Source organism: Breoghania sp. JC706, from assembly GCF_037026715.1.
Lineage (GTDB): Bacteria > Pseudomonadota > Alphaproteobacteria > Rhizobiales > Stappiaceae > Breoghania.
In genome coordinates this window covers 169,621-227,291 of the sequence record NZ_JBANCG010000006.1, presented here as the reverse complement: position 1 = coordinate 227,291, position 57,671 = coordinate 169,621, and the positions used below count along the sequence as shown (strand labels likewise).

Here is a 57,671-nt window from a genome sequence, read left to right as displayed (position 1 = left end):
CAACAAGCAGTTGCGCGTCCGGATGGGCCGGGCGCCACACCACGGACCGTGCGCGGAGGCGGCGGCCGACGAAGGACTATTGCCATGTTCACGCTCCCCACCAAACCCGACAGAAGCTTAGCTGCGATTGCGGCCGGCATCGGCCGTTCGGCGCTCGGGATGCTCGTGAACTGGAACCGCCGCAGGCGCAACCGGCTGGCCGTCAAGCAGCTGCTCGGCTGGAACGACCACATGCTGACCGACATCGGACTGACGCGGAGCGACGTTCGATGTGCGTTGCGCGACCACCGAAAGATCGAGGCTTCCGGCAGGCTCCGGATTCTGGCTGTAGAGCGGCGCGCCACGGCGCGCAGTCAGGCCCGCAACGCGCTTGAAATCGCCTCGGTCGACGGCCGCCTGACCGGCCGCTTCGGCCCTGCGGCATCCGCCTGCGAAGCCTGATCTCCCTGTTGCCCGGGTCAGCCCCCGCTGACACCGCACCTGGCCCGCTGTCCACCCCGGCAGCGGGCTTTTTTTGCATGCGCAAGGGCGGGCGCCTACCCCGTCGTGTGGCCGGGCACGAAGGCGTCGAACATCTGCTCGAAGGCGCGGATCTGACTTTCCTGCATGGACCGGCCGGCGGCGAGGAAATCATTCAGGAAACGTTGCTGCTGCGCCCCGCCGGCCGACGGCTTGTCGGAAGGTCCGGTGTCCTCGTCATCGGGCGCGGCGGCATCTGACGCGGCGGGGCCGGATGCTTCGGATGCGGATGCGGCGGGCTCGGGCGCATCGAGGTCGGGTGCATCGGCGGCCTCCTCGTCCTCCGGCTCCTGCGGACGCGCGGCCTGCGGAGCGTGGCGTTCGCCTGCACGCGCAAAGCCGGAGAAAAAGGCGGTCATGGCCTCGGCGAAGGGCGCCATCATGTCGACGGGCGAGGGCGCGGGCTGCGGCCGGCCGCGGGCAAAACCGGCCATGAAGGCATCAAGCAGCTCGCGCGCGGGGCCGACCGCGAAATTTCGCGCGATCTGTCCCATCATCAAGGTGGCTGCGACGGGCATCAGCGCATCGAGCGCATCCTGCCGGATGCCGGTGGTGGCCGCGACGTGGTCGAGCACCGCCCGGCGGATCTCCTTGTTGGGAAAGATCTGCGTAAGGAAGGCCCCCACGGGCCCGCCGGCAGCCGCCGCGTTCATCCAGTCGCCGGCGCCCGCCCCGCCTGCCGGCCAGCCGCCCTGCGGCCACATCGCGCCCGGGCCGGCGGCCCAGGGATTTGCCGCCGCGCCGCCGCCGGGCTGGAAGATCGGCGGGGTGAAGGCGCGCATCAGCCCCTCCATGCCGTCCGGGGTCGCCGCATTGCGGCGCAGGCCCGCCCAGAAGGCCGGCATCAGGGCTTCCATCGCCCGACGCGCATCCGCTTCCTTCAGGCCGAAGCGCTGCTGCGTCTGCGACATGAGAGCGAACGGGTCAAACGGAAAAAGACTGTCTGTCATAAGCTGCCCCGGCCGGCGCGTTGTGGCTCGCCGGCGCACGGGCGGCCCCGCGCACCGGATCGACGGATTTTCCGTCTGCGCCCATGATCCGGCGCAATGGCCGTCAGGTCAATGACTTGTCATGACGTAGCGAAAGCGCGCGACACGAGCGTTCGGCAGGGGCGTCCATCGTGGCGTTCGGGGGGCCATCCGAATGTCCGGCAACCTGACGCACATGACGAAAGGTGAGACATCATGGCGCACATGTAATAACGGACATGCGGCAGAAGTAACAATTCCTTGGGACTCCTTAGAGTTCAATGCTCCCTGTTGAACAGGGGTAATTGCCCGATGTCGATACGCCATCGTCTTAATGTCATTATCGTTACCTTGTTTTCGGCACTGTTGATTTCGCTTGCCGTGCTGGGCATGGACATGCGCCGCGACAATGCCGGTGCCGCAGCGGAAAGCCGCCGGTTCGAGCGGATCTCGTCCGTCTGGGAGGTGGCGGCGGCCGCCGCGCGCCATCCCGACGACCCGGAAAAAGCCCGCGCGCTGGCCCGCGAGAAGCGCGACGCACCCGGCCAGGACGCGACTGAGGCCCTGTCCGCACTGATGGACGGACTTGCGGCGGCACCGACGTCGCAGGCGCTGCTTGCGCTCGTGCGCGAGGGGATGCCGGCCATCGCCGATACGGGAAAGGGGGAGCCGTCGCTCGACAGGCAGGCACCGCAGCTGACCCGGCTTCTGGCGAACGAGCTGCCGGAGCTGGTATGGCGGCTGGCGACGATGCGTGCCGAGACCCACCGGCTGGCGCTGCGTGACCGTCTGACCGACGACGACAGGCTGCGGTTTCTCGCCGTCGTCGGACAGGTGGAGGCGGCCGCCGGCACGGTCGGAACCACTCTCGCCCGCCCTGGCCCCATCCTTTCCGGCGCGCCCGCGCTGCATCAGGCGGCGGCGACCTTCACCGCGGCGAACCGGGATTTCGGCGAGGCGATGCAGACGCTTGCCCGGCGGATCAACACGGCGCCCGCCGCCGTGCCGAGCCTGTCGCTCAAGCCGCTGCCGCTCGATGCCGCCTATCAGAGGCTGGTGGACGCGACGCTGGTCCTTCAGAATCGCGCCCTTGCGCAGATCGCCGATGCCATTGACGGCAACATCCAGGGCCGGCGATGGACAATGCTCGGCGTCGCCTCGGTCACCATCCTTGCGACACTGCTGGCTCTGTCGCTGGCGCTGTCGCTTTCCGCCTCCATCGCGCGCGCCATCGCCGCGCTTGAGGCGCGCATCCACGCGATCGCCGAGGACGAGACGCAGGAGAGCGCGGGCGGCCACCCGTCGTTGCGCCTGCCGGAGGAGGAGCAAAGCGAACTCGCCCGCATCGCCCGCGCCGTCATCGACTGCCGCGACAGGGTCGCGGAACGGGTGGCGGCGGCGGAACAGGACGAGAAGCGGCGCGATCTGGAGCTGATGTTCGAGAGCAACCCGCTGCCGCTGATCCTGCACGATCCGGAAACGAACAGCATCGTCGCGGTGAACGGCACGGCGGTGGAGCATTACGGCTATTGCCGCGAGGAATTCACCCGGCTCAGCCTCGACGACCTGACCGCGCCCGTGAGCGCGCCCGGCGACGAGCCGGGCGAAGACCGGCCGGCCGTGCGGCACTGCAAGGCGGACGGCGGGATCATCGAGGTGCTGCCGTTCGAGCGCGAGATCCGCTACGACGGCCGCCCGGTGAAGCTGACCACCATCGTCGACATCACCGCGCGGCGGCGGGCGGAGGCGCGGCTGGCGTTTCTCGCCCATTTCGACCCCCTCACCCACCTCGCCAACCGGGTGCTATTGCAGAACAAGCTGGCGGAGGAGATCCAGCGCGGCGGCGAGCGGGCGGATTATCGCTTCTCGCTGCTGTGCCTAGATCTCGACCGGTTCAAGATGGTCAACGACACGCTCGGCCACGATGCGGGCGACCGGGTGCTGCGCACGGTCGCGGACCGGCTGAACGCACTGGTTGGACCCGGCGACACGGTGGCCCGGCTGGGCGGCGACGAGTTCACCGTGCTGATCTGCGGACCGGACGGCCACCGGCGCGCGCAAGCCCTTGCGCAGACGGTGTGCCGAATTCTCTCAGAGCCCTGCACCATCGACGGCGCGCGGCTGGCGCTGGGCGGTTCGGTGGGTGTCAGCCACTATCCCGAACACGGGCGCTGCGGCGACGACCTGATGAAGCATGCCGATCTGGCGCAGCACCAGGCCAAGGCGGAGGGGCGCGGGCGGGTCTGCGTCTTCGAGCCGTCGATGGACGAGGCGCTGCGCCAGCGCCAGACGCTGGAGACGGACCTGCGCGAGGCGCTGGAACAGCACCGGCTGGAACTTCATTACCAGCCGCTCGTCGACATGAAGACCAACAAGGTCACCGGCTTCGAGGCGCTGGTGCGCTGGAACGATCCGGTGCGCGGACAGGTGCCGCCGTGCCAGTTCATCCCGATCGCGGAGGAGGTCGGGCTGATCGAGGAAGTCGGCACGTGGGTGCTGAACGAGGCCTGCCGCGAGGTGGCGGGCTGGCCGAACGGCGTGAGCGTGGCGGTCAACGTCTCCTCCTACCAGATCCGCGCCGGCAATCTGGTCGCTCGGGTACGCGAGGCGCTGAATGTCTCGGGACTGGCGCCGGAACGGCTGGAGCTGGAGATCACCGAAAGCGTGCTGCTCATCGACAGCGAGGCGACGATCCGCACGCTGCACGAGATCCGCGGCCTCGGCGTGCGCATCGCCATGGACGATTTCGGCACCGGCTATTCCTCGCTCAGCTACCTACGCGCCTTCCCCTTCGACAAGGTCAAGATCGATCAGTCCTTCGTCGGCGATCTCGGCAACAAGACGGAGGCGAACGCCATCATCCGCGCCATCGCCGGGCTTTCTTCAGAACTCGGCATGGCGACGACGGCGGAAGGTATCGAGACCGAGGACCAGTTGCGCTTCATCCGCGCTCAGGGCTGCACGCAGGCGCAAGGGTTCCTGACGGGACGGCCGGTGCCGGCGGAAAAGGCGCGCATCTACGCCGCCGGCAACGCGGAGGCGCTGCGTGACGTGCTGAAACGCATGCGCGAGGCGGCCGGGGAAACGGACGCGCCGGAGAAACGGGTGGCGCTGTCCGGTTAAAGGCGCACGGCAAGGACAGGCCTAGTACGCGTAGTCCCGGAAGACGTGGCTGATGTCGCGGTTCCATTCGCCGTCGTACTTGCGCAGCATCTGTTCGGCCGGCGTGAGACCGGTGGCCAGTATTTCCTCAACCGGTTCCAGATGGGTACGCTCGTCGATGCCGGCGTCGTTGAGGCGGGCGCGGCGCTTCAGACCCTCGCTGGAAAGCGCCGCCGCCTCGCGGGCGATATCGAGCACCGTGTGGTTGCGGAAGACGGTCTTCAGCGCGGTCTTGGGAACGGCAGTGCGCAGCACATCGCGTTCCTCCGCGCTCCAGTCGCGCACCAGCTGCCATGCCTGGTCGAGGATCTCCGCGTCATAGAGCAGCCCCACCCAGAACGCCGGCAGCGCGCAGATGCGCCGCCACGGGCCGGCATCCGCGCCGCGCATCTCGATGTAGCGCTTCAACCGTACGTCGGGAAACAGCGTGGAGAGGTGGTTGTTCCAGTCGCCCATGGTGGGCGCGGCATCCGGGATCACGCCCTCGAGCGCCCCGTTCATGAAGGCGCGGAAAGTGGTGCCGGTGACGTCGTGATAATCGCCCTCGCGCTTGACGAAATACATCGGCACGTCGAGCGCCCATTCGACATAGGCCTCAAAACCGAAACCGTCGTCGAAGGCGAAGGGCAGCGAACTGACGCGGTCGTTGTCGGTGTCGAGCCAGGTCTCGGCGCGGTTGGACAGCAGGCCGTTGGGCTTTCCCTCCACGAAGGGGGAATTGGCGAAGATGGCGGTGGCGATCGGCTGCAGCGCGAGGCCGACGCGCATCTTCTTAGCCATGTCGGCCTCGTTCTCGAAATCGAGGTTCACCTGGACGGTGGAGGTCCGGTACATCATGTCGAGGCCGCGGGTGCCGACCTTGGGCATGTAATTGGTCATGATGTCATAGCGCGACTTGGGCATGCGCGGCATGTCGGAGCGCTTCCAGGTCGGCGCCATGCCGAGACCGAGAAAGCCGATGCCGAGCGGCTGGGCGATCTGGCGCACCTGGGCGAGGTGGGCGTTGGTCTCGCGGCAGGTCTGGTGCAGGTTGTCGAGCGGGCCGCCGGAAAGCTCGAACTGGCCGCCGGGCTCGATCGAGATCGCGCCGCCGCCGACAGGATCGGCAAGCCCGATGATGTTGCCGGCATCCTCGATGCGCTCCCACCCGAGCAAGCCTTCCATGCCTTCCAGCACGGTCTTGACCCCGCGCGAGCCGTTATAGGGAATGGGCGTCAGGTCTGCGGTGAAGAAGCCGAACTTCTCGTGCTCCGTCCCGATGCGGAACTGGTCGGGGCTCTTGGAGCCCTCCTGGAGGGTAGCGGCAAGTTCGGAAAGGCTGCCGATCGGCGTTGAGTCGACGGTATCGCGGGCCATGCGTGCTTCCTTGGAACGCGAACCGGCAGCGCTCACAGCCTGCGGCCCGCGTGTGGCTTTGAGGGGCTTCAGCCCCGCACCGCGCCAGCCCGAAAGGGCGGTCCTGCGGCGCAGGTCGCTGCGGCCGTTGCGACCTCAAATAGCGCCGCAAGGCCGCGATGGCCAGTCGCCATTTGGTGCCACGGACAATGACGGGCCGGTGAGGCGGCGGGGATGGCGGTTTTCGGCGCAATCGGGAGGGGTACTGTGCGCCAGCGACTTGCGCCCCTCTCCCCCCTTGCGGGGGAGATGTCGGCGCAAGCCGACAGAGGGGGGGCGCGGCAGGTTCGGTGCGCGTGGCTTACCCCCCTCTGTCCCGCGAAGGCGGGACATCTCCCCCGCAAGGGGGGAGAGGGGAACAAGCGTTGAGCGCTCGGACGACGCTCTACCGCCAGTCGCCAAGTGCCGCCTGCACCACGGCGAGCGCGGCGACGGCCGCCGTATCCGCCCGGAGCACGCGGGGTCCGAGCGGCACGGGCGTGACGAAATCCTGCCGGCGCAAGAGTTCGCGCTCCTCCTCGGCAAAGCCGCCCTCCGGGCCGATGAGCACGGCGAGCGGACCGCGTTCGAGCCCCTTCAGGGCTTCCAGCGGATTCTGGCTCTCCTCGCCCTCGTCGCAGAATATCAGCCGGCGGCCTAGATCGTTCTCCGGCCAATCGGCGACGAGCCTTTCAAGCGAAACGGGCTCGCGGATGGCCGGCACGGCGATGACGCCGCATTGCTCGCAGGCCTCCACGATATTGGCCTGCGCACGCTCCAGATTGATGCGGCCTGACTGGGTGAAGCGGGTCATGACCGGCTGAAGCGCGCCGGCCCCCATCTCCACCGCTTTCTGGACCATGTAGTCGAGCCGGGCGTGCTTGAGCGGCGCGAAGCAGTAGAGAAGATCGGGCGGCGGGGTCTGCGGGCGGGTCTCATCGACCACCTCCAGCGCGCAGGCCTTGCGACCGGAGACGGAGATCTCGCTTCTCCATTCGCCGTCCCTGCCATTGAAGACGAGAACGCCGTCGCCCTGTTTCAGGCGCAGGACGTTGAGGAGATAGTTCGACTGGGCCCGATCGAGGGCGACGGCGTGGCCGGCTCTCAGATCGGCGTCGAGGAACAGGCGGGGCATGCGGAAATCGTATCGGGGCATGGCGCGGACGGTATTCGCCGCGCACGCCCTTGGCAACGGCCTTTGCGGCCACGATCCACCGCGCGCATCCTTGCGGGAATTGACATGCGGCGCGCGGTGTTGCCCGATAGGGTGGGGATTGGCCGGGGGAGTTGTGCGAAGGCGTCTGGAGGCGGCCCTTATCGCTGTATTTGCAGCGGGGATATCGTGCCCCGCTCCCCTTGCCTCGGATCTGCCTGAAAAGAGACCGAACGCCTCGCACCGGCCCGCGATCGAGATCGGCCTCGGCTACGACCACCGGCCCGGCGGCATGGCCGAGGCGCCTGCCGTTTCCGTGCCGTTTCGCGCCGAGAGCTACTATTCCGACAGCGTGGATCTCGTCTTTTCCGGCTGGGCGGGCTATTCGCGCCACACCGGCGAGGACGCCTTCGGCCTGCTGGCCGCACCGGGGTTCGCCTACTGGTTCGACGGGCGCACGCGGATCACATCCCAGCTGCGTACCGGGTTCGAGCATTTCAACGAGAGCGGGACGAGCCTGTTCGTGCTGGGTGCCGATGCACTGGCGGAACGTTTCATCGCGCTGCATCCCGAGCGGCCCTATCCCGATCAGGACATGCTCGTGCCGGCGCTGAAATTCGGCGCGCTGAGCCGGATGACAGCAGGGCGCAGCGATTATTCCTATCTGTTTGCCGGCGTGTCGCTTGCCTATGAACGCGGCTTCGGCGCGCCGCCCGACGCGCCATTCCATCTGCGCGGCAAGGCGATGGCGGAGGGCGAGGTGCAGGTGGACGGAGAGGGAGGCGTGACCGCCTACACCACCGGAATTCTGGAACTGCGCGCGGCGACGGCGAAGGGGCGGATGCTCGTCAAGGGCGAGATCGGCGTGACCAGCGATTTCGACGATTTCACCAAGGTGGGCGTGACGCTCTCGCGGGGATTTTGAGGGGCGAGAGACATGCCGAGCATGCGCAACGTGCACCCCCTCTCCCCCCTTGTGGGGGAGATGTCATGCGCATGCATGACAGAGGGGGGTGAGCGGCAGCTTCGGAGCTAGCGGCCTACCCCCCTCTGTCGACTGCATCGACATCTCCCCCGCAAGGGGGGAGAGGGGGGCAAGCGGCATGGCCAGACCCGGAACCCAGAAATCAGTGCGGCGAAGCCGCTCCGCTTCCCTCCGATGCCGCCCGATAAAGCCCCGCCTCCCCGGCCCGCCCGAGGCGTTCGAGCGCGCTGACAAGGCCCTCGGAGACCCGTTCCGCATCGGGCTCGATGGCAAGCGCCGCCTTAAAGGCATCGGCCGCCGCTTCCGCGTTGCCGCGTTCCAGCTCGATCTCGCCGATGAGCCGCCAGGCCATCCACAGGTTGAAACGCGCCGCAAGGGCTTGTCGCGCCGCCGCGATAGCGTCGTCCATCCGACCCTCGGAGCGATACATGACGGCAAGCTGGTAGCGGGCGAGCGGCAGGTCGTCCCGTCCGGCCAGAAGCGCCTCCATGCGCTGAAGCCCGAGCGCCTTGCGGCCCGTACCGTAGAGCGCCACCGCCTCCATCGCACGGAGCCTGGGGTGGTGCGGCGCGCGCAGGATCGCCTGGGCGAGCGGGTCCAGCGCGCCCCTGAAATCGGCGGCACGGAAACGGCTTTCGGCAAGCGCGTACCACGGCTCGAAATGACGGCTCGGCGCGCGGGCAAGAAGCACCGCGAGCGCATCCGCCGCATAGCCAGCCTTGCCGCCGGTATAATCCAGCACCGCCATGGCGCGCGCGGCAAGTGCCTCGTCCTGCGGAACGGGCGCGTGCGGATCGAGCATTTCGACACCCGCGACTTCCGTCACCCGCTTGTCGATGGGGGCGGTGAGATCGCCCGGTCCCGGATCGCGGACGATGCGGTGGTCGGTCATCGTCACCTCGATGACGTCCTGCGTGCGCCGCGCCGGCATGTGGCAGACGGTGCAGTCCGCATCCGCCGCGATCTGCGGGTGGGCGGAAGTGGCGCCGGCCGGCGCCGTCGTTGCCAGCGGCAGGCCTGCGGCATCCGTCGCATGGCAGGTAAGGCAGGCGGCGCGGTAATGGGCCGGGCGCTCGGCCGGCGTGCGTTTCACATGCGGATCGTGACAGGTGAGACAGCCGAGCTTGCCGCCGCTTTCAATGAAGCAGCGGCTCTGCTCCAACCGGTAGGGGTGGTGGTTGATCTCGAAGCGCTCGGCCTTCGGCATGCCGGGATCGACGATATCGAGCCCGGTACGATAGGCGTCGAGATCCTCGCCCGGACGGAAGGAATAGGCGCCGCGGCCAAAGCGGCGGATGCCGGTCACCGCCACGGTCGGCTGCATGTGGCAGCCGTAGCACACGGAATAGAGCTTTTCGCGCGCCAGCTTGCCCGGATTGACGATGGCCGCGCGCGTGACCGCCTCCTCGTCTCCGGCAATCGCGCGGCCCGCATGAGCGGCGCCGGGGCCATGACAGCGCTGGCAGCCGATGCCCTCCGGCAGATCCTTCGGGTAGACCTCCGGCATGTGCAGCGCGTCGGAGCCTTCCGCGACTTGCGGGAACGCGTTGTGGCAGGTCATGCAGGAGCGGCGCACCTGCCGGCCGACCCCCAGATGCAGCTTGAACTCGAAGCCCGGCGCCATCGCCCAGTGGCCGCCTCCTTGCGTGTACCAGGCGAGCGGCAGCTGATAGAGCGCGCCATCGGCCGCCTGGTAGAGGTAGACGCGGGCATGGTTGCCGGAGCCGAGGATCCAGTCGACCTTGCGCTCGAAGACATCGATGCGGGTGCCGTCGGGGGCCAGCTTGTAGCGGCGGAAGATGTAGGCGCCGTCGCGCTTCTCCATCTCGTAGTACCGGTCGGAGGGCGCGTGGTGGTAGCCGGTCGCAAAATCCTCGATCGCGGGTTGGGAGAACGGGCGGTAGAAGCTCTTGCCCATGGCGACATGCTTGAAGCTTTCCGCCTTGTCCTCATGGCAGAGCGCACAGGTCTTGTCCGGCACGTAGCCGGCGGCAGCGCCCGAGGTGACCGGGATATTCAGTTCGGCCAGGGCCGCATTGGCGGCGGCGAGGGCTGTGACGGGGTCGTCAGCGGCGCGGGCGCCGGTGACGGCGAGAAGCAGCAGCATGGCGAGGGCGGCGCGAAGCATCAATGGATCCCGTTGCGTGATGGCATGAAGGTACGGGATGGGGATGCGGCGGGCAATGCGTGGCCGGCGGTTGGGGGGAAGGACCGAGGGGTCAAGATTGAGGAGCGGCTTTGCCGCGCTCATTGCGCTGGATCCCGGATCGGCGTTCGGCTTCGCCTCTCTTGTCCGGGATGAGGGAGGGTGTGCTGGGCTTCAAGTCTGCCACTTGCTCCCTCATTCCGGGCGGTCTGCCGCGAAGCGGCATGGCCAGACCCGAAATCCAGCGTGGGCAAGCGGCGCGAAGCGCCTCCGCTTTCCTTCCTGCCCCCTCACACCGCCTTCATCACCTCGCGCGCGATGATCAGGCGCTGGATCTCGCTGGTGCCCTCGTAGATCGTGGTGATGCGCGCGTCGCGGGCGTGGCGCTCCAGGGGATAGTCGCGGATGTAGCCCGCCCCGCCGTGGAGCTGGAGCGCAGTGTAGGTCGCCTTCTGTGCGGCCTCGGAGGCAAAAAGCTTGGCCATGGAGGCCGCCTTGGCGAAGGGCTGGCCCTGCTCTTTAAGCCAGGCCGCCTGCAGGATGAGAAGGCGCGCGGCCTCAAGCTCGGTCTCGCGGTCGGCGATCATCCATTGCAGACCCTGCATGTCGGCGATGGGGCGGCCGAACTGCTTTCGCTCCTTCACGTATTGCTTCGCCGTCTCCATCGCCGCACGCGCGATGCCAAGCGCCAGCGAGGCGATGCCGATGCGCCCGCCGGCAAGCTCGCCCACGGCCACGCGAAAACCGTCATTCTCCCGGCCCATCAGCGCGGAGGCGGGAATGCGGCAGTCCTCGAAAATCACCTCGTTGGTGACCGAGCCGGTCTGGCCCATCTTCTTTTCCGCCTTGCCGATGACGAGGCCCGGCGTGCCGGCCTCCACCAGAAAGCACGAGATGCCCTTGCCGGGCGCCGCATCCGGGTCGGTCACCGCCCACACGACGAAGACGCCCGCGTATTCGCCGGACGTGATGTAGAGCTTGGAGCCGTTCAGCACCCATTCGTTGCCCTCCATGCGGGCCCGCGTCTTCATGGAGGAAGGATCGGAGCCGGCGCCGGCCTCCGTCAGGCAGAAGCCACCGGCCGCATAGGTGCCATCGGTGAGCTTCGGCAGATAGGCCGCCTTCTGCTCCTCGCTGCCGACCGCCTCGATCACCTCGCCCACCATGTTGGTGACCGAGGCGGTGACGGCGGTCGACGCACACGAGCGCGCCAGCCCCTCGATGGCGAGCGCGAAGGCCACCGTGCCGGCTTCGCTGCCGCCGTAATCGGCGGAGACGTTGAGCCCCATGAAGCCGGCCTCGGCCAGAACCTTGAGATTGGCGAGGAATTCGTCGCGCCCCTCCCCCCGGTCGAGCCTTTCGGCAAGCGGTGCCAGCCGGTCCCGGCCGAGCTTGAGCGCGGTGTCGGCGATCATCTGCTGCTCTGAGGTCAACGCGAACTGCATGGGCGGCCTTCTCCTCCTGAAACCTCGTCGTAGCGCCATACGTGGCGCAGGCGGGCATTGGGGAGAAGGGAATGCGGAGCGGGCGAAAACACCGCGCAGCGTCACCTCCGGCGCACTGCCGCACGCCATTTCATCAAGAGTGACGCTGGAGAAATGCCCGGCCTGCGAACAATGCGAAAGGGCCTTCACGCAAAGCCCCTCCTCCCGCGCGCAGCAAACCATATTCCACCCATGCAGAGAAGAGCCGCTGACGCAGAGACGGGGCGCTACAAAGGGGGTGGCGGCGCGTGCGGCCGCATGCCCTGCCCGGCTTTCTCCCGATTACTCTTGGACAAGCAGCCTTCTTTGCTCGCAATAGCCTCACGGCATGTTAGAAATGCGGCTTCACCATGCGCTGCCATCCGGGTGACCGGGGATGGCGGTACAGGCAGAGGGAGACCGGTCGCACCCGTGATCTGGGAGGACACGTTGATGATCAATGTCCGCAAGCTGGCGATCGCCGCCACGGCCGGCGCGCTCACTTTCGGTTTCGCGGCGGAAAGCTTCGCCGCCGAGGTGACGTGGAATGTCTCGCTGTGGGGCAACCGCCGCGCCTTTACCGAGAACGTCGAATATCTGGCCGAACGGGTCGCCAAGGAATCGAACGGCCGGTTCGAGATCAAGCTCCATTACGGGGCCGCCCTGTCGAAGGCGCGCGAGAACCTGGACGGTATTTCCATCGGCGCCTTCGAGATGGCGCAGATCTGCGCCTCCTACCATGCCGACAAGAACCCGACCCTGACCGTTCTGGAACTGCCGTTCCTGGGCGTTTCCGACCTCGAGACCGAGGCCCGCGTCTCCATGAAGCTCTACGAGCAGGACGCGGTGAAGAAGGATCTCGCGCGCTGGAACGCCATCGCCTTCATGCCGACCCCGATGCCGCAGTACAACTTCCTCGGCAAGGGTGAGGCGCCGACCTCGATCAAGGATTTCGACGGCATGCGCGTGCGCGCGCTGGGCGGCATTGGCGAGCTGATGCGGGCCATCGGCGCGGTGCCGACCACGGTGACCGCGGCGGAGACCTATCAGGCGATGGAATCGGGCACGGTGCAGGCGGCCTCCTTCGCCCCGCACGCCCATCTCTCCTTCAAGACCGTGGAAGTCGGCAACTGGTGGACGGCGAACATGAACCCCGGCACCGTGCAGTGCCCGGTGGTGATGAATTCGGATGCCTACGCCGCCCTGCCTGATGATCTGAAGAAGATCCTGGACGAGAGCGTCCAGCCGGCCGTCGACCACTACATCAAGAACTACCAGACGGTCTACGACCGCTGGTGGCCGACGCTGAAGAAGCAGGAGATCACCCAGGTCAAGTTCTCCGACGCGGACCTTGAGGCGCTGCGCGAGAAGGCCGCGCCGATCTGGAAGGACTGGGTGGAAAAGATGGAAGCTCAGGGCGTTCCCGGCCAGCAGCTGCTGGACAGCATGCAGGCCGAGATCAAGGGCTGACGCCCGGTCGGGGTATGGCGACATGACGTTTTGCCCCGACCTCTCATCCGTCATCGCCCGGCGCAGTCCGGGCGATCCATTGCCGGTCGCCGCAGACACGGAAAGGCCAATGGATCCCCCGGACGAAGCCGGAGGATGACGGCGGAGGGAGCGGAGCCCGGGACGGGAGGGGCCGGCGTCCGGGACGTGCCGGGTCCGCCGCACGGCTGATCCCGCCACACAGCAGATCCCGCTGCACGGTCTATCCCGCCCCACCCGAACCCGAGAAATACTGCATCACTGAAACCTTCAGGCGCGCATCCAGCATGACCCAACCAGAAATGCCCGCAGATGCCGCGACTTACCGGATCCTTTCCGGTGGGCTCGCGCGTGTCGAAAACGTCTTCAATCTCATAGCGGCGGCCAGCATCATGGCGCTGATGCTGCTGGCGGTGGTGCAGATCTTCGCCCGCACGCTCTTCAACCAGCCGATACCGGGCTTCATCGACATCACCGAGCAGGCGATGGCGGTGTTCACCTTTCTCGGCATCGCCTACTGCCAGCGGGTCGGCGGGCATATCCGCATGGAGATCCTGCTGGGCATGCTCTCGGGCCGGGCCATGTGGATCGCGGAGTTCCTGGGCGTGCTCGTCATCCTCGCGGTCGTGCTGGCGCTCGACTACGGCTCCTGGTTCCACTTCTACCGCGCCTGGACGATCGGCGACTCGACCATCGACATCAACCTCCCGACCTGGCCCTCGAAGCTGCTGGTGCCGGTGGCACTGAGCCTTCTGTCGCTGCGCCTGGTGCTACAGCTCGTCGGATACGGACGCCTCATCGCCGATCCGACCCGCATGCCCATCGACGTGCCGGTGGTGGTGGACGTGACGGAGACGGCACGCCACGAGATCGAGGAGACATTTGGCGACGAGGATGATGAGGACGAAGCCACCAACGAAAACGAGAGTGGCAAGGGGGGAGCCGCGCGATGACACCTTTCGAGGTCGGACTGATCATGACCGGCGTGCTGCTGGTCCTCGTCATCATCGGCGTGCGCGTGGCCTTTGCCGCGGCCTTCGTCGGCGTCGTGGGGCTGATCGTCATCTTTTCCATGCGGATGGGTTTCGAGCGCGGCTTCATCACCGCGCTGAAGATGGCGGGCACCATTCCGCATTCCAAATCGGTGACCTATTCGCTGTCGGTTTTGCCGACCTTCATCCTGATCGGCTTTCTGGCGTTCTATGCCGGGCTGACGCGCCAGCTCTTCGAGGCCTCGAAACGCTGGCTCGGCTGGATGCCGGGCGGCATGGCGGTGGGCACGATCTTCGCCACCGCCGGCTTTGCCGCCGTCTCCGGCGCCAGCGTGGCGACCGCGGCGGTGTTTGCCCGCGTCGCGATTCCCGAAATGCTGGCGGTCGGCTATTCCAAGCGACTTTCGGCGGCCGTGGTGGCGGCCGGCGGCACGCTCGCCTCGCTGATCCCGCCGTCCGCGATCCTCGTCATTTACGCCATTCTGGTGGAACAGTCGGTCGGCAAGCTCTTGATCGCGGGCTTCGTGCCGGGCGTTTACTCCGCCTTCGTCTATGTCGCCATCATCGTCGGCATGGCGGCCTGGCGCGGCGATGCGCCTGCGATCAAGGGCTTCACCTGGGGCCAGCGGTTTGCCTCCATTCCCGGCACATTGCCGATCTTCGCGGTGGTCGCGGTGATCTTCGTGTCGCTCTTCGGCGTGGAGATCGGCGGCTACTCGTTCTCCGCCACGCCGACGGAAGCCGGATCGCTCGGCGCCTTCGTCGTGCTGGTGACGGCCTTCGTCAAGGGCATGCGGCTGAAGCAGCTCGGCCAGGCGCTGCACGAGACGGCGAAGCTGGCGGTCATGATCTTCACGCTGATCTGGGGCGTTCTGTGCTACGTGCGGTTTCTGGGCTTTGCCGGCCTGCCGGATGCCTTCCGCGATTTCATCGTCTCGCTGCCGCACGAGCCGATGCTGACGCTGGTACTGATCCTGTGCGCCTATGCGGTGCTCGGCATGTTCATCGATGCGATCGGCATGCTGATCCTGACGCTGCCGGTCGTCTATCCGGCGGTAATCGCGCTCAACGGCGGCGAGTTCGTCTCCGCCGCCGACAGCGCCTTCGGCATGTCGGGCGAGGCGTGCGCGATCTGGTTCGGCATTCTGGTGGTGAAAATGGCGGAGCTGTGCCTCATCACCCCGCCGATCGGGCTCAACTGCTTCGTGGTGTCAGGTGTGAGGCCCGACATTCCGGTGCAGGAGGTGTTCCGCGGCTGCGTGCCCTTCTTCATCGCCGACATCCTGACGATCGCGGGACTGCTCGCCTTCCCCGGCATCGTGACGTGGCTGCCGTCGATGATGTGAGGGGGCGGGAGAGAAGAAGAAGGTGCGGCTTCGCCGCACTTCGTGCGCTGGATTCCGGATCAGCGCTCGGCTTTGCCTCGCTTGTCCGGAATGAGGGAGCGTGTGTTTGGCTTCAAGCCCACCACATGCGCCCTCATTCCGGGCGGTCTGCGCCGAAGGCGCATGGCCAGACGCGGAATCCAGCGCAACAAGCGCGGCGAAGCCGCACCGTTTCCCTACCCTACTCCGCCAGCACCCGCTGCGAGGGGAAGGTGATCTCCACTAGCGTGCCCTGGTTGGGTTCCGAGTCGATCGAGAAGCCCGCCCGGTTCGCCTCCACCAGCGCCTTGGTCAGCGGCAGGCCCAGCCCGGTGCCGCCGCCGAGACGCGCGGTGTGGAGCTGGCGGAAGGGCTCAAGTGCCGCCTCGATGTCCTTTCGCGACATGCCCATGCCGGTGTCGCGCACGCGCAGTACCACCTCGCCGGTCGGCTCCAGCGCCGTGGAGACGATCACCTGGCCGCCCGCCTGGTTGAACTTGATGGCGTTCGACAAGAGGTTCAGCACGATCTGGCGCACCGAGCGCGGATCGGCCACCACCTTGGGCACTGAGGTCGGCAGGCTGGCGCGGATGATCACCCGGTCGCGGTTGGCCTGCGGCTGCATCAGGGCCACGCAATCGCGCAGCACCTCGTTGATCGGCACCGCCTCAAAGGCCAGTTCGAACTTGCCGGCCTCGACCTTGGAGAGATCGAGAAGGTCGTTGATGAGGCTCAGGAGATGCGAGCCGGAGGCGTGGATGTCCTTCAGATAATCCTTGTAGCGCTCGTTGCCGACCGCGCCGAAACGCTCGTCCATCATCACTTCGGAAAAGCCGATGATGGCGTTGAGCGGCGTGCGGATCTCGTGGCTGATCTTGGCGAGGAAATCCGACTTCTGCGACGAGGCGTTCTCCGCCTGGCGCTTGGCGGTGGTGAGCTCCTCCTCCGCCTTCTTCCACTGGGTGATGTCGCGCAGCACCGCGCAGAACTTGGCATCCTCGCGCGCGCCATGCCGGCCAACGCGGCCGATGGTCATGAACAGAGGAATGAGACCCCCGCCGGCGATCTGACCGATGACCTCGCGCCCGTCATTGAGCACGCTGGCCACCCCGTTGCGGGCGAGGCCGTCGAGATAGTCGAGGGCGGAGCGGTGGCTTTCCAGCGCCAGATAGTCGGTGAGCGCGGCGCCCGTCATCATCTGGCGGGAGGCGTTGAACAGTGCCTCGGCCGAACGGTTGACCGACAGGATGCGGCCTTCGGCATCGAGCACGATGACGCCGTCCGTCGCCGTTTCCAGGATCGCCTCAAGCTCGGAGATGCGCTCTTTCGCCTGCTCCAGAGCGGCGGCGACCTCCTCGGACGGCTGCTCGCGCTTTTCGCGCAGCGAGATCATCAGGCCGCTGCCGGATTTCCACGGCACCGTGTGCATGAAGGCATCGACCGGGTGCAGGACGCCATCGGTGGACCGGATGCAGAGCGAGCGTTCGATGGTCGCGCTGCCGGCGGGCTCCGGCGGCCATGCTTCCGGCCGCACGAACACAGCCTCCAGACCGCCGGCCTCCGCCAGCGCCTCCAGATCGGCATAGCCGAGCATCTTCAGGAGCGAGCGGTTGGCATATTCCACGTCGCGGTCGCGCACGATGGCGACGCCGATGGGAAGCCGATCGAGCAGGCGCGGATGGATGGCCATGACGGCCTGTTCGGCGGCCTTCACCGCTTCCGCCTCGCGGGTCTCCTCCGGTGCGCGCGGCTTGGGACGCGGGGCGATCGGCATGGGGATCGGCGGCACGGCCTCGCCCTCCGCCTCGTCGGCCGGCCGGTTGGTTTCCTCGATGCGGGCGCCGAGCGCCTCGGCGATCTTGCGGAAAGCCTCGCGTTCGGGCCGGGTGAGCTGGCTGTCGGGCGGGATCACCTGACGCTCGGCCAGACGCACCACGGTTTCGGCGAAACTCTCGTCGCCCGCTTCACCATCGGCTTGCGCGACAGGCTCTGGCAGCGCCTCCGGCTCGGCGGCCGCTTCGGGCTCAGTGGTTGCCTCGGACTCCAGGTCGGAAACTGCGTCAGGCTCGGGCCCCAGATCGGGTGCGTCTTCCGCACGCGGTGAGGACGGCAGGTCGCCCATCGGCAGGAAAGGCTCCGCCTCACTCGGGACGGCCGGCTCCTCTTCTGTCGCCTCGTCCGCCGTCGGCGTTTCGGTCGTTTCGGCCAGAGGCACGGCCTCCGCCTGCATGTCCTCGACAGGTTCCGCGACAGGTTCGGTGACAAGTTCGGTGAAGGGGGTCTCCGGTCCGTTGTCTTCCGGGGCCGCGTCGCTTTCGTCGGCAGGGCCTTCGAGATCAACAGGGCCTTCGAGATCGGCCTGAACCGGTTCAACCTCGGACGTGTCTTCAGGCGCGGGCGTCTCCACCTCCGGCGAGGGGGCGAGATCGGTTGACGCGTCAGGCTCCACGATCACCACGGGCGATGCCAGGACGGGCTGCTCGGCGACGGCGATCTCCGCCTCGGCCGGCGCATCATCGGCGCGTGCTTCGGCGGCCCCGTCATGAGCCGCAACCGCCTCGTCGGCGCTGTCATCGGCAGCGGGGCTGTCTTCGGCATGGGCGCCGTCCTCCGCCGTGGCGGGGATGGCTTCCTGCGAATTGGCGGCTTCCGGCAGGCCCCAGGAAGGCGAGCTGCCGGACGCGTCGTGATAGAGGCCATAGGCCGGTGCCGGCTGCGCCGGCGCGGGCATCTGCGTAACCGTCGCGCTCGCCGGAGAGTCCCGCTCGGGTTCGGGCTCCGGTTCGGACACCGACCCGGGCTCTGGCTCGGGCTCGGGCTCGGGCTCCGGCATTGTCTGGGGGACAGCGTCGCCGGTCTCGTCCGCGGCGTCTTCCGCGACGGCCGTTGCCACGTCCTGCGGCCCCGTCTCGTCGGCCGGGCTTTCGCCCTGCTGCGGGACAGCCTCGGCAGCCGCTTCTTCCGGCGTCGCCTCCCGCGCCAGCAGGCCGGCACCGAAAATGGTCGCGGCGGCGGCAGCGGCCCGGGCGATGGCCTCGCTGCGTGTGGACGCAGTCGGTTCCGGCGTTGTCGATTCCGGAGCCGTCTCGTCCCGCTCTTCGACAAGCACTGCCGGCTCTTCGGCAGGAGCGGTCAGCTCTTCGGCGGGCGCGGCCAAATCTTCGGCAGGGGCGGCCGGCTTTTCGGCCACTGCCGCCGGGTTCATGCGTTCCATCGACACCGCGTCGGCGGGCCGGCAGACGCCGAAGCCACGATATCCCTCGAACTGGCGGAAGCGGTCGAACGCGGGCAAGGCGGCGAGATCGACCGGCACGGCGAGCGGATTGTCGGTTACCGGCCATTCCACCGTGACGCCGCTCCAGGTGTCGCGGCGGGAGAGCGCGGACGCGACCCGGCCGTTCGGGTCGAGATCGAGCCGTTCGGCCACTTCCTCCCACGTGTGCCCGACGATATCGGCCGCTTCGGGACCGATCACCTGGGCAAGCTCCGGCGAGACCCCGGTGAAGACGCGGTCCACGTTCATCTGCCAAACGAAGCGCACGGGCCGGCCGTCATTGTCGAATTCGAAGGCGGGCGTGGACGGAGCTTCCCCAACCTTAAAGACATCTGCTTCGGGTTCGGCTTCGGCCGCAGGTTCGGCGGCGGCCCTGCCGGCCTCGTCGTCTACGGTTGCCTGCCGACCCGGGTCCACGCTTTCGCGAGGCTGCTCGTCACTGTCGCGCGCGGCCTGCGGCCCCTCGTCCTGCGCCATGAGCATCTGCCGGGCCGCGCGGGCCTCCGCGATCAGGTCTTCCTCGCTCTGGGCGAGGCGCTCGATCAGTGCGGGCGACATCATGCGTGGCGCAGGCTCTGCCTCGCGGATCGTTTCCGCAATCACTGCCGGCGCCGCCTGCGGCACCTCATCGGAGGTCTCGCCCGAAACCTCGCCAGCAACATTCTCGGAAAGCTCGTCTTTGGCGGGTTGCGCGGCGGCATCAGCCGCGGCCTCGGACCCGGCGTCCTCCCGCTCATGCGTCTTCAGGAAGCGGTTCCACGGAAAGAAGGTGCGCGGGAAGCTCGAGGTGGCCACGGTGCGGCCGTCCTCTTCGTCGGCGACCTGTGCGCCCGCCTCGTTTTCAGCCGGCAACGACGCGTTATCGGCGGCAACGTCGGCCGCAGGCTGCGCGGCGGCCGGTTCAGGGGTTTCGATTTCGGAAGTCTCGGGTTCGGCGGCGGCTTCTTCGCGAACGGTCAGGCTTGGCGGCAAGGCCGTGTTTTGCGCGATCACCAGCCGGGCGGCCGGAGCGGCGGCACCAAGATCCGCGACTTCGGCGGCATGGGCGCCGGTGCCGAGGCGCAGACGGATGTCCCCCTGCCCATCGACCCCTTCGAGGGCGAGATCGGTGGTCCGCGCCTCGTCCGCCAGCACACCGGCGGCGGACACGACCGCGCCATCGGCGGAGATCAGCAGGGCGGAGACGTCGTTATCGGCCAGAAGCGCGCAGAACTCCTGCACCGGATCGGCCATCTCGATACGGGTATCGCCGGAGACGACCAGCGCGGCACGGGTGCCGTCGGAAAGATCGAGGGCGCGGGCAAGCGCGGTGAGCTGTACCGCCCGGGCGCCGATGAAGAAGCGCAGCCGCTCCAGGGTCTCGCGCTCCGCCGGGCCCTGCGACAGGCGCTCCAGATGACGGCGCGCGGGCGCGGTGTCGGCGAGCGTGCGGGCAAGCAGCGCGGCCATCGAGCTTTCGCGGAAGAAGCGCGCGCCGGCGGCATTGGCCCACAGGATGCGGTGGCCGTCGGCCGACCAGACCCAGGCCGGACGCGTTTCCGCGATGAGCCCGGCCACTGCGGGCAAGGCGCTGATTTCGAAAAAGGTCCGGCCGTACGCGCTCATTGCTGCTGCAACTCCGCCCCTGCACTTCGCTGGATGCGATTTCGGTCTCTGGTTTCACAAACCGCCGGCCTTCAGCGGAGATCCGGCAAGTTCCCGTCGCCAAAGCCCCAGGCCCGCCGCACAGGACCGGGGCTTGCCCCCTCACAAGATGGGAAGGCTTTGCGCCAGGAAAACCGGTCCGCTCGCCCGTTCTGCAAACGGCCCGGACTTGGCCGGATTAACACCTTGTTAATAACCGGAATCCCTATCAGGGTCCATGCGCAGATATCCGATCCGAAGATCTGGTTGAGCTTGTGGTTAACCCGTATTCGTCGCCCTCATGTCATGTGCAGCCATTATTCCCTTTCCGGTATGGCGCATCCCGTATCCGTATCCTGCATCCTCCGGCGGCGCACGCGTTGCATTCCCGCCGCCGCTGACGCAGCATACGCTTGCCGGACGAGGCGGATCCGGATGTCCGAACGCGGCAAACCTTCGATTCGCCCCGGGCGGAGAGTGGTCTTTCGCGTATATTGATTGACGAACGATTGACGCACGTCGCCCATCCCTCGGCCCTGTCCGTCCCGGCCCGGGCCGGAGCGGACAGGGCCGGGGCGTCGGTTTCCGTGTTTGAAGCGGCAGAAGGAGCCTTCCATGACGACCCCGAAATCCGATTTCGAGATCCCCGAGCAGATGCGCGAATTCGCGGAAAAGAGCGTCGATCAGGCCCGCAAGGCGTTCGACAGCTTCATGGATGCGACACAGAAGGCCGTGAGCCGGGTGGAGGAACAGACCAGCGCCGCCCAGTCCGGCTCGCTCGACATGAACAAGAAGGTGCTGGACTACGCGGAGGAACATGTCGACGCCGCCTTCCAGCTCGCCCAGAAGATCGTGCGTGCCAATGACGTTCAGGAGATCCTGAAGCTGCAGAGCGACTATCTGAAGACCCAGATGGAAGCGCTCGGCGAACAGGCGCGCGACCTCAGCGACAGCGCGGCCCGCACCGCCGGCGACGTCGGGCGCAAGGGCTCGGAAAGCTGAAATCCCGCTCCGCCGGCGTGCCATGCCGGCGGACACCGCGCACCAACGCCGCGAAAAATCGCGACGAAACAGCAGCTTGCACAAGATTTATGGTGCGATGCAAAATTAATGTTGCAATGCAGCAAAAAATGGTTATCTTACCCTTCGTAAGAGAGGATGGGCCAAACGCTCAGGCGTTCACCGAAGGTGAGGCGCTCGCCAAAGGCCCGCCAAAGGAATGAGCCGACGCGCCAGGTGACGGTCCTTTCCGGCACCGCCGGCACGCATCCGCAAGATGCGCGAACCGGAAAAGAGTGCGAACCGGGAACGTACGCGAAACCGGATGGTGGCGTCCCATTTGGACACGAGCCCCATCGGAAAGACGTCGCGGCCCGTTGATTGTCAAAGTGGCGAATACCCGGGTGCGCGCTCCGCGCCCGCCCGCAACGTCGAGAAGGCGAGATGCGCACGGGCGCCGATCACGAGCCGCCCGGCAACCGCAAAGTTCACAGGAGATACCATTATGACCGCAGCAAAGACCGAGACCACCACGTCCAAGACGCGCACCGCCGGCAAGGCGTCCGCATCCGCCGCGCCGGGCTTCGAGGCCTTCTCCATGCCGAAGGTGGAGATGCCGGCCGCCATGCGCGAGCTCACCGAGAAGGGCCTCAACCAGTCGCGTGAGGCCTATGAAAAGTTCAAATCTGCTGCCGAGGAGGCAACCGACATGATCGAAGACAGCTACGAGACCACCCGCCAGGGCGTGATCGAGTTCAACATGCGCGCTCTGGAAGCCGCCAAGACGAACACCGACGCGACCTACGACTTCATGAAGTCGATGGTCGGCGCCAAGTCGCTTTCGGAGGCGATCGAGCTGCAGAGCAGCTTCGCCCGCAGCCAGTTCGAAGCCGTGTCGAAGCAGGCCAAGGACATGCAGGAGCTTGCCGGCAAGTTTGCCAGCGACTTCTCCGAGCCGATGAAGGACGCCTTCGGCAAGGCCGTGAAGGACTTCAAGGCCGCCTGATAAGGCCGCGCCCGGTCCGCCGGCCGCGATCCGGGCCACGAAATGAAGAAGCCCGCGTCCCTTAACCGGGGGCGCGGGCTTTTTCGTCACCGAACGGACCTGTGCATAAGTGGCCCAGATTCGCCGCGCGTGGCTCTTGAAATCGAAAACGAAACTCCATATGGTCCGCCTCACTTCGCGCCGCCTTAGCTCAGTCGGTTAGAGCGCTAGATTGTGGATCTAGAGGTCCCCCGTTCGATCCGGGGAGGCGGTACCATTCTCCCTTCGACAATTCATGTTCGCCCCGCGGGCGCACCTCTCGGTGCGGCCGGGTTCGGCGTTTGTGCAGGGGAGTGGAGCGGTTTGGTTCGCGCCCTTGCCGCGGGAGAGAGAGATCGCCCCTCCGTCATCACCCGGCGTAGTCCGGGTGATGACGGAGGGTGCAAAGCGTAGCACCGGCGGCACTGGATTGCCCGGACTGCGCCGGGCAATGACGACGGAGAGCGTGGGTTAAGCCTTCTCCAGCGCCTTCTTGCGGATCTCGCTCAGCGTCGTCATCGGGCTGATGATTTCCGGATCGAGATGAAGGTGCAGCAGGGACAGCTTGCCGGACGCCCGGGCACGCTCGAAGGCGGGGCCGAATTCCGACGTCTCGCGCACCGTCTCCGCATGGCCGCCATAGGCCGTGATCAGCGCCGCGAAGTCCGGGTTCACCATCGTCGTGGCCGAAACGCGGCCCGGGTATTCGCGCTCCTGGTGCATGCGGATCGTGCCGTAGATGCCGTTGTCGACGCAGACGATGATGACGGCGGCCTCCGCCTGCATCGCGGTGCCGAGTTCGTTGATCGTCATCTGCAGGCAGCCGTCGCCGGCAAAGCAGACGACATCGCGATCGGGATGGCGCAGCTTCGCCGCGATCGCCGCCGGCAGGCCGTAGCCCATGGAACCGGAGGTGGGGGCAAGCTGGGTGCCGAATTTCCGGAAGCGATGGAAACGGTGGATCCAGGTGGCGTAGTTGCCCGCGCCGTTGGTCATGATGGCATCGGGCGCAAGATGATGGCGCAGCCACAGCATGACCTCGCCCATCTGCAAGGGCCCTTGCGTGGCGGGCGGCTGGTCGGACCAGGCGCGGTAGGCGTCATTGGCGGCCTTCGTCTCCGCCGGCCAGGGCACCGAGATCGGCGGCTGCACGCCCTCGAGCGCCGCGGTGAACGCCTCCGGCGAGGCGTGGATGGCGAGTGCCGGCTGGTAGACGCGGCCGAGTTCCTCCGCACCCGCATGCACGTGGACAAGCGTCTGCGACGGGTTCGGGATATCGAACAGCGTGTAGGACTGGCTCGGCACCTCCGACAGGCGCCCGCCGACGAGCAGCACCAGATCGGACGCCTTGATGCGTTCCACGAGCTTCGGGTTGACGCCGAGGCCGAGGTCGCCCGCATAATTGGGGTGTTCGTGATCGAACAGCATCTGGCGGCGGAAGGAACAGGCAACCGGCAGTTCGAAACGCTCCGCAAAGCGCTTCAGCCGCTCCACCGCCTCTTCCGACCAGCCGGACCCGCCGGCGATCACGATAGGCCGCTTGGCCTGCCACAGCCGCTTTTGCAGATCCGCCATCTGCGAAAGGCCGGGATGGGTTTCAACGACCGTGGCCGGTACCGGCACGGCTGCCGCCATTTCCACCAGCATGTCTTCCGGCAGGGCGAGCACGACCGGCCCGGGGCGGCCGGAACAGGCCACGGAGAAGGCGCGCGCCATCATCTCCGGCACGCGGGCAGCATCCTCGATCTCGGCCACCCACTTGGCGATGGAGCCGAACATCTTGGTGTAGTCGACCTCCTGAAACGCGTCGCGGCCGCGCATGGAGCGCTCGATCTGGCCGATGAGGAGGATCATCGGCGTGGAATCCTGCTGGGCAACGTGGACACCGGCGGAAGCGTTGGTGGCGCCGGGGCCGCGGGTGACCATGCAGATGCCGGGCTTGCCGGAAAGCTTGCCCCAGGCCTCCGCCATCATCGCCGCGCCGCCTTCCTGGCGGCAGACGGTCACGGGGATGGAGGCGTCCACCAGCGCGTCGAGAACCGCAAGGTAGCTTTCGCCGGGAACGCAGAAGACCCGCTCCGCCCCGTTTGCCTCCAATGCCTCGACAAGAAGCTGGCCTCCGGTTTTCTGGACGGTCTCACCCGATGCGTCGATCATGAATCACCCTCTGTCATTGTTTGAGCCGGATCATAGAAATCCGACACGCCGATGCCAGAGGGAATCTTTGGCATGGCAATGAAAAAGGCCCCAGGCCACGTTTTCACCGGCGGATGAAAGCGCTCTAAAGATCCTGCACGGTGACCACCTGAAAGGTGTTGAGCTCGCCGTCGTCGTCGCGGATGGAGACATACTCGCCCGGCACGAAGGCGTGGGCGGCGAAGCGGTAGCCTGCCTCGTCGTCCTCATCGCCGTCGATGTCGTAGCGGAATGCCCAGGAGCCGCCGGGGCGGTGCACCAGATGACCGATGTCGTCGTCCTCCCCGCCCCAGAACCGGCGCACGCGGCACTTGTCGCGATGCATCTTCCAGTCTCCCGGATCGATCTCGCCGGCCGGCGTCAGCGGAGCTATGAACTCGTAGCCATGCCGGTTCGATCCGTTGGGATGTTCCTTGGTCCGCGCCAGGTTCAGCCTGATCCGCTTGAGTTTCACGGGCGCGCTTGAAAGGGCAGTCATGGCGTTTCGTCCTCTGGGTCAGGCCGCTCGATCTGGCGGCACCTGTTTTCTTTCCTCTCGGTAAGTATACGATGTATGGGATCACACTGTCGCGTTTGTCCAGATCGACCTTGATGAAGGTCAACGACGTTATCAAATGTATGTTTAGACTTTCTTTTTTTGCCGGATGATTTCGGCGCGCATTGAGGAAGGCTCCCGATTTTGAATCAAGACCCGCAAGCGAAGGTGCTGGCCCTGCTGGAAGATCCCGTCACCTATGGCGTGGCCGAGCCGGTCACGCGCATCGACACGCATGCAGCGGCGGTGTTTCTGGCGGGCGATCAGGCACTGAAGTTGAAGCGCGCCGTGACCTTCCCGTTTCTCGACTATTCGACGCTGGAGCTGCGCAAGGCGGCCTGCCTTCGCGAGATAGAGGTGAACCGCCCGAACGCACCGATGATCTACCGGGACGCGGTGCCGGTGACGCAAGACGCCGACGGCAGCCTCGCCATCGACGGGACGGGCGAGCCGGTGGAATGGCTGGTGCGCATGCACCGCTTCGACGAGACGCAGACGCTCGACCGGCTGGCCGAACGCGGCCCGCTGCCCGGCGGCATGGCGGAGGAACTCGCCGGCATCTTCGCCGCCTCCCATGCGCGCGCGCCGGAGGTGAGCGAGGCGGCGGCCGAGCAGTGGATCGACGATCTCGAAGACTACGTGGAGCAGAACCGGGCCGCCTTCCTGGCCGCGCCGGAGCTGTTTCCCCCGGAACGGGTGCGTATGCTGAACGCCGAGGCGAACGCGATGCTGTCGTGGATCCGGCCGCTCTTGCGCCAGCGCGGGCGCACGGGCCGGATCCGGCGCTGCCACGGCGATGCGCATCTGGGCAACATCGTGCTGATCGACGGGCACCCGGTTCTGTTCGACGCCATCGAGTTCGACGACCGGGTGGCCACCGGCGACGTGCTCTACGACCTCGCCTTCCCGCTGATGGATCTGGCGGTACGGGGGCTCGACCAGGATGCCAATCGGCTGATGAACAGCTATCTCGGCATGACCCACCGGCTCGCCGAGCTGGAAGACCTGACCGCCCTGCCCTTCTTCATGCTGATGCGCGCCTGCATCCGGGCCAAGGTGGCCGCAGCCCGGCTCGCGCATGTGACGGGCGAGGCGGCAGAGGCGGCGAAGGCGGATGCCGTCAGCCATTTCCGTTTCGCCGAACGGTTTCTGGAGCCAGCCGAGCCGATGCTGGTCGCCATCGGCGGCTATTCGGGGTCCGGCAAGTCGACCGTGGCGCGCGCGCTGGCGCCGGGTCTCGGCTCGCCGCCGGGCGCGGTCGTGCTGCGTTCCGACGTGGAGCGCAAGCTGCTGTTCGACGTGGGGCCGACGGACCGCCTGCCCCCCGACGCCTATGGCAAGGACGTGACGAGCGAGGTCTACACCCGGCTCAGGGAAAAGGCGGAGGTGGCGCTGGCCGCCGGGCGGCCCGTCATCGTCGACGCGGTCTTTGCCGCCGGTGCCGAGCGCACCGACATCGCCGCGCTGGCGCGCAAGCTGGAGGTGCCCTTCCACGGCTTCTGGCTGGAGGCCGACGTGGACACCATGGCCGCGCGGGTGGCCCGCCGCGTCAACGACGCCTCAGACGCCGACGTGGCCGTGCTCCACCGCCAGCTCGGCTATGAGCTCGGCGAGATCACGTGGACGCGGACCGATGCCTCCGGCACGCCGCAGGAAACCCTCGAGCACGTTCTGTCCGGACTTTGAGCCGCACCTGCCGGGAGAGGGTCCGAGTGCGATCCGCGGTGGAGCGAGGCGTGGGCACGATCGCCGTGTGCAGCCGCCATCCGGCCTTTCGGCGCGTGGCGATTCTGCTCTAAGCTTCCCGTAAACGGGATATCGCGAAGGGGCGAAGACATGGGTGTGAAGCGGGTGGTCCTTGCGTCTGCGATCGTGGCGGGAAGCTTGAGCCTTGCGGTGGCGGCGGGTCCGGCGCGCGCAGCGGAAGCCGCACGGGCGGAGCTTTCCGACAGCCTGCCGGCGGCCGAGATCAGCGAAAACGGCGTGACCGCGCGCATCGCCATGGTGGCCTCGACGGAGAGCCCGTCCATGTCCGCGCCGATGCTGGAGGTCGTCGTGGACGGTGCGACAGTCCTGCGCATCGAAGGCGTGGCAAGCGGCTGGGACACGCCGCAGGGCACCATCGAGATCGTGGAAATCAACCCGGCCAACGACACGCCAGAAGTGGTGTTCACGTCCTTTTCCGGCGGTGCGCACTGCTGTACCCAGGTGCATGTGGCGAGCGCCGGCAAGGACGGCAAATGGGCGGATGTCGATGTCGGCTTCTTCGACGGCGAGGGCGGCAGCTTCGTCGATCTGGACGGTGACGGGGAGGCGGAATTCCGCACCTACGACAACGCCTTCCTCTACGCCTTCGATTGTTACGCCTGCTCCTCCGCGCCGCTTTCGCTTTTCGCGGTGACGGGCGGCAAGGTGGTGGACGTGAGCCGCAAGCCGGCCTTCGAACAGGCCCACCGGGCGTGGCTTGCCGACATGGAACGGCGGCTGCCGGAAGCCACGCGCGACTTCTCGCCGGGTTTCTTCACCGGCTGGATCGCCGAAAAGGCCATTCTCGGCGAGGGCTACGAGGCCTGGGAAACGATGATGAAAGCCTATCGCGGCTACGCCGACGAGGGCTTCGAAAGCTGCCCCGAGACCCGACCTGACTGTGAGGAAAACGAAAAGCGCACGCTCGCCTACCCGGACGCGTTGAAGATGTTCCTGAAGCAGCAGGGGTATCTGTGAGGGACGGCGGGTTCGGAGCAAGCGGCTTTTACCCCCACCCCTGGCCCCTCCCCTCACGGGGGAGGGGGACGCGAGCGGTGAGCCCTGAGCATTGCGGCTGGTTTCGCGGGTGGATTTAAGAAAAGAGATCTGCCCCACGGCCCACCTCCCCCTTGAGGGGAGGTCGAACGGCCCTTCGGCCGGTCGGGTGGGGGTCAATGCGGCAGGTTCGGAGCAAGCGGCTTTACCCCCACCCTGGCCCCTCCCCTCAAGGGGGATGGGGACGGATGCGGCGGGGCCCGGCGTGTCGCGGCTTCTGCAGCCCCTAAAGCATCGTTGCGTCCGTCTGTGCTTCGGCGACAGACAGGGTGACGACCGAGACCGCCTCATCGTCCGAGGAGGGCCGGATGCGGAAGCCCAGCGAACGGCACATGTCCAGCATCGTGGTGTTTTCTTTCAGAACCTCGCCGGTGATCGTCTCGATGCCGTCGCGCGCGGCGTAGTCGATGATGAGGTTCATCAGCATCCAGCCGAGCCCCTGGCCCTTCAGTTCCGAGCGGACCATGATGGCGTATTCGCCGGTCCTGTGGTCGGGATCGGCATGCAGCCGCACCGCTCCCATCATCTCGCCGGTCGAGGCGTCGAAGGCGGCAAACGCCATGGCGCGGGAATAGTCGAGCTGGGTGAGACGGGCGAGAAAGGCGTGTGAGAAATCGCGCACCGGCGCGAAGAAGCGCAGGCGCAGATCCTCCGCGCTGACCGTCTGGAAGAAGGCCTTGAAGCTGTCCTCATCGTCAGGCCGCACGGGTCGCACGAAGAAGCGGCGGCCGTCCTTCAGCTCCACCGTGCGCTCCCACTCCTTCGGATAGGGGCGGATGGCGAGCCGCGAGGTGGCGAGACGGCCCGGCACGATATTGGGCGGGGCGGCGGCGATGCGCATGTCCGTCACCGTCACGTTGCCGTCCGCATCCACGTAGAAGGGATTGAGGTCGATCTCGCGGATTTCCGGGATATCGACGGCGAGCTGGGCGAGCTTGACCAGCACCAGCGCGATCCCGTGACGGATGCGGCGCGACTGCTCGTTCTCGTCCGCATCGCGGAAAAGCCGGGAAATGCGTGTGCGCGCGATCAGCGCCTCGGCGAGGTTCAGGTCGAGGGGAGCGAGGTCGAGGCCGTAGTCGTTGGCATAGTCGACGGCGGACCCGCCCGGCCCGAAGACGATGACGGGACCGAAGGTCGGATCGTCGGCAAGACCCGCAAACAGCTCGCCGGGGATCTTGCTGCCGGCCTTGCGGGGAATGGCGGGCGCCGGGCCGGTGGCGATGTCGTAGGCGGCCAGCACGTCGCGGCATTCCGAGGTCTCGAGCCAGGTGCGCGGCTCCGCCAGCACGTTGGCGACGATGGCGCGCGCCACCTCCGTCTGCGGCGTGAAATCGGCCGGCAGGCTGGGCGGGTTGGCCATCAGCAACTTCTTCGCCTCGGTGTAGCGGGCCACATACATGAAGGCGCGCACGGCTTCGGCCGAGGTGCGGTAGCACGGGATGCCGGCCGCCTCGAGCTGGCGGGTGGGCGCGGGATCGGCGGTGGCGAGCGCGGCGATGACGGCCTTCTTGGCGCGCGGCTGGCCGAGCTGACGACCGGCCGCTGCGATAATGCCGGCGGCGGTGGCCGACGAATTGGCGAAGGCGGTCGGCGCCGACACCACCACGATGCCGTCGACGTTGCGGTCGGCGAGCAGCAGCTTGATGAGCTGCGTGTAGGTCTCCGGCGGGGCGTTCGACGGGATGATGAGCGGGTTTTCCGGCTGCACCCAGGAGCGCAGCAGCGGCTGGACGGCTTCCTCGGTGACGGCGGAGATCTGCGCAATCTCGCCGCCGAGATCGGCGATGCGGTCGGTAGCGAGCGTCGCAAGACTGCGGCTGTTGGCGATGATGGCGAGCCGGCGGCCAAGATTGGGATGAACGCGGGTCACCGTTTCGGCGGCGTCGAACATGTCGTCGAGACCGCCGACGCGCAGCACGCCGGCGCGCATCAGCGCCGCATCGTAGACGGCGTCGGTGGTCGCAAGCCGGCCGGCATTGGTGAGCGCCTTGCCCGGCGCATCGGTCGAGGCGCCGGTGCGGATGAGAACCACGGGCTTGGCCCGCGCCGCCGCACGGGCGGCGGAGAGGAACTTGCGCGCATTGGTGATCGCTTCCAGCTGCACCATGATCGCACGCGTCTCGACATCGCCGGTGAACCAGTCGAGCAGATCGGCGATATCGACATCGGCGCGGTCGCCCAGCGAGACGACGTGGGAAAAGCCGACGCCATGGGCCGACGCCCAGCCGAGCGTGGCGTTCATGATGATGCCGGAGCGCGAGACCATGGCAAGGTCGCCGCCGGGAACCGATTCAACGGAAAGGTGCACCTGCAGGCGGTGGCTCGGCGAGGCGATGCCGAGGCTGCCCGGACCGACGAGGCGCAGGTTGTAGGGGCGCGCCGCCTCCAGCATTTCCTTCAGCGTCTCGCGCGGCCAGGCCTCGAAACCGGGCGCGATCATCACCGCCGCACGCGTGCCGCCGGCGCCGAGCTTGGCGATCGTCTCCGCCGCGCGTTCCGGCCCGCAGGCGAGCACCGCGAGATCCGGCATCTGGTCCATGTCGTCCAGACTGTCGGCCTCGGAAAAGGCGCCGTGCGGATCCTCGAAGCCGACCAGAGTGACGGGCGAGACATAACCGCTGTCGGCGATGCGCTCCAGCAGCGAGCTCAGTTCCACCTCACCGAGATAATTCGGTCCGATCAACGCGATCGATTTCGGCTTGAGCAGTCCGTCTAGGTTTATGATGGTCATGGCTTGATGAGGGAGAAAGCTTGGCGGTGGGAGGGGCGGCCCGGATACCACCCCGCCCAGGTGGCCGGGCCTCGATCCGGTCTGCGCTCGCTCAGGCCAGCGCAGATACACGAAAACCGGAGGAAAGATCAGCTTTCATCCGGCGTCCCATGATGCGCAGCCTCCCGCAAACTCGCAACTGCAAAACACCGGATGGGTGAACGGCTTGTGGATGGGCGGACGCTCTCGCCCCTGCACCTTTGCAGGCACGCGACCGCCTGCCCCAAAGAAAACGGCCCGCATTCCGGCGAACGCTCGTCCGGAATGCGGGCCGTCATTGCCCCGATGCCCCGACCGGAGCCTTCGAAACGGGCGGTGGCGTCAGTGGGCCATCACCACCGGCACGGTCATCGACTGCAGCATCCCGTAGGTGGCGCCGCCGAGGACGAATTCGCGCATACGAGAGTGGCCGTAGCCGCCCATCACCACCATGTCGACGCCGTTGTCGGAGACGAAGTTCAGCAGCGCGTCGGAGACGGACGTATCCGGCGAGGCGACGGTTTCAAGGTTCACGTTGAAGCCGTGGCGGGCGAGGTAGGTGGCGACCTCGGCCCCCGGCTCGCCATCGCGCCGCTGGCCGCGATCGACCATGACGACGGTGATCTTGCCGGCGAGCTGGAGCAACGCCAGCGACGAGCGGATGGCGTGAACGGCCGTGGCGCTGCCGTCCCAGGCGATCATGACATGGTCGGCGGAGAACTTCGGCTTGCCGGCGTAGGGCACGATCATCACCGGCACGCCGGAATCGAACAGCGCCGCCTCGATCAGCACCTCGCCGATGGCATCGCCGCGCTCGGCGTCGTACTGGCCCATGACGATGAGGTCGGACAGCCGGCACTGGGCGATGAACGGATCGGCGGCCCCGCCGCCGGCCATCTGCACGACACGGCTCTCGTACTTCACGCCGTTGCGCTCGGCCGCCGTCTCATAATCCTTCAACGCGGCCTTGGCATCATCCTCGGACTGCTTGCGCGCCTGCTCAAGGTAATCGGCAGGCATCGGCGCGATCAGATAGCCGGGCATGACCGGGTTGTAGGCAAGCGCAAGGCCGGTCACATGTGCCTCGGTCTTTCCCGCCAGGTCGATCGCGACATTCATCGCGTGCTTGGGTCCACGCAAATCGACCAGCGTGGTGATGTCTTTCAATGCCATAGAGTATGTACCTCCTCATCCGAGCCGGCGCGCGTCAGGCGCGCGCATCAGCCGGCCTTGCGACTGTGCTCTTCGGTGATATCCGTCTCATTGACCGTGATCAATCAACCGATGCACAAAAAGCGAACTCGAGTCACATTGAAATTCCCGCAGGCCCGTCGGTCAATGCGAATCACTTGACCGAGGCGCACACGGCTGCGACCACCTGAAAAGACGAAGCCCGGTTGCGCGCCTTGATTGACGGCGGCACAGGCAACACCGCACCGGCAACAGGAGAGCAGGCACGTGGCCCAGGCCCAGACCAACGCTGCGGAATTCACCGTTTCGGAGATTTCCGGCGCGATCAAGCGGACGATGGAGGACACGTTCGGCTACGTGCGCGTGCGCGGCGAGATCTCCGGATATCGCGGCCCGCATTCCTCCGGTCATGCCTATTTCGCGCTGAAGGACGAGAAGGCCCGGCTGGAGGCCGTGATCTGGCGCGGTTCCTTCTCCAAGCTGAAGACGCGGCCGGAGGAAGGCATGGAGGTGATCGCCACCGGCCGCATCACCACCTTCCCCGGTTCTTCGAAATACCAGATCGTCATCGACAGCCTGGAACCGGCGGGCGTCGGCGCGCTGATGGCGCTTTTGGAGGAGCGGCGCCGCAAGCTCGCCGCCGAAGGCCTTTTCGACGACGCGCGCAAGCGGCCGCTGCCCTATCTGCCGCGCGTCATCGGCGTGGTCACCTCGCCCACCGGCGCCGTCATCCGCGACATCCTCCACCGCATCAACGACCGCTTTCCATTGCATGTGCTGGTGTGGCCGGTGCGGGTGCAGGGCGATAGCTGCGGGGCGGAAGTGTCCGAAGGCATCCGGGGCTTCAACGCGCTTGCCCCCGGCGGCGCGATCCCGCGTCCCGACGTGATCATCGTGGCGCGCGGCGGCGGCTCGCTGGAGGATCTTTGGGGGTTCAACGACGAGATCGTGGTCAGGGCGGCGGCGGAAAGCGACATCCCGCTGATCTCCGCCGTGGGGCACGAGACCGACTGGACGCTGATCGACCACGCGGCCGACGTGCGCGCGCCGACGCCGACGGGGGCGGCCGAGATCGCCGTGCCGGTGCGGGCGGAACTGGTCGGCATCGTCGACGATCTCGCCCGGCGCAACGGCACCGGGCTCCTGCGTCTGATCCAGGGCCGGCGGACGGAATTGAGGGCGGCGGCCGCCGCCTTGCCGCGCGACCTGATCGCGCTGCCGCGCCAGCGCTTCGACATGGCGGCCGGCGCGCTCGGCCAGGCGCTGAGGAGCAATACCCAGACCCACCGGGGCCGGCTGCAGGCGGCCGGCGGACGGCTTCATCCGGGCATGCTGCTGCATGGCGTGCACATGGGCCGCGAGCGGCTCGGCGGCCTTGCCGCGCGCACGGGCCGGGCGCTGGAGGTGACTTCGCAGCGCCAGCGCGCGCGCCTCGACGGGCTGTCGCAGATGCTTGATGCGCTGTCCTACAAGAGCGTGCTGAACCGCGGCTATGCGGTTGTGCGCGATGCGGACGGAGCGCCCGTGCCGCGCGCGGCCGGCGTTTCCTCCGGCATGGCCTTGCAGATCGAGTTCGCCGATGGCGGCGTCGATGCGGTGGCGGCCGGTGGTGGCGGCGGTGGTGGCGGCGGCAAGCCTTCCTCCGCACCGCGCAGGAAGACGAAGGCCACCGCAAAGCCCGGCACGCCGAAGCAGGGCAGCCTGTTCTAGGGTATTCGCCCCCGCGTTCGCATCGGCGGCAAAGGCACCTTCGGCCGGACTTGCGCGGACCTCGCTTTACCGTTACGGCATGCCCACCGGGGAAAGCGAGCCAGGCAAGCTATTTTTGGAATTATTCCAATCTGTTGAGACGCTGCAGAATTCTTGACTATTACACTCAGGTCTCTACACTCCGCCTGCCGCAAGGGGCCCTTTTTCCGGCCCGCATGCGCACGCCCCGCGAGACGTGCGGTACGGGAGGGAACTTGGGAGACACTCCACCTCTCCGTCCCGTCCACGCCGCGGATTTTGGGCAACAGACGAGACAACGGCGGGAACTTGCCCCCGCCGCGTGGAGAAGACATATGCCCCTATCGCCTTTCCGGCCCGAGGCCGCTTTCCGTTCGAACGCCAGCACCGCTCGTTCGAAATCGTCCCGCCTGTCGATCGCGGCCGGCCTTGCCGGCGCCGTGATGGCCGCCAGCATAAGCGCCGCCCCCGCCATGGCCGAGGGATCGGTCAACGTCTATTCCTATCGCCAGCCCTACCTGATCCAGCCGCTGCTCGACCGTTTCACTGAAGAGACGGGGATCAAGACCAACATCGTCTACGCCTCCAAGGGGCTGGGCGAGCGCATCAAGGCGGAGGGCGCGAATTCGCCGGCCGACGTGATGCTGACGGTCGATATCGGACGGCTGGAGGGCGCCAAGACACTCGGCTTCGCCGCCCCGCTCGACAACGACACGATCAGGGGCAACATCCCGGAGAACTTCCGCGATCCGGAAAACCGCTGGTTCGGCCTGACGGGCCGCGCCCGCGTCGTCTATGCCTCCAAGGAGCGCGTCGACCAGGACACCATCACCTATGCCGAGCTCGCCGACCCGAAGTGGAAGGGCCGGATCTGCACGCGTTCCGGCCAGCACGACTACACGATCGGCCTGATCGCCTCGATCATCGCCCATGAGGGGACGGAGAAGGCGAAGGCGTGGCTTTCGGCCGTGAAGGAGAACCTCGCCCGCAAGCCCACCGGCAACGACCGGGCGCAGGTGCAGGCGATCTATGCCGGGGAATGCGACATCGCGCTCGGCAACACCTATTACATGGGCAAGATGCTGACCAACGACAAAGAGCCCGAACAGGAGACCTGGGCGAAGTCGGTCAAGATCCTGTTCCCCGACGCCGAGGGGCGCGGCAGCCATGTCAACATTTCCGGCATGGTGCTGGCCGAGCATGCGCCCAACCGGGAGAACGCGGTGCGGCTGATGGAATTCCTGACGTCCGACGAGGCACAGGGGCTCTATGCCGAGGTCAACTTCGAATATCCGCTCAACCCGCATGTGGCGCCGTCGGAGCTGGTCGGCTCCTGGGGCAAGCTGCATCCCGACAGCCTGCCGCTGATCGAGATCGCCAAGCATCGCCGCGAGGCGAGCGAACTGGTCGACGAGGTCGCCTTCGACGACGGCCCGTCGAGCTGATCGGGCGGGCTCGTGACGATCAGGGCCGAACCGGCGGTGGGCCTTTTGCCACTCACCCCGTCCCCCTCCCCTCAAAGGCGAGGGGGACGGATGCAGCGGCCCCTTGCGCCCACCTCCCCCTTGAGGGGAGGTCGAACGGCGCTTAGCCGTTCGGGTGGGGGTAAGGCGGCGGGCTCGGAGCGAGCGGCCTTACCCCCACCCCTGACCCCTCCCCTCAAGGGGGAGGGGAACTTCAGACGCACGCCCCGGGCGTCACGGCAAATCTTGCGCGTGCAGAACGAGAAAAGAAGCCATCGACACGGCCACCTCTCTCTTAAGGGGAGGTCGAACGGCCCCTTCGGACGTTCGGGCTGGCGCGTGAGGAGGCGGCCGGAACCGGGAAATCGCCGCGCGTTCCCCTCTCCCCCCTTGTGGGGGAGATGTCCCGAAGGGACAGAGGGGGGTGCCCGGCAGGTTCGGTGTGGGTGGCCTGCCCCCCTCTGTCGCGCGGAGCGCGACATCTCCCCCGCAAGGGGGGAGAGAGGTGCAAGGGCGATGCGCTCGGACAAGTGCGTGTTTCCGAAGGATGGCCGATACGGCACAGATTCCTCCCCCGGTCATCCCCGACCTGATCGGGGGCCCATTGGACTGTCCTTTTTCGAAAGAGCCGGAAGACGGGTGGAGCCAGTGCCGGCAGAGGCAAGACGGTCATGACCCTTGTCGCCGGCGAACAGATGCAGCCCCTCACCCGTCGCGGCAACGGACGCGGATGGCTCGTAGCGGTCACTTTGACCGCTGCGCTCGTGCTCGCCCCCATCGCGGCGATCGCCGTTATCGCCTTCGAACCGTCCACCGCCGTCTGGCATCACCTGATCACCACCGTGTTGCCGCGCGCGGTCGCGACCACAGCGTGGCTGATGCTGGGTGTTGGGCTGATGACCGGGGTGATCGGCGTCGGCACGGCGTGGCTCGTCACCATGTGCCGGTTTCCCGGACGCAGGCTGTTCGACTGGGCGCTGCTGGTGCCGCTGGCGGTGCCGACCTACATCGTCGCCTACGCCTATGTCGACATCCTGAACTACACCGGCCCGGTGCAGAGCGCGATCCGTGCCCTCTTCGGGTTCGAGACCTCGCGCGACTACTGGTTCCCCGAGGTCCGCTCGCTGCCGGGCGCGATCTTCGTCATGGGGCTGGTGCTCTATCCCTATGTTTACCTGACCGCCAGGGCGAGCTTTTTGATGCAGTCGGCCTGTGTGCTCGACGTCTCGCGCACGCTGGGGGCAGGGCCATTGCGGCTGTTCTTCCGCGTGGCACTGCCGATGGCGCGGCCGGCAATCGCGGTGGGCGTGTCGCTCGCCCTGATGGAATGCCTCAACGACATCGGCGCGGTGGAATTCTTCGGCGTCAAGACGCTGACCTTCTCGGTCTACGACACCTGGCTCAACCGGGGCTCGCTCGCGGGTGCCGCGCAGATCGCCTGCGCGATGCTGATCGTCGTCTTCGCGCTCCTGTGGATGGAGCGGCACGGGCGGCGCAACCAGCGTTTCCACCTCACTTCCACGCGCTATCGCGCCCTGCCCGGTTATCGGCTCACGCCCGCGTGGAGCGCCGCCGCGCTCTTTGCCTGCGCGCTTCCCGTGCTGCTCGGTTTCGTGATGCCGGCACTGCTGCTCGCCGATTTCGCAAGCCGCAGGCTCGACAGCCTGTCCTCGTCCGTCTTCGTGTCGGCGGCGACGAATTCGCTGGTTCTGGCGAGCGTCGCCGCACTCATCACCGTTGTGATCGGCGTGCTCATCGCCTATGGCCAGCGGGTGCGGCGCGCGGCGCTGTTGCAGGCGGCCGCAAGGCTCGCAGCCATCGGCTATGCGGTGCCGGGCACCATTCTCGCCGTCGGCATCCTGGTGCCGCTCGCGGCCCTCGACAACGCGATCGACGGGCTGGCCCGCGAGACCTTCGGTTTTGCCACCGGGCTCATGCTCACCGGATCGGGCGCGGCGCTCGTCTATGCCTATTCCACGCGGTTCCTCGCCGCCTCCTTCGGCACCATCGAGGCGGGGCTGGCGAAGGTGTCGCCCCATCTCGACATGGCCGCGCGCACATTGGGGCGCAACTCGCTCAAGACGCTCTGGCAGATCGACCTGCCGATCATCCGGCCGGCTATGATGTCGGCCGCGTTGCTCGTCTTCGTCGACTGCATGAAGGAGCTGCCGGCGACGATCCTGCTCCGTCCCTTCAATTTCGAGACGCTGTCGACCACGGTCTATGCCGCGGCCTCGCACGAGGTGTTCGAGGACGCGGCGCTGCCGGCGCTCGCCATCGTGCTGGTCGGGCTCATTCCGGTCGTGCTGCTGGCACGCACCAGCGGAACCGGCAATCGCGCGAAGGCGACACCCCGCGTTCAGGGTTGACCGACCGGTGAGCGGCGGACAATGGATCGGTTCATAGTGCGGAGCGCGTGCCGCGCACCTTCTTTTGAGCGGTGACCCCCACCCCTAACCCCTCCCCTCAAGGGGGAGGGGGACTGGTTCCGCGCGACTGGCCGGTCGGGTGCATTCCTGACCATCCGTACAGGCCCTGTGCCATTCGCCTCCCCCTTGAGGGGAGGGGGCAGGGGTGGGGTACCCTTGCTTGTTCAGAACCTGCCGCCTTTACCCCCACCCGAACGGCCGAAGAAGCCGTTCGACCTCCCCTCAAGGGGAAGGTGCGCCGTGGGGAAAATATCCTTTCCCGATCCAGCCGTAAAACCTACCGCGCCGCTTGAGAAAAGGACGGCTTGCGTTTTTCGCTCACTCCATGAACCGCTCGGCGCACTCGCCCCAGGACGGTATTCGCGCCTATACTGCGGAAAGTGCGGATGCCTTACGCCGTCACGCCGCCCCCCCCCCCTGCCCTGCCGTTCAAGGAGTTCTCCCTTGGCCAAGCCCGACAAACAGACCCAATTCAATCTCTGGTACGTGCTCGCCGCGATGCTGCTGCTGTTTCTGTTTCAGGGCTGGTGGGTGAACTACAACACCATCGAGCAGGTGCCCTACTCGCAGTTCGAGCAATTGCTGAAGGAGGGCAAGATCGCCGAGATCTGGATCCGCGACGACACCATCGAAGGCACCTTCAAGGCGCCGACGGACGGGGGACGCACCCGGTTCGCAACCGTGCGGGTGGACAAGGACCTCTCCGAACTTCTCGACAAGTACGGCGTGACCTATCGCGGCGTTGTCACCAACACGTTCCTCTCCGATCTGCTGTCGTGGATCCTGCCGCTGGTGTTCTTTTTCGCGCTGTGGATGTTCGTTTTCCGCCGCATCGCCCAGAACCAGGGCGGGCTTGGCGGGTTCATGACGGTCGGCAAGTCCAAGGCCAAGGTCTATGTGGAGGCCGATACCAAGGTCACCTTCGAGGATGTCGCCGGCGTCGACGAGGCAAAGCGTGAGCTGCAGGAGGTCGTCGCCTTCCTGAAGAACCCGAAGGAATACGGCCGGCTTGGCGCACACGTTCCCAAGGGCACGCTGCTGGTGGGGCCTCCGGGCACAGGCAAGACGCTGCTTGCGCGCGCGGTCGCCGGAGAGGCCGGAGTACCGTTCTTTTCCATCTCCGGGTCGGAATTCGTGGAAATGTTCGTGGGCGTTGGCGCGGCGCGCGTGCGCGATCTTTTTGAGCAGGCACGCAAGAAGGCGCCGGCCATCGTCTTCATCGACGAACTCGATGCGCTGGGGCGCTCGCGTATCGCAAGCCCGATGGGCGGCTCCGACGAGAAGGAGCAGACGCTGAACCAGCTTTTGTCCGAACTCGACGGCTTCGATCCCTCCTCCGGCATCATCCTGCTCGCGGCGACCAACCGACCGGAAATCCTCGATCCGGCATTGACGCGCGCCGGGCGTTTCGACCGGCAGGTGCTGGTCGACCGGCCCGACAGGATCGGCCGCCGCCAGATCCTCGACGTGCACATCAGGAAGATCAGGAAGGATGCCGACGTCGATCTCGATCAGGTCGCCCAGCTAACCGCAGGCTTCTCCGGTGCGGATCTCGCGAGCCTCATCAACGAGGCGGCACTGCTGGCGACCCGGCGCGGTGGCAATTCGGTGACGATGGACGACTTCACCAACGCCGTTGAACGGGTCGTCGCCGGCATCGAGAAGAAGAGCCGGGTACTTTCAAACGAGGAGCGCACCCGCGTCGCCCATCACGAGATGGGGCACGCACTGGTGGCTGCCAACCTGCCAGGCGTCGATCCGGTCCACAAGGTGTCGATCATCCCGCGCGGCGTGGGCGCGCTCGGCTACACCATGCAGCGCCCGACGGAGGAACGCTTCCTGATGACGGTGGCGGATCTGGAAGCGCGCATGGCCGTTCTGATGGGCGGACGGGCGGCGGAGAAGATCATCTTCGGCGAGATCTCGACCGGGGCTTCCGACGATCTGCAAAGGGCGACCGAGATCGCGCGGGAAATGGTGGCGCGCTACGGCATGGACGAGACGCTCGGCAACCGGGTCTATCTCGCGCCGCGCGAGAGCCAGTTCGGCCAGCCGATGATGGACCACCGCGAGATCGCGGAGGCGACATCGCGCGAGATCGACGTTTCGGTGCGCGACAGGGTGGAGGCGGCGTTCGCACGCGCGCTGGCGGTGCTGCGCGAACACCGCGCCGACCTTGAGGCCGGGGCCGCGCTGCTGCTTCAGAAAGAGACGCTGACAGACGCCGACTTTCCGCCCATCAGACCGCCGGAAAGGCGCGCCGAACCGCTCGCATCAGGAGCCTAGCACGGGGTCGAGTTCCGCCTCCTCGCGCGTGGCCGTACCAGAACCGGCGGTCTCTTGCGAACCGGACCAGCCCGTCTTCATCCAGGCTTCCATGTCGGCGAGCGACATCGGCTTTCCGACAAGATAGCCCTGCGCCATGGTGCAGCCGTTGTGCGTCAGGAAAGCGAGCTGCTCCGTCGTCTCCACGCCTTCGGCCACGGTCTCGTAATCGAGGCTGCGGGCCATGGCGAGAATCGTCTGGACGATGACCTCCGCGCTCTGGTCGGAGCCGATGCCGGCGGTGAAGTTGCGGTCGATCTTGAAGATGTCGAAGGGCAGGCGCGTGAGATGCGCGAGGCTGGAATAGCCGGTGCCGAAATCGTCAATGGCGAAGCGAATGCCAGCCTCGCGCAGCGGGTCGACCACACGGGCGATTTCCGTCGCATCGCGCATCGCCATGGATTCGGTGATTTCCAGCTCCAGAAGCGAGGGCGGCAGCCCGGTTTCCTCCAGAACGCCGATGACCATGGCCGAAAAACCTTCCGGATCGCGGAACTGTGCCATGGAGATGTTGACGGCGACGCGCAGGCGGCGGCCGGCGGCATGCCAGCGCGCACCCTGCTGGCAGGCATCGCGCAGAACCCACCGCCCGATCTCCACGATAAGACCGGTTTCCTCCGCTAGATCGATGAAGGCTCCGGGTCCGATCAGCCCGCGCTGGGGATGGTTCCAGCGCAAGAGCGCCTCCACGCCCACAAGATCGCCCGTTCTGGCGCTCACCTGCGGCTGGTAGTGAAGGACCAGTTCGCCCCTGGAGACCGCCTCCTGGAGTTCGGTTTCCAGCCGCACACGATCGGCCGCGGCGCGGTCTATCTCGGCGTTGTAGTAGGAATAGCCCATGCCGCCGGCCTTCTTGGCAGCGTACATGGCGATGTCGGCATTCTTCAGCAGGGTTGTGTAGGTGCGCCCGTCACGCGGATAGAGCGCGATGCCGATGCTGGCCCCCACCGCAATGGGAATGCCGTCGACGGCGCCGGTGTTGCGCACCGCGCCGAGAACCGCCTCTGCGACCAGACCGGCCGCCTCCGGGGAACGGCAGCCGGGCAGAAAGACCGCGAACTCGTCTCCGCCCAGGCGCGCGACGACCGGGCCCCGCGCCGTTATCGGCAGGCGGGCCTCGTGTGTCGCCCCCCGGGTCGGCGAGACCCCGGCCTCCGATCCGCAAATGGTGACTGTCAGCCCGCGCGCGACGGCCGCGAGCAGCTTGTCGCCGACATCGTGACCATACGTGTCGTTGACGCGCTTGAACCGATCGAGATCGACGAAAAGCACGGCGAAGGTATCCGCCACACGCTCAGCCCGCGCGATGACCTGCTCCATCTCACCGCGAAAGCATTCGCGGTTACACAGCTTGGTGACGCTGTCGATGAAGGCCAGCTGATGGATGCGTTCAAGATTGCCGCGGATGGTGTTGACCATTTCCGAATAGGCGCGCGCCAGAACGCCGATCTCGTCCTTGCGGTCCACCGGAAAGGGCGCATCGAAATCCCCCGCGCTGACCCGGTGGGCCACCCGCGTAAGGTGGCGGACGGGGCGCAGGAAGCCGTTGCCGAAATGAAAGGTGAGCGGCATGGCGCCGGCGATGAGAAAGATCGCGATGAGCGCGTTGCGTTGCCAGATCGTGCGCACGACGTCCGCGGCATCGGGACGGACCATGGCGACGAAGGCGACGCCGACGGGCGGCTCCCCCTCCCGCGCGACCACGGGCAGCGCGATCTCGACCATGCCGTCCGTGAGCCGCACCTGACGATACCCGGAGGTCAACACGTCCCTGATCACCGAGGAAGGTGCGGCGCTGTCCATGAAGGAGTGGCGGGGATCACCGTCTATTCTCAGGTCATCGGACGGATCATAGACTTCCGCGCGGTGGACGTACGGATCAGCGGCAATGCTCTCCAGTTCCTTTTCGAGCGTCCGATACTGGTGGTGGAGCAGGTGCGGAACGGCGAGCCGGCTTATGGTCTTGGCCAACGTCGTGGCGTTGTCGATCGCCTTTTTCTCTTCCTCGCGCAGGTCGACATAGCTCGCGGCGACGATCATCGTCACGGTCAGACCGGCGAACAGCCCGACGACAAGCAGAATGAACCGTACCCGCATGCTGATGCCGAAACGGCTGAATCGCGGCAGCCGAAAGACTCTGCGCATTCTGCCGCTGCGCTTCACCACACGCCCATGCCCCCGTCCCCCGCAGGATCGCCCGTACTTACGACCGCCAGACCTACCCCGGCCATAGCGAGGGTCCGTCCGACCTTACCAGGATCAATGTAACGAGACGCAGGTTTACAGCCCGTTGATACATTGCGGAAAATACGGGCATTGAAGAAAAATTTCAGCCGAATTTCGCGGGAGTGATACGGCATTCCACAACGGCGGATAAATGACGTTACGGCATTTCAGCCGGTGCCTGGCGGACATGCCGACGCGTCCGCGAAGCGCTGCGTCTCCGCTTCGCTCAGGACCGGACACGCCTCGCCGCTTGCGCGCAGCCGCAGATGACAAACCGGGGCAAAAAGCCGGAATGTGCGCGGCTACTCGCTCAGCTGCGGCAGGTTGCGGTAGAGATCGAGCGCTTCCGGGTTGGCGAGCGCCTCCTTATTCTTCACCTCGCGTCCGTGCACCACATCGCGCACGGCAAGTTCGGTGATCTTGCCGGACTTGGTACGGGGAATATCGTCAACGGCGACGATGCGCGCAGGCACATGACGCGGCGAGGCGCCGGAGCGAATGCGCGCCTTGATCGACTTCTCAAGATCCTCGTCGAGCTCGAGCCCCTCCGCCAACCGGACGAACAGCACGACACGCACGTCGTTGTCCCAGGACTGGCCGATGGCGAGCGCCTCCATCACCTCCGGCATGCGCTCCACCTGGTTGTAGATCTCCGCAGTGCCGATGCGCACGCCGCCCGGGTTCAGCGTCGCGTCCGAGCGGCCATGGATGATCATCCCGCCATGCGCCGTCCATTCGGCGAAATCGCCGTGGCACCAGACATTGTCGAACCGCTCGAAATAGGCCGCGTGATACTTCCGCCCGTCTGGGTCGTTCCAGAACTTGACCGGCATGCTGGGGAAGGGACGGGTACAGACGAGTTCGCCTTTCTGCTCGCGAACCGGCTGGCCGTCATCGTCCCACACGTCCACCGCCATGCCGAGGCCGGCGCCCTGGATCTCGCCTTTCCAGACCGGCTTTGTGGGGATGCCGAGTACGAAACAGGCGGCGATGTCCGTGCCGCCGGAAATGGAGGCGAGATGGACGTCCGGCTTGATGGCCTCGTAGACGTAGTCGAAGCTTTCCGGTGCCAGAGGCGAGCCGGTGGAGGTGATGGTGCGCACGCTCGCGAGATCGTGCGTGTCCTTCGGGCTCAGGCGCTGCTTGCGCAGGGCATCGATGTATTTGGCCGAGGTGCCGAACATGGTCATGCGCTCGGCCTGGGCATAGTCGAAGAGAACCGTCGGCGAGGGCGCGAAGGGCGAGCCGTCGAAAAGCAGCAGCGTCAGCTCGCTGGCCAGGCCGGAAACGAGCCAGTTCCACATCATCCAGCCGCAGGTGGTGAAGTAGAAGAGCCGGTCGCCGGGTGCGAGATCGCAATGGAGCCGGTGTTCCTTCAGGTGCTGCAGCAGCAGGCCGCCGGCCGAGTGCACGATGCATTTCGGGATGCCGGTGGTGCCGGAGGAGAACAGGATATAGAGCGGATGGGCCATTTCCAGCCGCTCGAAGGTAACCGCAGCCGGCTTAAAGGGGGCGATGAAGGCATCGAGCGTCGCCGCCCCTTCCAGGCCAGCGGCGACGTCCGCGGCCATCTCCAGATAGGGCACGATGACCACGCGGGCGAGCGAGGGAAGGCCGGGCACGATTTCGGCGAGCTTGCCGGCGACCTCGATGCGCTTGCCATTGTACCAGTAGCCGTCGCAGGCGATGAAAACCTTCGGCTCGATCTGGCCGAACCGGTCGAGCACGCCGCCGGAGCCGAAATCGGGCGAGCAGGACGACCAGATGGCGCCGAGCGAGGCCGTGGCCAGCATGGCGGCGACCGTTTCCGGCATGTTGGGCATCATCGCCGCGACCCGGTCGCCGACGCCGACGCCGGCAGCCTTCAGCGCTTGCTGGATGCGCGAGACCAGGGCGTGGAGATCGTCCCAGGACAGCCGGCGGGCGACCTTGTCCTCGCCGCGGAAGACGAGCGCATCGTCCGAACCTGTCCGGCGCAGCAGGTTTTCCGCGAAATTGAGCCTGGCATCGGGGAAGAAGACGGCGCCGGGCATGGCGTCGCCATTGGCGATGCGGCCTTCGCCCTTCTCGCCGATGACGCCGCAGAAATCCCAAAGCGCGTCCCAGAAGGCGGCCGGTTCGTTCACCGACCAGGCGTGAAGCGCATCGTAGTCGGCGGGCGCCGACACCCCGCGATCGCTCAAAAAGGCAATGAATTTGTGGATAGCGGACGCTTCGACGCGCTCGCGCGACGGAGTCCAAAGCGGCTCTTCCCGATTCATGCGATCCTCCCAGGTGCCGACTCAATCCGACGCGGGAAATGGCGCCTCCTCAGGCCACTTCAGCGTCCAAGCTTTCGCTTGAGCACGATGCGTTTCGATTAGCATTGTCAATTCAAGCGGACAAGCACGCAGCGGTGCAACAAACCGCTTGCGGTTGCGCACGAGAGTTTCTATGCCGCCGTTTCGGCGCAGTATCGTGCGATTGCAGGGAATATCGATGAAACGCTGGCTGATCGCCGCCAGTCTCGTGATCATGGTGATCGCCGCTTTCTTCGCGGCGCTGCCGCTGCTCGTCTCCACGGAGATCGCCAAGGAGCGCATCGCCGCCGTTCTGTCCGACTGGCTCGGCGCGGATGTGGAGGTCGGGGGCCGGCCGCACGTGACCTTCGCAGCCGGCCTTTCGGTGGTGCTGCCCGACGTGCGCGCGCACAACGCGCGCGAAAAGATGTCGGCCCATTTCGACGCCGTGGAAGCGGAAGTCCGGTGGCTGCCGCTTCTCAAGGGTCAGATCGTGCTGTCGCGCTTCCTGCTCGACAAGCCCAAGATCGTCGCGGAGGCCGGTTCGTCCGTCTTCGCGATTTCCGCCCTGCGCAAGGATCCCTCGCAATGGCCGTTTGCCGCCAACGACCTGCGCATCCGTGACGGCAGCTTCACCATTCTGGCGCCCGGCCGCCGGCCGGAGCACGTCACCGCCATCAACGGCACGCTGACCTGGCCCGGCGCACGCGGCGAGGCGGCGCTGTCGGCCTCCTTCATCTGGCACGAGGAACCGGTGGAACTGCGCGCCGGCCTCTCCGATACCGCTGTCTTCGGCGGCCAAGGCAAGGCCAGCCTAAACCTGTCGGTGACCTCGACACCGCTTCGCGCCGACTTCGAAGGTGTGCTGGTGGGCCCGGGCAACCTGCAGGCGAACGGCAAGGCCTCCGTCACCGTGCCGAACCTGCGCCGGCTGATGACCTGGACCGGACGCAGCCCCGGCGAGGGAGCGACGCTCGGCCCGTTCCAGCTCGACTGCGAGGCGCGCGCCAATGCCGACGGCGTGGTGCTCGACCAGGCCACCGTCGAGCTCGACGGCAATGTGGGCAAGGGGCTGCTTGCGTTCGACTGGCGCGGAGAGCGCCCCTCGCTTCAGGGCACGCTGGATTTCGAGAAGCTCGATCTTTCCGGCTATTTCTCCGAATGGCTGCGCGCGGCGGGGATGGACGAGACGGAGCGTTATACGGTGCCGGTCGCGGAATTGGCGGCGGCGGACATCGACGTGCAGCTCTCCGCCCGGCAGGTACGCATCGGCGTGGCCCGCATCGGCCAGACGGCCGCCTCCTTCCTGATCCGCGAAGGCAACATGGCGCTGGAGATCGGCGAAGCGGTGCTTTACGGCGGCAGCATCGCCGCCCGGCTTTCGGCGACGGTGGAGCATCAAGACGGGGCACAGACGGGCGCCGTCAAGTCCGTCCAGGTCACTGGCGACATGACGGCCCGCCACATCGATCTGGGCGCCCTGCCGCTCGATACGTGGAAAGCACGCCCGGTCGCCGGCACGGCGGAGGGAACGCTCGCCCTGTCGGCGACGGGGCGCGACCTCGCCGCGCTGGCGGAAACCGCGAGGGGGCGGCTGGACGTCACCGCCGACGGGCTCGTTCTTTCCGGCTTCGATCTCGCCAAGGCGATCGACACGTTCACGGCACAGGCCCGCACGCCCGAAGACAGCGCCAACGACTCCGACGCAACGCAGCACGCACCAGATGCGGCAACCACACCTGGAAGCGGTAAGGCCGCGGCGGACGCCCCTACCCCCGCTGCGCTACCGGAAACCGGGTCCGACGGCGGACGCACCACCTTCGACAAGATGCGGATCGCGGCGACCATCGCCGACGGCATCGCGACCTTCACCCGCGCGGAGGCCACGAGCGGCGATTTGTCGGTGAGCGCGGACGGCCGCGCCTCGCTTCCCGAATGGACGATCGGCCTGACGGGTCTTGCGACGCACAAGGCGACCCCACCGGCCGCCATTCCCTTTCTCGTGCGCGGCCCGCTGGCCGCCCCGCAGTTCCTGCCCGACGTGAACCGCATGATCGAGGAGAAGAAGGACGCGGCGACGCAGGAGGCGGAACAGCCGGTGCGATAGTCACGGCGGCGCGGCCTTTGTGGCGGCGGGCTCATTTCCCCGCTTCATGACATGAACTCTCCAGCGTCGTCCCGGGCGCTCCGCGGCACGTCAGTGCGGCTGCGCGGACCCGGGATCATCCCTTCGATGCCCGCCGTCAGAGATCCCGGATCAGCGAAGCGGTACTTCGCACCGCATCGCGTCCGGGATGACACTGGAAAGATCGACCCCAATTGCCGGGGGCCGACGAACCAGACCCAGATCAGGGCCCCTCGGCCATGACACGGCGCCGGCCGCGCATCTTTCTGCGGATGATCAGGGCGCGGCGGCGGCGAGCTGTTCGTCGCGTTGGCGGCGAACCTCGCGACGCTTGGTGAGGATCGAGGCCGTCACCACGCCGACGGTGACGAGTCCCACCAGGATCGTGCACACCGCGTTGATTTCCGGCGTCACGCCGAGGCGGACCTGGCTGTAGATCTTCATCGGCAGCGTGGTGGCGCCCGGCCCGGTGGTGAAGCTCGCGATGACAAGGTCATCGAGCGACAGGGTGAAGGCCAGCATCCAGCCCGCCAATACGCCCGGCAGGATAAGCGGCAGGGTAATGAGGAAGAAGGTCTTCACCGGCGGGCAACCGAGATCCATCGCCGCTTCCTCCAGCGACCGGTCGAAGCCGACGAGGCGCGACTGCACGACCACGGCCACGTAGCACATGCAGAACGTGGTATGGGCGAGCATCACCGTCCAGAAGCCGCGATCCTGATTGATGGCGACGAACAGCAAGAGCAGCGACAGGCCGAGGATGACGTCCGGCATGACGAGCGGCGCGTAGATCATGCCGGAAAACAGCGAGCGGCCGAGAAAACGCCCCATGCGCGCAAGCACCAGCGCGCCGATGGTGCCAAGCACCGTGGCGATGGTGGCGGCGGCAAAGCCGACGCGCAACGTCACCCAGGCGGCGTCGAGCAGCTGCTGGTTGTGCAGAAGTTCGCCATACCACTTCGTGGAGAAGCCACCCCACACCGTGACCAGCCGCGAGGCGTTGAAGGAGAAGATCACCAGGATCACGATCGGCAAGTAGAGGAAGGAAAAGCCGAGCACGATGGAGGTGACGTTGAACCAGGACGGCCCGCGATTCATGGCTTGACCTCGCGATTGCTGCGATGCGCGGGGCGCGGGGGCTTTTCGGACGACAGGGTACCCCCACCCCTAACCCCTCCCCTCAAGGGGGAGGGGGACTGATTTGCGCCGTGCCGAGAAGATCTGCCATACGCACAGAGCCCCTGCTCCCCTCCCCCTTGAGGGGAGGGGTTGGGGGTGGGGGTGAGCCGCACATACCGAACCTGCCGCCTGCCCCCCTCTGTCACGCCTTCGCGTGACATCTTCCCCGCAAGGGGGGAGAGGGGTGCAAGGGGCGACTTCCGGAGCAAGCGCCTCATTTGTCCCGCTCCTGCATCTTCTGCTGCTGGTTCTGGAACAGCACGATCGGGATCACCAGGATCAGCAGCAGGATGACGGCCACGGCGGAGGAGACCGGCCAGTCGCGGTTGCGGAAGAATTCCACCCACAGCGTCTTGCCGATCATCAGCGTGTCGGAGCCGCCGAGGATGTCAGGGATGACGAATTCGCCCACCGCCGGGATGAACACCAGGAAACAGCCAGCCAGAACGCCCGGCAAGGACAGCGGCACGGTGATCTGCCAGAACGCCTTCCATGGCGGGCAGCCGAGGTCCTCCGCCGCCTCCAGCAGGCTCAGGTCGAGCTTTTCGAGCGTCGCGTAGAGCGGCAGCACCATGAAGGGCAGGTAGGAATAGACGATGCCGATATAGACTGCCCAATTGGTGTTGAGGATGACCAGCGGCTCGTGGATCACGCCCAGCCACAGCAGAAGCTGGTTCAGCAGTCCCTCGTTCTTCAGGATGCCGATCCAGGCGTAGACGCGGATCAGGAACGACGTCCAGAACGGCAGGATCACCAGCATCACCAGCGTCGGACGCCATTCCGGCTTGGCCCGCGTCATGCCGTAGGCAAGCGGATAGCCGATCGCCAGCGTGATGACCGTGGAAATGCCGGCGATGATCACGCTCGACAGGTAGGACTTCCAGTAGAGGTCGTCCTCCGTCAGCCAGACGTAGTTATCGAACGAGAATTGCGAGATCGCGTCGCGGATGCTCGCCCAGCCTTCAGCCAGATCGATCGTCGGCACATAGGGCGGGATGGCGATCGCCACGCCCGAAAGCGAGATCTTGATGACGATCAGGAAGGGCACGAGGAAGAAGAACAGCAGCCAGGCATAGGGCACGCCGATGACCCACCACCTGCTCGCCAGCCGCCGGCCGAGGACGCCCAGAAACGCACGCATGGCCGCGCCCTCCCCGCCTAATGCCTGAGGATGACGCCGGCATCCTTGCGCCAGGTCATCCATATCTTGTCGTCCCAGGTGAGCGGCCGCTCCACCAGACGCGTGACGTTGGCAATGCCCGCGCGCAGGTTGTGGCCTTCCTCGGTGCGGCAGTGCAACGTGGAGACATCGCCGAGATAGCCGATGTCCCAAATCTCGGCATGGACCATGAAGGCCGCGTCGGGCTTGTCGAGCGAGACGGTGATCTTTTCCGGACGGATGCCGAAGGCGACGTCGTCACCGATGTCGGCATCGGTCGTCTGGGCCACGTCGAAGTCGATGCCGAGTTCCGTGGCATGGAGCCGTGTCGTCTCGCCGTTTTTGGCGATGACCTTGCTCTCGATCAGGTTGATGTCGCCGATGAAGTCCGCCACGTAGCGCGAATTGGGGCTCTCGTAGATTTCGGAGGGCGTGGCGACCTGGATGATGCGGCCGGCATCCATGACCGCGATGCGGTCAGCCACCGTCATAGCCTCCTCCTGATCGTGGGTCACGATCAGGAAGGTCATGCCGAGGTCCATCTGCAGGTCCATCAGCTCGAACTGGGTTTCCTCGCGCAGCTTCTTGTCGAGCGCGGCGAGCGGCTCATCGAGCAGCAGCACCTTGGGGCGCTTGGCGAGCGAGCGGGCAAGTGCCACGCGCTGGCGCTGACCGCCGGAAAGCTGATGCGGCTTGCGCTTGCCGAAGGGCTCCAACTTGACGAGCCGCAGCATCTCCTTGACGCGGTCGGCGATCTCGGCCTTCGGGAAACCGTCCTGCTTGAGACCGAAGGCGATGTTGGCTTCCACGCTCATATGCGGAAACAGCGCGTAGGACTGGAACATCATGTTGACCGGGCGGCGGTAGGGCGGCACGCCGGCGAGGCTTTGGCCATCGAGAAGGATTTCGCCTTCGGTGGGCGCCTCGAAACCCGCCAGCATGCGCATGAGGGTGGTCTTGCCGCAGCCGGAGCCGCCGAGAAGCGCGAAGAACTCGCGCTCGTAGATCGTCTGGCTCAGGTTGTCGACAGCGGTGAAGTTCCCAAACCGCTTGGTGACGTTCCTGAACTCGATGAAGGGCCGCTTTTCGGGATCTTCCCACGGCGCAAAGGTCCGTCTGATCGGACCGATCGGTTTCTTGGCCAAATCCCCACCCCTGTCGAAATGCGACGAAAAGGTAACCAACCACCGGGGCGGTTCGTTCCGCCTGCCCGGTATTTGTCATTCCCACGAAGGCGGGAATCCAGCATTCCAGAGACCGTCGTTCGCGCCCGAAGCCCCTCCCCCCTGCGGTTGCTGGATCCCCGCCTTCGCGGGGATGACAATCGAGGGGAAGGCGAAGTCCCGGACAAACGCATATCGCTGCGAACGGGCCTTCGGGCACGGCAACAAGCCCACCCACTGCTGCACCGCAGACCGGCACCGGCGGCAAAACACCGCCAGGCCGTTGCCGTGATCGGGCCTACTGGCCGCTCTTGACCGAGGTCCATTCGCGAGTGACGACGCGGTTCACCTTCGGCGGGTAGTCGGTGACCGTGTAGAGGTGCTTCATCGCCTCGGCGCTCGGATAGATCGCCGGGTCGTTGATCACGTCGTCGTTGAGGAACTTCTGCGAGGCGAGGTTGCCGTTGGCGTAGTAGACGTAATTCGACGCCTTGGCGATGACCTCGGGCTTCATGATGTAGTTGAGGAAGGCGAGCGCGTTTTCCGGATGCGGGGCGTCGGCCGGGATCGCCATCTGGTCGAACCACATCAGGGCACCCTGCTTGGGAATGGAGAAGTCCACCGTCACGCCGTTGTCGGCCTCCGCGGCGCGATCGCGCGCCTGCAGCACGTCGCCCGACCAGCCGAGCGCCAGGCAGATATCGCCATTGGCCAGCGCGTTGATGTACTCGGAATTGTGGAACTTGCGGATGTAGGGACGGATCTTTTTCCAAAGCGCCGCCGCCTCGCGGATCTTGTCCGGATCCTTGCTGTCGGGGTCATAGCCCAGATAGTTGAGCGCGGCCGGGAAGACCTCGGTCGGCGCATCCAGCACGTAGATGCCGCACTTGGACAGCTTCTCGGCGTTTTCCGGCTTGAAAAGCAGATCCCAGTTGTCGACCGGGGCCTCCTCGCCGCCGAAGGCTTCCTTGACCATTTTCGGGTTGTAGCCGAACGCGGTCGTGCCCCACATGTAATTGACCGAGTATTCGTTGCCCGGGTCGTACTTCTGCACGCGCTCCTGAATTTCCGGCCACATGTTCTTCAGGTTCGGCAGCTTCGACTTGTCGAGCTTCATGAACACGCCGGCCTTGATCTGGCGCGCCAGGAAGGAGCCGGTGGGCACAACGACATCGTAGCCCGTGCCGCCGGCCAGCAGCTTGGTCTCCAGAACCTCGTTGCTGTCGAACACGTCGTAGACGACCTTGATGCCGGTTTCCTTGGTGAACTCCTCAAGGATCGACTCGTCGATATAGTCGGACCAGTTGTAAACGTTGACGACCTTGTCTTCCTGCGCAAGCGCGCTGCCGGCGACGAAGGCCACGGCCGCCACGGTTGCGGTAAATAGGATGCGCATGTCTGAAGCTCCCGTTTGCCAATTCCTGAGCCCGCACGGAGAATGCCAACGGCAATGCTCCGTCCCGGACCGCAATGGTCAGTTCCCGACGCCGAACCTAGATCAACCCGGGCGCAGGTGAAATCACCCGGGAGCATTAATCACGGCGTTTTTTATGCCAGCACGGACTCTTCAACGGCCCGCTTGCGCTGTCAAAGATAGGTTTCGCGCTCGAGCGTGGAAATCTCGCGGCCAAACGCCGTGAGTTCCTCGCGCTTGATGGCGGTAAGCGTTTTGTGCATCTCCTTGCCCACCGCCCGCTTCATGCGCTTCGACTTCTCGAAGGCATCGATGGCCTCGTCCATCCAGGGGGTGAGCCGACGCGCGCGGGTCTGATAGGCGTTGCCGGCGATCGCGCGCGGCGGATCCTTCCGCTTCTCCAGTCCTTCCAGCATGCCGGCGAGAACGCCGGTCAGCACCAGATAGGGATTGGCGTCGGCGCCGGCGATGCGATGCTCGATGCGGCGCGAGTTCGGACCGCCGGGCGGCACGCGCAGCGCGACCGAGCGGTTGTCGTGGCCCCAGGTGATCGAGGTCGGGGCATAGGAGCCCGGCTGCATGCGGCGGAAGCCGTTGAAGGTGGAGATATAGAGAAGCTGGCTTTCCTGCATCGTGTCGAGCAGGCCGGAAATGGCGTGGCCGAGCCGCTCCTCGCCCTCCTCCGCGTCGGCAAAGATGTTGCCGTGGGCGCCTTCGAGACTGACGTGGACGTGCATGCCGTTGCCCGGCCATTCCACAAAGGGCTTGGCCATGAAAGACGCCTTCATGCCGTGCTTGCGGGCAACGCCGGTGACGAGCCGGCGCAGCAGCACCGCGTCGTCGGCGGCGGTGAGCGGATCGCGGCGATGATGGAGGTTCAGTTCGAACTGACCGGGGGCCGCCTCGGAGACGGCGGCGTCGGCCGCGATGTTCTGCTCGTCGGCGCCGCGGCGGATCTCGTCGACCAGCGGCATCAAGGCTTCCAGATCGGACAGCGCATACATGTTCTGGCGCGCCGGCCCGCGCTGTGTGGAGAAGACCGGACGCGGCTGCTTCCCGTCGGCGGCTTCCTCAAAAAGGTAGAACTCCAGCTCGAAGGCGCAGGTGGCGGTGACGCCGAAATCGCGCAGCCGGCCGCACATTCCGGCGAGCACGTGACGCGGGTCGATCAGGAAGGGCGCGCCCTCGCGATCGTACATGGAAAGAAGCACCTGCGCGGTCTCGCGCTCGGCCCAGGGCACCAGCTGCAGCGTTTCCGCCACCGGCCAGCACAGGCCGTCCCTGTCGCCGGTCTCGATATGAAGGCCCGTTTCCTCCACCTCGCGGCCCCAGACATCGAGCCCGAACAGCGAGAACGGAAAGGCGACGCCGTCCTCGAAGATCTTGGCGAGCGCGCTGCCGGGCAGCCATTTGCCGCGCAACACGCCGTTGGTATCGGGCAGGATCACCTCGACCGTGTCGAGATCGGGATGGGCGGCCAGAAAGCGTTCGGCCGCCTCGATCATGTCGCCGTCAGGCGCGCGAAAGTCGGATCGGGCCAGAGGACCCATTCAACACCCCCACCGTGATGCCTTTCCTGTTCAGAGCCTCTCCTCACCCCGAACGCGGCATCCGTTTTTGCAGACCGGAACAAGCTGCCGGTCACTGACTTGTTGTTGTCACGAACTTGTCGCCGACGGCCCCGGATCGCGCGAGGCCCGGCGATTGCTGTCGTTTGCTGTTCTGGCAAAAATGTGATCACGTATTGGAAAGCCTGTCAACTGTTGCACAGAGCGGAGGCATGATCACAAGCTATGCAGGTGGATGAGGGGACCAGCTTGCGAGGGAAAACAAGCATGTGCCGAGCATTTGACGCTGGCCGCGGTTCCGGGACCGGGCAGCGCTTGCCCTTCTCCCCCCTTGCGGGGGAGATGTCACGCCTTCGCGTGACAGAGGGGGGTATGCGGCAGGCTCCGAGAAAGCGGCGTTACCCCCCTCTGTCACCTGCAGTGACATCTCCCCCGCAAGGGGGGAGAGGGGTGCAAGCTGCATGGTTCCAGACAACGGTCAGATACCGCCCTTTCGGAGGCCGCGCATGAACGCGAAGCCGGACGCGCCCGACCTGCCGGCACGCGTGGTGACGCGCGACCGCGTGATCGCGGCAGTGGAGGATGCGCTTTTGACCGGTCAGTTCGTGCCCGGACATGCGGTGACCCTTCGCGGGCTTGCCGCTCAGCTCGGCGTCTCGCCGATGCCGGTGCGCGAGGCGATCCGGGTGCTCTCGTCTGCCAACGCGCTCGACGTGATGGCGAACGGGCGCATCCGCGTGCCGACGATGACGCGTCGCCGGTTCGACGAGCTGCTGCATGCGCGCGTGCTGCTGGAGCCGCATCTGGCAGCCCTTGCCCTGCCGAACCTGCGGGAGATAGCCGGCGAACTCGTCCGCATCGATGACGCCATCGACGAGAGCCTCGTGACGGGCGATGTCATCGCCTACATGCGCCGCAACCACGAGTTCCATTTCCGCATCTACCGGGCGGCCGGGTCGGAGATCATCCTGCCGCTTGTGGAGCATGTCTGGCTGCAATTCGCTCCCTTCATGCGCACCGTATATGGTCGGGTCGGCACCTCGGTGGTGGAAGACCGGCACAAGGAGGCGATCGAGGCCATCAAGCACGCCGATGCGGAAGGCCTACGGCTGGCGATCGAACGCGATATCCTTGACGGGATGGGACTGATCGGACACTCCGTGCTGGATGGACCACCTCCGCAAGCCATTCGGCGGGGGAAACCGGCCACCAAACAGCCCCAGACGAGCGCCGCCCGGCGGCCGGATTGACAATTATCGGAATGTGATCACAATTCGCATGCCGCCGAAGAACCATGCGGAAACGCCGCGACCGCGGCCCGTGGCGCCCCGTCACGAGCCCGGAACCGGCCTTTTCCGCGGGCGGCGAGATCATTCGAACCCGAGGACTTACCGTGAGGGATACGCCCGAAAGCGCCGAGAACGAACCCGCTGAGACCGTTCGCGGCGTGGCGACTATGGAAGAGGCCAAAGCCTGGCTGAGGCGTCGACAGATCCAGGACATCGAGTGCATCGTGCCCGACCTTGCCGGCATCGTGCGCGGCAAGATGATGCCGACGGAGAAGTTTTTCTCCGGCCCCGTGATGAGCATGCCAGCCTCGATCTTCGCCCAGACCATTTCCGGCGACTACCCGCCGGACGATGACCGCTTCCACCACAACCCCACTGACGGCGACCTGTTCTTCGAGGCCGATTATTCGACGCTCGCGGTGGTGCCGTGGGAGACGGACCCGACCGCCCAGCTCATCCACGATGCGGTGACGCAGGAAGGCGCGCCGGTGGAAACCGCGCCGCGCAACGTGCTGAAGCGCGTGCTCTCGCTCTATGAGAAGGAAGGCTGGGAGCCGGTCATCGCGCCGGAGATCGAGTTTTATCTGGTGAACCCCAACACCGACCCCGACTATCCGCTGACCCCGCCGGTCGGCCGGTCGGGCCGGCCGGAGGTGGGCCGCCAGTCCTATTCGATCTCCGCGCTCAACGAGTTCGACGATCTCATCGACGACATCTACGACCTGTCGGAGGCGCAGGGGCTGGAGATCGACACGCTCATCCACGAGGAGGGCGCGGCGCAGATGGAGATCAACCTGCGCCACGGCGCGCCGCTGGAGCTGGCGGACCAGGTATTCCTGTTCAAGCGCACGATCCGCGAGGCGGCGCTCCGGCACAACATGTACGCCACCTTCATGGCGAAGCCCATGAGCGGCCAGCCGGGCTCGGCCATGCACATCCACCAGTCGGTGATCGACCCGGAAACGGGGCGCAACATCTTTTCCGACGAGGATGGCGACGCGACACCGGAATTCCTGTCGTTCATCGCAGGACATCAGGAATTTCTGCCCGCCGTGACCTGCATCATGGCGCCCTACGTGAATTCCTACCGCCGGTTCATGCGCAACTCGACCGCGCCGTGCAACGTTTTCTGGGGGCACGACAACCGCACTGTGGGCCTGCGCGTGCCGAATTCCAAGGCGAGCGCGCGGCGGCTGGAGAACCGCGTGCCGGGGTCGGACGCCAACCCCTATCTCGCCATCGCGGCCTCGCTCGCCTGTGGCTATCTCGGCATCAAGAACGGCCTGAAGCCCGATGCCCCGCGCTCCGGTTATTCCTCCAACGGCCCCTACACGATCCCGCGCGGGCTGACGGAGGCGCTGAAGCTGTTCGACGAGTGCGACGAGCTTGCCGAGGTGTTCGGAGAACGCTTCGTCGCCACCTACCGCGCCATCAAGCAGGAGGAGTACGAGACCTTCATGAGCGTGATCAGCGCGTGGGAGCGCGAGTATCTGCTCTTGAACGTGTAACGAGCGCGCTTCTTTTGATCGCGGCCGCCACCTTGCTTGCTCGGAGCCCCTCCTCTTCTTGCCTGAGGAGACCCCCACCCCTAACCCCTCCCCTCAAGGGGGAGGGGGATCGGTTCGGCAAGCCTGGCTGGCCAGGTGCATTCCTGACCAGCCGAGTGAGCACCGCGCCATTCCCCTCCCCCTTGAGGGGAGGGGTTAGGGGTGGGGGTCCCCTTCAAAAAAGCGACGCGGCCCCTGATCAAGAGAGAAATTCAATACCCGCGAGATACCCGTCACGACCCAACATCACCCTGCTTCGGAGTTCCTGCCCATGAACGTCAAGTCCAACATCTACCCCACCAAGGCGCTGCAGGAGCTGGATGCCGCCCATCATCTTCATCCGTTCTCCGAGCATCGCACATTGAACGCGGAAGGCTCGCGCGTCATCACTCATGCGGAAGGCGTGTGGCTGACGGATTCGGAAGGCAGGCGCATTCTCGACGGCATGGCGGGGCTATGGTGCACGCAGATCGGCCATGGCCGCCTCGAAGTGATCGAGGCCGTGCACCGGCAGATGCAGGAACTCGACTACTACAACCTGTTCTTCAAGACGACGCACCCGCCCGCCGTCGCACTTGCGGAAAAGCTCGCGAAGCTCACGCCGGCCCAGTTCAACCACGTGTTCTTCGTCGGCTCCGGCTCGGAGGCCAACGACACCGTTTTCCGCATGGTCCGCTACTACTGGGACCTGATGGGCAAGCCTGAGAAGAAGACCATCATCGGACGGTGGAACGGCTATCACGGCTCGACGCTGGCCGGCACGAGCCTCGGCGGCATGAAGGGCATGCACGGACAGGGCGACCTGCCGGTGCCCGGCGTCCACCACATCGCCCAACCCTACTGGTTCGGCGAGGGCGGAGACATGAGCCCGGACGAGTTCGGCATCTGGGCGGCCAACGAACTCGCCGTCGCCATCGACAAGCTCGGAGAGGACAAGGTCGCCGCCTTCATCGCCGAGCCGATCCAGGGCGCGGGCGGCGTGATCATTCCGCCCGACACCTACTGGCCGGCGGTGAAGAAGATCCTCGACGAACGTGACATCCTGTTCGTCGCCGACGAGGTGATCACCGGCTTCGGCCGCACCGGCGAATGGTTCGGCTCCACCTATTACGGCATCGAGCCCGACCTGATGCCGATCGCCAAGGGGCTTTCCTCCGGCTACCTGCCGATCGGCGGCGTGATGGTGTCCGACAAGGTCGCCGATGTCGTCATCAACAAGGGCGGCGAGTTCTACCACGGCTACACCTATTCCGGGCATCCGGCCTGCTGCGCGGCCGCGCTCGCCAATCTCGCCATCATGGAAGACGAGAAAATCGTCGAGCGGGTGAAGGACGATATCGGCCCTTACCTCCAGAAGAAGTGGATCGCGCTGGGCGCGCATCCGCTCGTCGGCGAGGCACGCATGGTCGGCATGATGGGCGCGCTGGAACTGGTTCCGGTCAAGGGAGACCGGAAGAAGAAGTTCGACAATGAGGGCGCGGTCGGCACGATGGCGCGCGACTTCTCCTTCGACAACGGCCTCGTCATGCGCGCGGTACGCGACAGCCTTATCCTGTCGCCGCCGCTGGTGCTTTCCCACGAGGAAGCGGACGAACTGGCACGGATCGCCGAAAAGACGCTCGACGACACTTATGCCGCACTGAAACGCGAGGGAAGGGTGGGATAATTCCCGTCTGCTGCGCCACCTGAGGCGCGGCCCGTCCTGCCTTGAAGAGGTGGCGCCGGGTGTGCCGCCGATCCTTCGAGACGGCCTTGTCGGGCCTCCTC

General features: G+C 66.3%; 35 protein-coding genes and 1 tRNA gene. 19 read left to right on the top strand and 17 right to left on the bottom strand.

Annotated elements, in window-relative coordinates:
• Positions 1-84 precede the first annotated feature (84 nt).
• Positions 85-441 carry a DUF1127 domain-containing protein gene (locus V2L18_RS14160; protein WP_336178908.1) on the top strand — a complete coding sequence of 119 codons (357 nt, stop codon included), beginning with the start codon at positions 85-87 and terminating at the stop codon, positions 439-441.
• 95 nt (positions 442-536) lie between these two features.
• On the opposite strand, the gene V2L18_RS14155 is transcribed toward V2L18_RS14160, so the two are convergent.
• Positions 537-1,469, bottom strand: coding sequence for a DUF937 domain-containing protein (locus tag V2L18_RS14155; RefSeq protein WP_336178907.1), 933 nt, complete (start codon positions 1,467-1,469; stop codon positions 537-539).
• 330 nt (positions 1,470-1,799) lie between these two features.
• Between V2L18_RS14155 and V2L18_RS14150 the strand changes: the two genes are divergently transcribed.
• Entirely contained in the window at positions 1,800-4,610 is a 2,811-nt protein-coding gene (locus V2L18_RS14150; RefSeq protein WP_336178906.1) for an EAL domain-containing protein, read from the top strand.
• A 21-nt stretch (positions 4,611-4,631) separates the two neighbouring features.
• Here V2L18_RS14150 and V2L18_RS14145 read toward each other — a convergent pair whose 3' ends face one another.
• Both V2L18_RS14145 and V2L18_RS14140 read right to left on the bottom strand, forming a co-directional pair.
• Positions 4,632-6,005, bottom strand: coding sequence for a glutamate--cysteine ligase (locus V2L18_RS14145; RefSeq protein WP_336178905.1), 1,374 nt, complete (start codon positions 6,003-6,005; stop codon positions 4,632-4,634).
• A 424-nt stretch (positions 6,006-6,429) separates the two neighbouring features.
• Complete coding sequence (locus V2L18_RS14140; protein ID WP_336178904.1) at positions 6,430-7,158, bottom strand: 16S rRNA (uracil(1498)-N(3))-methyltransferase; 729 nt, start codon at positions 7,156-7,158, stop codon at positions 6,430-6,432.
• Between the two features lie 154 nt (positions 7,159-7,312).
• Here V2L18_RS14140 and V2L18_RS14135 point away from each other — a divergent pair, with 154 nt between their 5' ends.
• Entirely contained in the window at positions 7,313-8,101 is a 789-nt protein-coding gene (locus V2L18_RS14135; protein WP_336178903.1) for a hypothetical protein, read from the top strand.
• A 202-nt stretch (positions 8,102-8,303) separates the two neighbouring features.
• On the opposite strand, the gene V2L18_RS14130 is transcribed toward V2L18_RS14135, so the two are convergent.
• The gene (locus tag V2L18_RS14130; RefSeq protein WP_336178902.1) at positions 8,304-10,289 is read right to left on the bottom strand and encodes a cytochrome c3 family protein; all 1,986 of its coding nucleotides are present in this window, start codon (positions 10,287-10,289) and stop codon (positions 8,304-8,306) included.
• 308 nt (positions 10,290-10,597) lie between these two features.
• Positions 10,598-11,752, bottom strand: coding sequence for an acyl-CoA dehydrogenase family protein (locus tag V2L18_RS14125; RefSeq protein WP_336178901.1), 1,155 nt, complete (start codon positions 11,750-11,752; stop codon positions 10,598-10,600).
• 471 nt (positions 11,753-12,223) lie between these two features.
• Between V2L18_RS14125 and V2L18_RS14120 the strand changes: the two genes are divergently transcribed.
• The 3 genes from V2L18_RS14120 (at position 12,224) to V2L18_RS14110 (ending at position 15,596) form a co-directional block, all read left to right on the top strand.
• Positions 12,224-13,240 (top strand): C4-dicarboxylate TRAP transporter substrate-binding protein, encoded by a 1,017-nt coding sequence (locus V2L18_RS14120; RefSeq protein WP_336178900.1) that lies wholly within the window; start codon positions 12,224-12,226, stop codon positions 13,238-13,240.
• 305 nt (positions 13,241-13,545) lie between these two features.
• Positions 13,546-14,211 (top strand): TRAP transporter small permease, encoded by a 666-nt coding sequence (locus V2L18_RS14115; RefSeq protein ID WP_336178899.1) that lies wholly within the window; start codon positions 13,546-13,548, stop codon positions 14,209-14,211.
• Positions 14,208-15,596: a TRAP transporter large permease gene (locus tag V2L18_RS14110; RefSeq protein ID WP_336178898.1), complete on the top strand. Its 1,389-nt coding sequence runs from the start codon at positions 14,208-14,210 to the stop codon at positions 15,594-15,596. Before V2L18_RS14115 ends, V2L18_RS14110 begins: the two co-directional genes overlap by 4 nt.
• A 220-nt stretch (positions 15,597-15,816) precedes the next feature.
• Here V2L18_RS14110 and V2L18_RS14105 read toward each other — a convergent pair whose 3' ends face one another.
• Positions 15,817-20,493 (bottom strand): ATP-binding protein, encoded by a 4,677-nt coding sequence (locus V2L18_RS14105; RefSeq protein WP_336178897.1) that lies wholly within the window; start codon positions 20,491-20,493, stop codon positions 15,817-15,819.
• 633 nt (positions 20,494-21,126) lie between these two features.
• On the opposite strand from V2L18_RS14105, the gene V2L18_RS14100 reads away from it, so the two are divergent.
• The 3 genes from V2L18_RS14100 to V2L18_RS14090 all read left to right on the top strand — a co-directional run bounded on the left by V2L18_RS14100 (position 21,127) and on the right by V2L18_RS14090 (position 22,772).
• The gene (locus V2L18_RS14100) at positions 21,127-21,513 is read left to right on the top strand and encodes a phasin (RefSeq protein ID WP_336178896.1); all 387 of its coding nucleotides are present in this window, start codon (positions 21,127-21,129) and stop codon (positions 21,511-21,513) included.
• Between the two features lie 502 nt (positions 21,514-22,015).
• Complete coding sequence (locus tag V2L18_RS14095) at positions 22,016-22,516, top strand: phasin (protein ID WP_336178895.1); 501 nt, start codon at positions 22,016-22,018, stop codon at positions 22,514-22,516.
• Positions 22,517-22,695: 179 nt separating this feature from the next.
• Positions 22,696-22,772: transfer RNA gene (locus tag V2L18_RS14090), tRNA-His, on the top strand.
• 233 nt (positions 22,773-23,005) lie between these two features.
• Here V2L18_RS14090 and V2L18_RS14085 read toward each other — a convergent pair.
• Positions 23,006-24,691, bottom strand: coding sequence for a thiamine pyrophosphate-binding protein (locus tag V2L18_RS14085; RefSeq protein WP_336178894.1), 1,686 nt, complete (start codon positions 24,689-24,691; stop codon positions 23,006-23,008).
• A gap of 124 nt (positions 24,692-24,815) precedes the next feature.
• Positions 24,816-25,208, bottom strand: coding sequence for a hypothetical protein (locus V2L18_RS14080; RefSeq protein WP_336178893.1), 393 nt, complete (start codon positions 25,206-25,208; stop codon positions 24,816-24,818).
• A gap of 201 nt (positions 25,209-25,409) precedes the next feature.
• On the opposite strand from V2L18_RS14080, the gene V2L18_RS14075 reads away from it, so the two are divergent.
• Both V2L18_RS14075 and V2L18_RS14070 read left to right on the top strand, forming a co-directional pair.
• Positions 25,410-26,951 (top strand): AAA family ATPase, encoded by a 1,542-nt coding sequence (locus V2L18_RS14075; protein ID WP_336178892.1) that lies wholly within the window; start codon positions 25,410-25,412, stop codon positions 26,949-26,951.
• A gap of 150 nt (positions 26,952-27,101) precedes the next feature.
• Positions 27,102-27,989 carry a hypothetical protein gene (locus V2L18_RS14070; protein ID WP_336178891.1) on the top strand — a complete coding sequence of 296 codons (888 nt, stop codon included), beginning with the start codon at positions 27,102-27,104 and terminating at the stop codon, positions 27,987-27,989.
• 304 nt (positions 27,990-28,293) lie between these two features.
• Here V2L18_RS14070 and V2L18_RS14065 read toward each other — a convergent pair whose 3' ends face one another.
• Positions 28,294-30,801 (bottom strand): GNAT family N-acetyltransferase, encoded by a 2,508-nt coding sequence (locus V2L18_RS14065; RefSeq protein WP_336178890.1) that lies wholly within the window; start codon positions 30,799-30,801, stop codon positions 28,294-28,296.
• 360 nt (positions 30,802-31,161) lie between these two features.
• Positions 31,162-31,992, bottom strand: a complete 831-nt coding sequence (locus V2L18_RS14060) for a universal stress protein (protein WP_336178889.1) — start codon at positions 31,990-31,992, stop codon at positions 31,162-31,164.
• Positions 31,993-32,277: 285 nt separating this feature from the next.
• On the opposite strand from V2L18_RS14060, the gene xseA reads away from it, so the two are divergent.
• The 4 genes from xseA (at position 32,278) to ftsH (ending at position 39,916) form a co-directional block, all read left to right on the top strand.
• Positions 32,278-33,720 (top strand): exodeoxyribonuclease VII large subunit, encoded by a 1,443-nt coding sequence (xseA, locus tag V2L18_RS14055; protein WP_336178888.1) that lies wholly within the window; start codon positions 32,278-32,280, stop codon positions 33,718-33,720.
• A gap of 428 nt (positions 33,721-34,148) precedes the next feature.
• Positions 34,149-35,183, top strand: a complete 1,035-nt coding sequence (locus tag V2L18_RS14050) for a Fe(3+) ABC transporter substrate-binding protein (protein ID WP_336179136.1) — start codon at positions 34,149-34,151, stop codon at positions 35,181-35,183.
• 689 nt (positions 35,184-35,872) lie between these two features.
• Positions 35,873-37,570: an iron ABC transporter permease gene (locus V2L18_RS14045; RefSeq protein WP_336178887.1), complete on the top strand. Its 1,698-nt coding sequence runs from the start codon at positions 35,873-35,875 to the stop codon at positions 37,568-37,570.
• Positions 37,571-38,116: 546 nt separating this feature from the next.
• The gene (ftsH, locus tag V2L18_RS14040; protein WP_336179135.1) at positions 38,117-39,916 is read left to right on the top strand and encodes an ATP-dependent zinc metalloprotease FtsH; all 1,800 of its coding nucleotides are present in this window, start codon (positions 38,117-38,119) and stop codon (positions 39,914-39,916) included.
• Here the strand turns inward: ftsH and V2L18_RS14035 are convergent.
• Together V2L18_RS14035 and V2L18_RS14030 are read right to left on the bottom strand one after the other, a co-directional pair.
• Entirely contained in the window at positions 39,905-42,100 is a 2,196-nt protein-coding gene (locus tag V2L18_RS14035; protein WP_336178886.1) for an EAL domain-containing protein, read from the bottom strand. The genes ftsH and V2L18_RS14035 overlap by 12 nt on opposite strands.
• 383 nt (positions 42,101-42,483) lie before the next feature.
• Positions 42,484-44,442 (bottom strand): acetoacetate--CoA ligase, encoded by a 1,959-nt coding sequence (locus V2L18_RS14030; RefSeq protein ID WP_336178885.1) that lies wholly within the window; start codon positions 44,440-44,442, stop codon positions 42,484-42,486.
• Between the two features lie 217 nt (positions 44,443-44,659).
• Between V2L18_RS14030 and V2L18_RS14025 the strand changes: the two genes are divergently transcribed.
• On the top strand, positions 44,660-46,567 hold the full coding sequence (locus V2L18_RS14025) for an AsmA family protein (RefSeq protein ID WP_336178884.1): 1,908 nt from the start codon (positions 44,660-44,662) through the stop codon (positions 46,565-46,567).
• A gap of 294 nt (positions 46,568-46,861) precedes the next feature.
• On the opposite strand, the gene V2L18_RS14020 is transcribed toward V2L18_RS14025, so the two are convergent.
• The 5 genes from V2L18_RS14020 to V2L18_RS14000 all read right to left on the bottom strand — a co-directional run bounded on the left by V2L18_RS14020 (position 46,862) and on the right by V2L18_RS14000 (position 53,050).
• Positions 46,862-47,683 carry an ABC transporter permease gene (locus tag V2L18_RS14020; RefSeq protein WP_336178883.1) on the bottom strand — a complete coding sequence of 274 codons (822 nt, stop codon included), beginning with the start codon at positions 47,681-47,683 and terminating at the stop codon, positions 46,862-46,864.
• A gap of 295 nt (positions 47,684-47,978) precedes the next feature.
• Positions 47,979-48,905 carry an ABC transporter permease subunit gene (locus tag V2L18_RS14015; protein ID WP_336178882.1) on the bottom strand — a complete coding sequence of 309 codons (927 nt, stop codon included), beginning with the start codon at positions 48,903-48,905 and terminating at the stop codon, positions 47,979-47,981.
• A 17-nt stretch (positions 48,906-48,922) separates the two neighbouring features.
• On the bottom strand, positions 48,923-50,068 hold the full coding sequence (locus V2L18_RS14010) for an ABC transporter ATP-binding protein (protein ID WP_336178881.1): 1,146 nt from the start codon (positions 50,066-50,068) through the stop codon (positions 48,923-48,925).
• A gap of 316 nt (positions 50,069-50,384) precedes the next feature.
• Positions 50,385-51,482, bottom strand: coding sequence for a polyamine ABC transporter substrate-binding protein (locus V2L18_RS14005; RefSeq protein WP_336178880.1), 1,098 nt, complete (start codon positions 51,480-51,482; stop codon positions 50,385-50,387).
• A 191-nt stretch (positions 51,483-51,673) separates the two neighbouring features.
• Positions 51,674-53,050 carry a glutamine synthetase family protein gene (locus V2L18_RS14000; protein WP_336178879.1) on the bottom strand — a complete coding sequence of 459 codons (1,377 nt, stop codon included), beginning with the start codon at positions 53,048-53,050 and terminating at the stop codon, positions 51,674-51,676.
• A gap of 524 nt (positions 53,051-53,574) precedes the next feature.
• On the opposite strand from V2L18_RS14000, the gene V2L18_RS13995 reads away from it, so the two are divergent.
• The 3 genes from V2L18_RS13995 to V2L18_RS13985 all read left to right on the top strand — a co-directional run bounded on the left by V2L18_RS13995 (position 53,575) and on the right by V2L18_RS13985 (position 57,570).
• Positions 53,575-54,318: a GntR family transcriptional regulator gene (locus tag V2L18_RS13995; protein WP_336178878.1), complete on the top strand. Its 744-nt coding sequence runs from the start codon at positions 53,575-53,577 to the stop codon at positions 54,316-54,318.
• Positions 54,319-54,524: 206 nt separating this feature from the next.
• Positions 54,525-55,865, top strand: a complete 1,341-nt coding sequence (locus tag V2L18_RS13990) for a glutamine synthetase family protein (RefSeq protein WP_336179134.1) — start codon at positions 54,525-54,527, stop codon at positions 55,863-55,865.
• A 310-nt stretch (positions 55,866-56,175) separates the two neighbouring features.
• On the top strand, positions 56,176-57,570 hold the full coding sequence (locus V2L18_RS13985; RefSeq protein WP_336178877.1) for an aspartate aminotransferase family protein: 1,395 nt from the start codon (positions 56,176-56,178) through the stop codon (positions 57,568-57,570).
• The last annotated feature ends 101 nt before the right edge of the window (positions 57,571-57,671 follow it).

Excerpts from the sequence above, each read along its gene's own strand:
- V2L18_RS14115 (WP_336178899.1), top strand. The coding sequence starts at position 13,546 with ATGACCCAACCAGAAATGCCCGCAGATGCCGCGACTTACCGGATCCTT.
- V2L18_RS14105 (WP_336178897.1), bottom strand. The coding sequence starts at position 20,493 with ATGAGCGCGTACGGCCGGACCTTTTTCGAAATCAGCGCCTTGCCCGCA.
- V2L18_RS14030 (WP_336178885.1), bottom strand. The coding sequence starts at position 44,442 with ATGAATCGGGAAGAGCCGCTTTGGACTCCGTCGCGCGAGCGCGTCGAA.
- V2L18_RS13990 (WP_336179134.1), top strand. The coding sequence starts at position 54,525 with ATGGAAGAGGCCAAAGCCTGGCTGAGGCGTCGACAGATCCAGGACATC.
- V2L18_RS14100 (WP_336178896.1), top strand. The coding sequence starts at position 21,127 with ATGACGACCCCGAAATCCGATTTCGAGATCCCCGAGCAGATGCGCGAA.
- V2L18_RS14065 (WP_336178890.1), bottom strand. The coding sequence starts at position 30,801 with ATGACCATCATAAACCTAGACGGACTGCTCAAGCCGAAATCGATCGCG.
- V2L18_RS14125 (WP_336178901.1), bottom strand. The coding sequence starts at position 11,752 with ATGCAGTTCGCGTTGACCTCAGAGCAGCAGATGATCGCCGACACCGCG.
- V2L18_RS14080 (WP_336178893.1), bottom strand. The coding sequence starts at position 25,208 with ATGACTGCCCTTTCAAGCGCGCCCGTGAAACTCAAGCGGATCAGGCTG.
- V2L18_RS14020 (WP_336178883.1), bottom strand. The coding sequence starts at position 47,683 with ATGAATCGCGGGCCGTCCTGGTTCAACGTCACCTCCATCGTGCTCGGC.
- V2L18_RS14110 (WP_336178898.1), top strand. The coding sequence starts at position 14,208 with ATGACACCTTTCGAGGTCGGACTGATCATGACCGGCGTGCTGCTGGTC.
- V2L18_RS14095 (WP_336178895.1), top strand. The coding sequence starts at position 22,016 with ATGACCGCAGCAAAGACCGAGACCACCACGTCCAAGACGCGCACCGCC.
- V2L18_RS14145 (WP_336178905.1), bottom strand. The coding sequence starts at position 6,005 with ATGGCCCGCGATACCGTCGACTCAACGCCGATCGGCAGCCTTTCCGAA.
- V2L18_RS14005 (WP_336178880.1), bottom strand. The coding sequence starts at position 51,482 with ATGCGCATCCTATTTACCGCAACCGTGGCGGCCGTGGCCTTCGTCGCC.
- V2L18_RS14140 (WP_336178904.1), bottom strand. The coding sequence starts at position 7,158 with ATGCCCCGCCTGTTCCTCGACGCCGATCTGAGAGCCGGCCACGCCGTC.
- V2L18_RS13995 (WP_336178878.1), top strand. The coding sequence starts at position 53,575 with ATGAACGCGAAGCCGGACGCGCCCGACCTGCCGGCACGCGTGGTGACG.
- V2L18_RS13985 (WP_336178877.1), top strand. The coding sequence starts at position 56,176 with ATGAACGTCAAGTCCAACATCTACCCCACCAAGGCGCTGCAGGAGCTG.
- V2L18_RS14025 (WP_336178884.1), top strand. The coding sequence starts at position 44,660 with ATGAAACGCTGGCTGATCGCCGCCAGTCTCGTGATCATGGTGATCGCC.
- V2L18_RS14150 (WP_336178906.1), top strand. The coding sequence starts at position 1,800 with ATGTCGATACGCCATCGTCTTAATGTCATTATCGTTACCTTGTTTTCG.
- V2L18_RS14060 (WP_336178889.1), bottom strand. The coding sequence starts at position 31,992 with ATGGCATTGAAAGACATCACCACGCTGGTCGATTTGCGTGGACCCAAG.
- V2L18_RS14085 (WP_336178894.1), bottom strand. The coding sequence starts at position 24,691 with ATGATCGACGCATCGGGTGAGACCGTCCAGAAAACCGGAGGCCAGCTT.
- V2L18_RS14120 (WP_336178900.1), top strand. The coding sequence starts at position 12,224 with ATGATCAATGTCCGCAAGCTGGCGATCGCCGCCACGGCCGGCGCGCTC.
- V2L18_RS14070 (WP_336178891.1), top strand. The coding sequence starts at position 27,102 with ATGGGTGTGAAGCGGGTGGTCCTTGCGTCTGCGATCGTGGCGGGAAGC.
- V2L18_RS14155 (WP_336178907.1), bottom strand. The coding sequence starts at position 1,469 with ATGACAGACAGTCTTTTTCCGTTTGACCCGTTCGCTCTCATGTCGCAG.
- V2L18_RS14045 (WP_336178887.1), top strand. The coding sequence starts at position 35,873 with ATGACCCTTGTCGCCGGCGAACAGATGCAGCCCCTCACCCGTCGCGGC.
- V2L18_RS14130 (WP_336178902.1), bottom strand. The coding sequence starts at position 10,289 with ATGCTTCGCGCCGCCCTCGCCATGCTGCTGCTTCTCGCCGTCACCGGC.
- V2L18_RS14035 (WP_336178886.1), bottom strand. The coding sequence starts at position 42,100 with ATGCGCAGAGTCTTTCGGCTGCCGCGATTCAGCCGTTTCGGCATCAGC.
- V2L18_RS14015 (WP_336178882.1), bottom strand. The coding sequence starts at position 48,905 with ATGCGTGCGTTTCTGGGCGTCCTCGGCCGGCGGCTGGCGAGCAGGTGG.
- V2L18_RS14160 (WP_336178908.1), top strand. The coding sequence starts at position 85 with ATGTTCACGCTCCCCACCAAACCCGACAGAAGCTTAGCTGCGATTGCG.
- V2L18_RS14000 (WP_336178879.1), bottom strand. The coding sequence starts at position 53,050 with ATGGGTCCTCTGGCCCGATCCGACTTTCGCGCGCCTGACGGCGACATG.